Here is a 44359-nt window from a genome sequence, read left to right on the forward strand (position 1 = left end):
GCAGGGCGGCGCGCCCTACGGGTTCGTGGTGGTCGGGCTGAACCGCTACCGGCCGCTGGACGAGGGCTACCGCGGGTTCGTCGACCTGGCCGCCGGGCACGTCGCGGCGGGCATCGCGAGCGCGCGCAGCTACCAGGCCCAGCAGCGGCGGGCGGAGGAGCTGGCCGAGCTGGACCGCGCCAAGACCGCGTTCTTCTCCAACATCAGCCACGAGTTCCGCACCCCGCTCACCCTCATCATGGGACCGGTGGCGGAGCTGCGGGACCGGCTGGCGCGGACCGACCCGCAGGCGAGCGGGGAACTGGAGGTCGTGCACCGCAACGGGCTGCGGCTGGGCAAGCTGGTCAACACCCTGCTGGACTTCTCCCGCATCGAGGCCGGCCGGATGCGGGCCGCCTACGAACCCGTCGACCTGGCCGCCGTCACCGCCGAGCTGGCCAGCGTGTTCCGCTCGGCGATCGACAAGGCGGGCCTGGTCTACGAGGTCGACTGCCCGCCGCTGCCCGAACCGGTGTTCCTCGACCGGGGCATGTGGGAGAAGGTCGTGCTCAACCTGCTCAGCAACGCCCTGAAGTTCACCTTCGAGGGCTCGATCCGGGTCTCCGTGCTGGCCGGCGACGACGAGGCGGTCGTCACCGTCGCCGACACCGGCATCGGGGTGCCGGCCGAGGAGATGCCGCGGCTGTTCGAGCGCTTCCACCGCATCGACAACGCCCGCTCCCGCTCCAACGAGGGCAGCGGCATCGGTCTCGCGCTGGTGCGGGAACTGGTGGGCCTGCACGGCGGCGCCATCACCGCCGACAGCACCGAGGGCGAGGGCACCCGCTTCACCATCAGCCTGCCGTTCGGCTCCGACCACCTGCCCGCCGACGCCGTCGCGCCCGCCGCGGGCCTCACCGCGGTGTCGGTCACGGCCGACCCCTACGTGCAGGAAGCCCTGCGCTGGCTGCCCGCCGACCAGGGCGGCGCGGCGGTCACGGACGTCAAGTCCTCGGACCCGGACACCGCGACCGGTCCCGCGGCGCCCGCCACGGTGCTGGTCGCCGACGACAACGCCGACATGCGCGAGTACCTGGTCCGGCTGCTGACGGGCGCCGGCTACGAGGTCCACGCCGTCACCGACGGCGTGGAAGCCCTGGAAGCGGCCCGCGCCCGAACACCGGACCTGATCGTCAGCGACGTGATGATGCCCCGCCTGGACGGCCTGGAACTGGTCGCCGCCCTGCGCACCGACCCGCGCACCGCGGCGGTCCCGGCGCTGCTGCTGTCCGCCCGCGCCGGGCAGGAGGCGTCCATCGAGGGCCTCCAGGCCGGCGCCGACGACTACCTGGTCAAGCCGTTCGCGGCGGCCGAGTTGTTGGCCAGGGTGCGGGCGAACGTGGAGCTGTCCCGGCTGCGCAACCACCACGCCCGCTGGCGCACCGCGCTGATCGACTCCCTCCAGGAGGCGTTCTTCGTCTGCGACGAGGACGGCGCCGTCGTGGAGATCAACTCCGCGTTCACCGGCATCCTCGGCTACGGCCCCGAGGGCCTGCCCTACCGGCCCGTCCACCCCTGGTGGCCCGACGCCGACCGCGATCCCGAGGGCCACCGGCAGGTCGTTGACGCCTTCTCCGGCCTGCTCAGCCGCGCTCAGGGCGGCTACACCATCCCCGTCACCCACCGCGACGGCCACCTGCTGTGGGTCAACGTCATGTTCAACTCGGCGCAGGACCCCGACACCGGTCGCACCGTGGTCGTGGGCACCTTCCGCGACGTCACCGCGGAGCACTACGCCATCCAGCGCGACACCGCCCTGGCGGCGCTGAGCATGCGCCTGTCCGCGGCGTCCAGCCTGCCGGAGGCCCTGTCCGGAGCCCTGGAAGAGCTCAAGGACCTGTGGCGCGCCCGACGCGTCATGGCCGCCGTCCTCGCCGACCCGGGCGAACCGGCGTTGACCACCACCGACCCCGCCCTGTCCTGGCACGACCTGTCCGAACAGGAGCGCGCGGACCTCACCGCGCTGCGCGAACGCCCCGCGCTGAGCCCGACCGCCCACCGCACCACGGGCACCGGCGTCACCCTGGAACACCCCGACGGTCCCATGGCGCTCTGGCTGGACCTCGACGAGCGCCGCCCCTTCACCGACCAGGACGAGCTCCTGCTGTCCCTGCTGGCCGGGCACCTCGCCCAGGGCCTGACCCGCGCGCACCAGATCGACCAGCAACGTGAAACCGCGCTGGCGCTGCAACGCGCCGTCCTCGGTCCCTCCCGGCTGCCCGACGGCTTCGCCGTCCGCTACGAACCCGCGGCACGGCCCTTGGAGATCGGCGGCGACTGGTACGACACCGTCACCCTGCCCGACGGCCGCATCGGCATCGTCGTCGGCGACTGCGTCGGCCGCGGCCTGAAGGCCGCCGCCGTCATGGGCCAGCTGCGCAGCGCGTGCCGCGCCCTGCTCCTCCAGCAGACGAGTCCGGCCCGCGCCCTCATGGCCCTGGACCACTTCGCCGCGAGCCTTCCCGGCGCGCTGTGCACCACCGTGTTCTGCGGCGTCCTGCACCCGGAAACCGGTCACCTGACCTACTCCAGCGCCGGGCACCCGCCCGCCATCCTGGCGCACCCGGACGGCAGCACCCTCCTGCTCGACCAGGCCGGCTCGATCCCCCTCGCCGTGCGGCCCGGCGCACAGCGCCCCGAGGCGGAGTGCGCCCTGCCTCCCCGCGCCACGCTGCTGATGTACACCGACGGGCTCGTCGAGCGCCGCCGCCGCCCGCTGACCGAGGGCATCGGCCAGGCCGGCGAAGCCGTCCAGGACGGCCGCGACGCCGCCCTCGACGACCTCGCCACCCAGGTGATGGACCGGTTGGCCCCGGCCGGCGGCTACGACGACGACGTCGCCCTGCTGCTCTACCGCCACCCCGCACCGCTGGAGCTGACCTTCCCCGCCGAATCCGCCCAGCTCGCACCGGTCCGCAGGACCCTGCGCGGCTGGTTGGAGCAGTGCGGACTGCCCCCGCAGGCCATGCAGGGCATCCTGGTCGCCGCCGGCGAAGCCTGCGCCAACGCCATCGAGCACGGGTACCGCGGCACCACCCCCGACGTGGTCCGGCTGCGGGCTCGGGCACTGGTCGGCGACCTCTACCTGTCGGTGACGGACACCGGCCGCTGGAAGACGCCCCAGCCCGAGCTCAACGCGCACCGCGGGCGCGGTGTCGCCCTGATGCGCGCCCTGATGCAGCAGGTCACCATCACCCCCGGCCCGGTCGGCACCACCGTCGACATGCACCTGAGGATTCCCCGATGACCACACCGCTCACCCTCACGCCCGGCCGAGGCCCCGACGGCGCCGCGGTCCTCAAGGCCGTGGGCGAGATCGACATGAGCAACACCGACGCCTTCTCCGCCGCGCTCTCCGCCGCCCTCGACGACCTCCCGGGACGGCTCGTGGTCGACCTCACCGAGTGCGACTACCTCGACAGCGCCGGCATCAACGTCCTGTTCGCCCACGCCGACCGCGTCGAACTCCTCGCCACACCCCTCCTGGCGCCGGTCATGACCTTCTCGGGGCTCACCGCCGTGGTCGCGGTCCGCGGTCTGGAGGACGACGCGGTCGGACCCCGGCAGCACCCGTAGCGCCGTGACGCGCGGCCCGGCCGGTGCTCAGCGGTCGTGGCCGGGTGGCGGTTCGTCGTCATCGCGGGGTGCTGACCGCTCCTTCCATGCTCACGCCTGGTGAGCATGGAAGGAGCGGACCGGGCCGGGCGGACGACGGGCTGTTTGCCGGACCCCGGCAAACAGGGGGGGGTTGGACCGGCCGCCTCTTGTGGAAGGCGGACGGTCCGGGTGGGGCCGCTCGGCAATGTGGCGGGAGGCTGGTCGACGGCGGCGAGGTGGTTGGGTGCTACGGCCCCCCGGCGGAGCTCACCCCTCGATGACGACGGGGATGACGACCGGGCGTCGGCGGTTGATGCGGAACGCCCAGTTCTGCACTTCGCGGCCGATCAGCCGTTCCAGCTCCTCGAAGTCGGTGACGCCGCGTTCGTTCGCACCGGCCAGGGCCTTCTCGACGGCGGGGATGGCGGGGGCGAAGGTGGAGGCGTCGTGCTCGAAGCCGTGGGCGATGAAGTCCGGTGGCTCGATCAGGCGCCGGGTGTCGAGGTCGACGAGCGCGACGACGGCGATGACGCCCTCCTCGCCGAGGGTGCGGCGCTGGGCCAGTGACGCCTCGGTGACGCCGCCGACGGTCTGGCCGTCGACGTAGACGTTGTGGATCTCGACCTTGCCGGTCACCCGGACGTGCCCGTCTTGCAGGTCGAGGACGTGGCCGTTGGAGGCGATGGGCACGTTCTCGCGGTGCACGCCGGTCTTGATGGCGAGTTCGGCGTTGGCGCGCAGGTGCCGCGCCTCGCCGTGCACGGGCAGCACGTTGGCGGGCTGGATGATGTTGTAGCAGTAGACGAGTTCGCCGGCGCTGGCGTGGCCCGAGACGTGGACCTTGGCGTTGCCCTTGTGCACGACGTTCGCGCCGCGCTCGGTCAGGCCGTTGATGACCCGGTAGATGGCGTTCTCGTTGCCCGGGATGAGCGAGCTGGCCAGCAGGACGGTGTCGCCCTCCTCGACCTGGATCGAGTGGTCGCCGGAGGCCATCCGCGACAGCGCCGCCATGGGCTCGCCCTGGGACCCGGTGCACACCAGTGTCACCTGACGGGGTGGCACGCGGTCCATGCGCTTGATGTCCACGACGAGGCCGTCGGGCACCTTGAGGTAGCCCAGCTCGATGGCCACGCCCATGTTGCGGACCATGGAGCGGCCGACGAAGGCGACCTTGCGGCCGTGGGTGTGGGCCGCGTCGAGGACCTGCTGGATGCGGTGCACGTGGCTGGCGAAGCTGGACACGATCACGCGGCGCGGCGTGGTGCGGAACACCTCGTCGATGGCCGGGGCGAGGTCGCGCTCGGAGATGGTGAAGCCGGGCACGTCGGCGTTGGTGGAGTCGACCAGGAACAGGTCCACGCCCTCCTCGCCGAGGCGGGCGAAGCCGCGCAGGTCGGTGATGCGGCCGTCGAGGGGGAACTGGTCCATCTTGAAGTCGCCGGTGTGCAGCACGAGACCGGCGGAGGTGCGGATCGCGACGGCCAGGCTGTCCGGGATGGAGTGGTTGACCGCCAGGAACTCCAGGTCGAACGGGCCCCGCGACAGCCGCCGCCCCTCTTCGACCTCCACGGTCACCGGAGTGATGCGGTGCTCGACGAGCTTGGCCGCCAGCAGGGCCAGGGTCAGCCGGGAACCGACGATCGGGATGTCGGGGCGCTCGCGCAGCAGGTAGGGCACACCGCCGATGTGGTCCTCGTGGCCGTGGGTCAGCACGACCGCGACCACATCGGACAGCCGGTCGCGGATGCAGCTCCAGTCCGGCAGGATCACGTCCACACCGGGCTGGTGCTCCTCGGGGAACAGCACCCCGCAGTCGACGACGAGCAGCTTGCCCTCGTGCTCGAACACGGTCATGTTCCGGCCGATCTCACCGAGCCCGCCCAGTGCGATGACCCGCAGGGCGTCGGGGGCGAGGGCCGGTGGAGGGGCGGAGGTTCGAGCCGAAGTCACACCCTCACGTTACGGGAGGGTGTGACGGGGCACAAAGCCGACCCCGGTTCGGGTGATCAGGCGCGGGGCAGGTGGGCGCGCAGGGTGGCGGCGAAGTCCTCGGCGATGCGCAGTTGGGCGCGCAATTCGTCGCAGCGCCGCTCGGCGGTCGTGTGGAAGTGCGCGAGCCGGTCGAGGTGCTCGGCGCGGTCCTCGTCCTCGGTGGCGGACAGCGCGTCGAGGACGGTGAGCAGCTCGCCCATCTCCTCCAGTTGGAAGCCCAGCGGCTTCATGCGCTTGATGACCTGGAGGCGGTCGACGTCGGGGTCGGTGTAGAGGCGGAACCCGCCCTGGCTGCGGGCGCCGGGCACGACCAGGCCGACCTCCTCGTAGTAGCGGATCGTGCGCAGCGACAGGCCGGTCCGCTCGGCCACCTCGCCGATCTGCATCTTCCCGCCCACGGGTTCCCTTCCAGCGCCGAGTACGTGATCAGACCATTGTGGCACCCGGCGAGGGGGCCTCGTCCGCGTCGCGCGCCGGCCTGACCGCCGTTGGCCTGGGCGTCACCAACCCGGAGCCGACGGACATCCACCCGGTCGTCCCGCGTTTTCACGGCGATCCCGGGATGCGCTTTTCACGCTCCATCCTCTCCAGGTGCTCGTGTTGCAGGACTCCCATGCGCAGCGCGTTGCGGTAGCGCCCCGCGGCGAAGAACTCCTCGCGCAGGATTCCCTCGTCCTGGAAACCGACCTTCCGGTACACGTGGATCGCTTTTTCGTTCGCCACGTCCACGATCAGGTAGATCTTGTGCAGGTTCAGGACCGCGAAGGCGTAGTCCAGTGCTTTTCTCGTGGCGGTGGCGGCCAACCCGCGCCCTTGGTGCCGCGGTGCGATGATGATCTGGAACTCGGCGGTGCGGTGCACGTCGACGATGCCCACCAGTTCGACCAGCCCGGCCGGTTCGCCGTCGACGTCCACGATGAAACGGCGTTCGCGTTCGTCGTGGATGTGGCGGTCGTAGATGTCGCGCAGTTCCACCAGCGCCTCGAACGGCTCGTCGAACCAGTACGACATGATCTGATCGTCGTTGAAGAGCTGGTGGACGAAAGGCAGGTCGTCTCGTTCCAGTGCGCGCAGGCGAAAGGAGGGCGCTGACATGGCGTGATTCTAGCTCGTGGCCCCGCAAGCACTGCGCACACAATCGATCCGCGCACCGGCATCCCGCCCGGCGACTACCGCGACAACACCTGACCCGCCCGACCGCCCTGCCTGCTCATGCCGTTCCCCGGGCGCGCGCGACGAGCGCGGACCGTCGAGACCTGCCATCGCGATCATGCCGGTCCCGTCTGCTGTGGCAGACCGACGGGCAGGGGCTCCGGTTCGACGTCGGCGAGGTGCCGTCGGACTGCCACGCGGCCAGTTCGTCGTGGTGGTAGCCGTGCAGCTGGTGGAACGTGGTCATGGCCCAGGCGAAGTTCCACGCGGTGTGGTGGTGGTGCCGGGCGGCGGCGTGGTGGGTGGCCAGCAGGTGCTGGTGTTGGGTGGCCAGCGGGTGCTGGTGTTGGGTGTCCATCCAGGCCAGTGCGGCCGTGTTGTCGAGGACCGGCGCCCCGGACTGGTTCCGGGGCGCCGGCGCGGGGCTCAGGGGATCAGAGGGTCAGGGTCCACGAGTCGATGTAGCCGACGTCGTTGGCGACGACGTCGCGCACCCGCAGCTTCCAGGTGCCGCTGCGGGATTCGCCGGACAGGTTGAGCGTCGTGGTGCCGATGACGTTGTCGGCGCTGTCGGTGCTGCTGGAGTTCTTCAGCCGGTACGCGCTGCCGTCCGGGGCGACCAGGTCGACCACCAGGTCGCCGCGGAAGGTGTGCTTGATGTCGAGCTGGACGGTGCTGGAGGCCGACCCGGCGCCGGAGCAGGACAGGCTGATCGGGCTCTCGACGGTGGTGAGGTCGTTGATCGTGACGTTCGCGGCGTTGGTGTTCGTGCAGTCCGTCGGGTCCGGGCCGGGACCGGGGTCGCCGGTCATGAACCCGGTGTAGAGCAGGCGGTTCGGGGACCCCGAGCCGATGCCGGTCAACTTGTCGGGGGTGGCGTTGGTGACCAGCGCGTCACGGGCCTGCGCCGGGGTGGCGTTGGGGTTCTGCGACAGGTAGACCGCGATCGCCCCGGCCACGTGGGGGGAGGCCATCGAGGTGCCGGTCATGGTCGCGGTGCCGGTGGTGCTGGTGTGCGACGCCGAGACGATGTTCGTGCCGGGGGCCCAGATGTCCAGGCAGGAGCCGTAGTTGCTGGAGCTGGAACGGGCGTCGGAGCTGGTGCTGTTGCCGACCGTGACGCCCGCGGTCACGTACTGCGGGCTGTAGCCGCAGGCGTCGTCGGTGGAGTTGCCCGCGGCCATGACGAACTGCACGCCGCCGGAGATCAGCGCCTTCACCGCGTTGTCCAGCGACGGGTCCGAGCAGCGCTGGCGGCAGCCGATGCTGTAGTTGACCACGGCGGGCTTGACCGCGTTGTTGCGGACCCAGTTGATGCCGGCGATGATGTCGTCGTTGGCGCCCGAGCCCTGGCAGTCCAGCACGCGCACCGCGTGGACCGTCGCCTTCTTGGCCACGCCGTAGCGGGTGCCCGCGGCGGTGCCGGCGACGTGGGTGCCGTGACCCTGGCAGTCACCGGGGTTGGCGTCGCCGTCGACGAAGTCGTAGCCGGTCGAGGTGCGGCCGGTGAAGTCGGTGTGGCCGGCGTTGATGCCGGTGTCGAGCACGTACACGTGCGCGCCCTGGCCCGCGTTGGCGGGGTAGGTGTAGGCGTTGTTCAACGGCAGGTCGCGCTGGTCGATGCGGTCGTCGCCCCAGTTCGGCGGGTTGGTCTGGGTGTCGGCGATCGTCATCTCGTGCGCCTGCTGGACGTAGGCGACCTCGGGGTCGGCGGCCAGCCTGCGCGCCCGTTGCTCGGTCATGGTGACCGAGAACCCGTTGATGAGGTCGAGTCGGTGGCGCAGCTCGCCGCCGTAACGGCGGGCCTTGTCCGACGAGGCCGCCTGGAGGGCGGCCGAGCTGTCCTTGAGCTTGACGATGTAGCGGTCCTTGACCGCGCCCTGCGCGTTCGCGCCGAGGATCGCGCTCTGCGCGGTCGCGGGGACGGACACCGTGACGATGCCGGTGGCGGTGGCCGCGAGCAGCACCGCCGCTCTGATCGCCGCCGTGCGCAGGGGGACGGACTTCGTGTTCCGTTGTCGCATACGAGCTTCTCCATTGTGCGTCACCGGTGGGAACACCAGCCGGGGGAGCGCCCGTCGGGCAGGGTTTGACGGTGACGGCCGCTCGACGCCCACGATCAAGTGCGGCACCGCGGTAAACAATCCGGGTGGTGCAAACTAGGTATACTTAAGATCAACTCATTCGTTCCGGGCCCCTCGGCCCGAGGCCGGTGTCCCCAGGCCCGTCGGTGCATCGCCGCCCGTCACCCGTCACCTGACGGGCGGCGGCGCGTGGCGGCCGTATCATCGCCCCGTGTCGTGCGGGGTGTGGCGGTGAGCGGGTTGGGCGAGCTCGAACGGGCCGTGATGGACGTGCTGTGGGACCGGGGCGAGCCGGTGGCGGTGCGCGAGGTGGTGCGGGCCCTGGCTGGGCGCGACCTGGCCTACACGACCGTGATGACGGTGCTGAACCGGCTGGCCAAGAAGGGGTTCGTGCGTCGGGAACCGGGGGAGGGGCGGGCGTTCGACTACGCCCCGGTGGCCGGCCGGGAGCAGTACGTGGCGCGGTTGATGCTCGACGCGCTGGAGCTGGCCGGTGACCGCGGGACCGCGTTGGCGCACTTCGCGCGGTCGGTGAGCGAACCCGAGGCGGAGGCGTTGAGCCAGGCGCTGGACGAGCGGTGAACGCGTTCTGGCACCTGGCGGGGACGCTGGTGCTGTGCACGGTGGTGGCCGGTCCGCTGGCGCGGGCGCGGTGGGTGTGGAGGTCGCCGCACACGGGTGTCGCGCTGTGGCAGATGGTGGGCCTGACCTGGGCGTTATCGGTGGTGGGGCTGCTGCTGGAGGTCGGCCTGGCGCCCTACGGCGCGCCGATACCGGTGGCGCTGGGCCGGTGGTTCGACGACGCGGTGCGCGGTGATCTGACCCCGTTGGCGGTGCTGGTCGTGCTCGGGCTGCTGTCGGGTGCGGACCTGCTCATCGGGCTGGGGTGGACGTGGTGGTCGGTGCTGCGGGTCCGCCGTCGTCACCGCGACGTGCTGGCGCTGGTCGCGCGGCGGGACGAGGCCGCGCCCGGCGCGCTGGTGGTCGACCACCCGCTCGTCGTCGCCTACTGCGTCCCGGGCGCGCGGTCGGCGGTCGTGCTCAGCTCGGGCGCGCTGGACGCGCTGACCCCCGATCAGCTCGACGCGGTGCTGGAGCACGAGCACACCCACGCCAGGGAACGCCACGACCTGGTGTTGTTGCCCTTCAGCGCGCTGTGCTCGGTGTTGCCCCGGGTCCGGGTGGTGCGCGAGGTGGCCGACGCCGTGGCGCTGCTGGTCGAGATGTGCGCCGACTACCGGGCCGGCCTGCGGTGCGACGCCCGGTCGCTGGCCGCCGCCCTGCGCAGGTTCAGCGCGGCCAGGCCCCCGGAGGGCGCGTTGGGCGCCGCCGACGTGGCGGTGCGGGCGCGGCTGGCCCGCCTGGAGGGCATGTCGCCGCTGCCCGCCGCGGCGCGCTGGTCGGTGCTGTGCACGGGCCTGGTCATGGTGTCGACCCCGCTGAGCTCCCTGGTCTGGTGACCCGCCGAAGTAGCTACTACAGGACGTAGTGCTACGTTTCGTAGTAGTTGCTTCGAGGGGGGTTCGATGATCGATGTCCTGGCGACCGCGCTGACGGTCGTGGCTCTGGTGGCGGCCGTCTGGTCGCTGCTCCTGGCGGTGTTCGACCACCCGATCACGCTGCGCACCAAGCCCACCCTCGGTGACCGGCTCGCCCTCGCCACGCGGTCGGACCCGGGACGCCTGCTGATCGTCGCGCACGCCCTCTCCTCGACCTCGCGCTCCGGTTTCGACCGCGACCGCTTCTTCGTGCCGCTCGCGCCGCCGGTCCTGGACCTGCCGCGGCCGCGCCGCACCGATCGGGGGACCTCATGACCGCGACCTTGAGCGACTGGCTGTTCACCAGCGCGTTCGGCGTCTACATGCTCGCCGCCCTGCTGTGCGCGACCGAGTACGCCTTCACCCGGCACGCCGCCCACCCACCCGCCTTCGCCGTGCGCGTCGGGCGCTCGGGCATCGCGCTGACCGTCCTGGGCGGACTGCTCCACTTCGGCTCGTTGGCGCTGCGGGGCATCGCGACGGGGCGGGTGCCGTGGGGCAACATGTACGAGTACCTGTCCGCGGTCGGCTTCGTGGCCGTGGTGGCGTGGCTGTACGCGGTGGCCAGGCACGACATGCGCCGCATGTCGGTGTTCGTGCTGCTGCCCGTGGCCCTGATGCTGTTCCTGGCCGGCAACCGGCTCTACGCCGAAGCCTCGGCCCTGCCGCCCCCGTTGCAGTCCTACTGGATCGTCGTCCACGTGGCCGCCGCGATCATGGCCAGCGGCGTGTTCCTGCTCTCCGGCGTGGTCAGCGCACTGCACCTGCTCAGCACCCGTCGACCCCGGCCGGGCATCAGGCGGCTGCCCCCGGCCGATCACCTGGACGAGCTCGCCTACCGCAGCGGCACCGTCGGCTTCCTGGCCCTGACCTTCGCCATCGTCACGGGCGCGGTGTGGGCGGAGCAGGCCTGGGGGCGCTTCTGGGGATGGGACCCCAAGGAGACCGTCGCGTTCGCCTCGTGGGTCTGCTACGCCGCCTACCTGCACGCCCGCGCCACGGCGGGGTGGCGCGGGCGCGGCGCGGCCTGGATCAACGTCGTCGGCCTGGTCCTGGTGCTGTTCAACCTGTTCTTCGTCAACCTGGTCGCGGTCGGCCTGCACTCCTACGCCGGGGTCGACTGACCTGTGGGGCGCGAGCGCCGGCAGGGGAGGCGAGGGGTTGTTCGACCCACATCACGACACCACCACAACGGGTAGCGTCGCGCGACCCCCAACCGCACGGTGGGGTGAAGCACGACCGAGGAGTGTCCGATGACCACCACCAGCCGGGTCGCCGCCGGAATCGCCACCGCCGGCCTGATCGTCGCCGGTGCGGTGCTCACCGCCACGCCGGCGACGGCGGCGACCAAGGGGAACATCAGCATCTACAACAACTGCGGCCGCCCCGCCATCACCACCATCCACCGCCTCAACGGTGACATGATCGCCGGCACCGGGGCGGCGCCCGCCGGCAGCCGCTTCTCCTACCCGGTCTACGCGGGCACCTACCAGGTGCGCGTGCCGGCCGGGGCGCGCAACGTGACCGTGCTCAACGTGTCGGGGAAGGTGCACACCGTCTCGGTCAAGGCCTGCTGATCGGCTGGGGTGACCCCGTGCCGGCCGGGTCCGCGGGCGCCGCGTCGGCCGCCGAAGCGCCGGCGCGGTGCTCCGCCAGCCAGGTCCGGGCATGGGCGACAGCCTCCGCCAGCGGGAACAGGTGCGTGACGGCCGCGCCCACCTGGCCCCGTCGGACCGGTCGTTCCTCGACGAAGGCCGCGCCCAGTTCGGCGAAGTCGTCGCTGTCCAGGAGGATGTCGCGGACCGTCGTCCAGGACCGGCCCTCCGCTGTCGTGATCGCGAAGGAGTTGTCGGTCTTCGACAGGAACGGGAGCCTGTACTCGGCCAGGTGGAACGCGGTGCAGGAGTCGAAGCCCGCGCCCAGCAGGAGGACTCGCGCGTCCAGCGCCTCCAGCCGCGCGAGCGGGCTGCGCTCGCCCAGTTGGCAGTCCAGGGCGTGGTCTCCCACGATCTCGGCGGCGCGCGGTCCGACGGCGGCGAACGAGGTCTGCGGGTGGGCGCTTCGCAGCGCTCCCGGCCACGTCCGCGCCACCTCGGGGATCACGCCCATGCCGCTGGACGGGGTCGTGCGCGGGTCGTAGGGCGGCATGGACGCGCGGATGTGGGGCCACCACGGTTCCGGCACGGGCGGGTTCCGCCACTTCGCCGGGTCGGAGTTGTCGCCGCACTGCGTGGGCACCACCAGCGTTCCGCCCTCGCCCAGGACGTCCAGCAACGCCTGCACCACGGCGGTGGCTCCGCCGCAGACCCAGCCGAGCGAGCTGAGCGAGGAGTGCACCAGGGCGGTGTCGCCGCGGCGCAGGCCCGCCTCGTCCAGTTGGGCGGCGATCGACTCCCGCGTGCACAGGGGGCCGGTGGGCGGCTTTCGCATCGCCGGAGGGTATCGCGCCGGGGAGTCCGGTGAGCGGGGTCCGGTGGGCGGGGCCATGCTGCCCCGGGGGCGTGGAGAACGTCCTCGGAATATGGTCAACCGTTGAAGAGGAAAGCCGAAGGATTGCCTGGGGCATTGTGATCTTTCGAAGTCCGGACAGATTTTCGTGGACGGCTGCACCGAATATCCGGACGCTCCGCCACCGTTCGGCTGAATGCTCGCCCACGAACAGCGGAGTGGTACGGCCGTTCGTGTTCTTCCCCTTGTTTGCCCTGGTCACGACCCCCTGATCATCTTAGTATCCCCCTAGCGCCGAGCCGGCCGACCTGCTCGGCGAAACCCGACCCCACTCGACCAAAGCGAACGCGCACTCCGCGAACGATGATCATCGCCATGGGGGCCGCATGACAGGGGCGGAGCTGATCGCCGCCTATCGGACGATGTGTCTGATAAGGATCTTCGAGGAAGAGGTCCTGGGGATGACCGCGGCCGGTCTGGTGCCGGGTTTCGTGCACCCCTGCACCGGGCACGAGGCCGTGGCGGCCGGGGTGCTCGCCGGGCGCCTGCCCGAGGAGTGGGTGGTCAGCTACTACCGCTGTCACGGGCACGCGCTGGCCTGCGGCTCCGACCCGCTCGCCGTCCTGCGCGAGATCCTCACCAGGCGGGGCGGGCTGTGCGGGGGCAAGGGCGGGTCCATGCACCTGGCCGACCGCGCCAACCGGTTCCTCGGCGCCAGTTCGATCGTGGCCGCGCAGCTGCCGATCTCGGCGGGCGTCGCCTTGAACGAGCAGCGCGCCGGCGACGGCCGCGCGGTGGTCGTGTTCTGCGGTGACGGCGCGCTGGGTGCCGGTGTCGCCTACGAGACGCTGACCACCGCGCGGCACCTCGGGCTCCCGCTGCTGGTGGTGTGCGAGGACAACGGGTGGCAGGACCACACGCCCAGCCCCGAGGTCACCTCGCTGTCACCGGCCGAACTGGTCGCCGGTCTGGGTGTCGGGCACCGCGAGGTCGACGGCAACGACGTCACCGAGGTCGCCCGCGCGGCGGGGGAGCTGCTCGCCGACTGCCGCGCCGGCGCGGGTCCCCGCGTCCTCGTGGCGCGTACCTACCTGCGGGACTTCCACGCGCAGTCCGGGCCCGACGTCCCGGTCGAGTACCGGCCGGCGGACGAGGTGGACCGCTGGCGGCGGCGCGATCCGCTGGACGTGGCGGCGAACGCGCTGGTCGCGCTGGGCGTCGACCCGGCTCCGGTGCGCGCCTCGGTGGCCGAGGAGGTCGCCCGGGTGGCCGTGGTCGCCCTGGCCACACCGGAACCGGAGCCCGCTTCCGCGACGACGGCGGTGGCCGTCGCCGGTTGGGCGGGGTCCGCCTGATGGCCCGCCGCCACCCGGCTTCCGCCGCGCTGCGCGCCGCGCTGGAGGAGCAGCCCGACCTCGCCGTGCTGTGCACCCACCACCCGGCCGCCCACCGGGAGCTGTTCGGCGCCGACCGGATGATCCAGCTGCCGATCGCCGAGAACGCCATGCTGGGCATGGCCACCGGCATGGCGCTGACCGGGCGGCGCGTGCTGGTGAACGTCGCGCGGGCCGCGTTCCTGTTCAGCGCGTTCGACCCGCTGGTGAACCAGGCGACCAAGTGGCGCTACCTGACCGACGGCCAGTTCCGGGTGCCGCTGGCGATCCGCGCGCTCACCAGGGGCGGCGAGCACCTCGGCGCGCAGCACGAGCACGTGCCCCACGCGATGCTGGCGCAGGTGCCGGGCCTGGTCGTCGCGGTGCCGGGGTCGCCGAACTCGGCCGCGGGGCTGCTCGCCGCCGCGTTGCGCCACCCCGACCCGGTGGTGGTGCTGGAGTCGCCCGCCCTGTTCGCGCCCGGTTGGGAGTCGCTGCCCGAACCGGAGCCGTCGCCGGCTGCGCTGCCGTTCGGCGTGCCCAACCGGGTCACGGACGGGCGGGACGTGACGTTGATCGGCATCGGCAACACGGTGCGCACGGTGCTGGGCGCGGCGACCGCGCTCGCGGGTCGCGGTCGCGCCGCCCAGGTCGTCGACCTGCGGACCGCCGCGCCGCTGGACGTCGCGCTGCTGGCCGAGCTGGTCTCGGCCACCGGCTGCGCGGTGCTGGTGGACGAGGCGCCGCCCGCGTGCTCCCTCATGCACTCGGTGGCCTACCAGCTCGTCGCGGCCGGCGCGGTTCCGCCCGACCGGGTGCGAGTGGTCAGCGGCGCGGCGTGCCCGGCGCCCGTCAACCCAGGCCTCCAGGCCGTGCTCGCCCCCGACGTGCCCGCGGTGGTGGACGCCGCGCTGGGAGCGCTGGGAGCGCCGACACTCACGAAGGGATCGGTCTGATGGGACTGCTGCGCCCCGAGGCCCTCGACGCCGACGAGCTGACCTACCGCATCTTCGGCCTGGGACGGGACGTCACGCCGTGGCGGGCCGAGGACGTCATCGCGAGCGGTCCGTTCACCCGGGACGCGAAGCGGTCGGAGCTGGCCTGGAAGCTGGCCTCCCGCGGCTACTACGCCGAGCAGGCGGGCCTCGTGGCCGCCGCGACCCTCGCCGTGCAGACCGACGACACCGCGCTGCGGTTCAGCCTCGCGACCGCGGTCTCGGACGAGGCGCGGCACGCCGACGCCTTCTACCACTACGCCAGCGTGGTGGGCGGGGAGCCGGAGGAGTGCCAGGAGATGGTCGAGCCGCTCGACGAGGGCCTGACCGCGCTGCCGTACCTGGGCAAGGCGCTCGTGCACACGATGCTGGAGGGCTTCGCCGCCGACGAGTTCCTGCTGCTGCGCGAGGTGTTCGCCGACGACCCGCTCGGCAGGCTCTACCACCACATCCGGCACGACGAGGTCCGGCACATCGCGATCGGCATGAACTACCTCGCGCGCGAGTCCAGGACCCCCGGGGGGCGGGAGGCGTGGCGCGAGCACGGCGAGGAGTGGATCGAGACCGGCCTCGGGCTGACCGGGCTCGCCGGCGTGGCGAAGTGGCTCGGCGCGCTCACCGGTCGCGAGCCCGCCGCGGTCCACGACTGGTTCCTGCACCGCCACCGGATCCGGTTGCGGGCGGTGGGGGTCGAGACGGCGGGAGGAGGTGACGTGGCATGAAGATCAAGAAGGTGGAGATCAAGACGACCGTGACGGGGGTGTGCAAGTACCTCCAGGGCGGTGACCTGGCGGCCAAGCGCAACACCGCGAAGTAGCAGTTCGGAACCGGGTGGGACCGGTGAGGCCGGTCCCACCCGAGTCGGTCAGCCCAACGCTTCCCAGGAGGAGCCGTGCCCAGGTCGACGTGCCTCGCCGCCATGCCGTGGCAGGCCATCGAGTCACCGTCGTTGCCGTTGGGCCTGCTGCGGGCGTGCTGCGCGGCCGAGGGCCTGCCCGTGCCGCGCGCCTACCACGGCGGCCTGCGGCTGACCGAGTTCCTGATGGCCGCCACCGACGGCGGGCTCGGCGCCGCCGACTACACCGACGTCGCCGAGAACGGGCTGTTCCACGGCCTCGGCGACTGGGTGTTCACCGGTGTGCTGCACGACGACCCGGACTTCGGGGTCACCGCGCTGGACGACTACCTCGCCAAGCACGCGGTCGACGTCGAGCGGGCGCGGCGGATGCGGCCCTACGCGGCGGAGTTCATCGAGCTGGCCGTGGCCGAGATCCTCGACGGAGCGCCCGACACGGTCGGCTTCAGCACCACGTTCATGCAGAACGTGCCGAGCCTCGCGGCGGCCCGGCGGATCAAGCAGCTCGCGCCCGAGGTCGCGATCGTCTTCGGCGGCGGCAACTGCGACGGCGACATGGGCACCGCGCTGCACCGCAACTACCGGTTCGTGGACTACGTGGTGCGCGGCGAGGGCGAGGCCGCGTTCCCCGCGCTGCTGCGCGCGCTGGAGGGCGAGGCGTCGTTCGCCGACGTGCCCGGCCTGTGCTGGTGGGACGGCGACACCCAGCGCGTCAACGACACCCAGCGCCACCCCGTGCCGCCCGGCCGGATCCCGGTGCCGGACTTCGACGACTGGTTCGCCCACCTCGACGCCTCGCCCGTGCGCAGCCACGTCGAACCCAAGCTGGTCGTGGAGACCGCGCGCGGCTGCTGGTGGGGCGAGGCGCACCACTGCACGTTCTGCGGGCTCAACGGGACGCTCATGGAGTTCCGGTCCAAGTCGCCGGACCGGGTGCTCGACGAGCTGGCCCACCTGGTCTCCCGGCACCAGGTGCTCGACGTGATCACCGTGGACAACATCATCGACAACAACTACTTCCGCACCGTGCTGCCCAGGATCGCCGAGCTGGGCTGGGACCTGCGGGTGCACTACGAGCTGAAGTCCAACCTGAAGCCCGCCGAGATCGAGGTCCTGCGCCGCGCGGGCGTCGCGCACGTCCAGCCCGGTATCGAGTCCCTGGTCAGCCCGGTGCTGAAGATGATGGACAAGGGCGTGTCCGGGCTGCGGAACGTCCGCACGCTGCGCGACTGCGAGTCCAACGGGCTGACCGTGTCGTGGAACTGGCTGTACGGGTTCCCGGGCGAGACCGCGGCCGAGTACGCCGACGTGGTGCGCCAGCTGCCCGCGCTGTGCCACCTGCAACCGCCGTCGGCCGCGGGCCGGATCCTGCTGGAGCGGTTCAGCCCTTATTACGACAACCCCGCGCTCGGCTTCCCGGAGCGCAGCAGCGCGGACCTGTACTCGCACGTGTACCGGCTCCCCGAGGCGGAGAAGGCCGACCTGGTGTACCTGTTCGACACCCCGGACCGGGGGCTGTCCGAGGCGGAGGCGGCGGAGCTGGTCGCGCTCGTCCACGCCTGGCACGACCTCTACTCGGACAGCTACCTGCAACGGCTCGACGAGGACGGGGCGATCGTGCTCCAGGACCGCCGGGTCGGGTGGCCGCGCGAGGACGTCGTGATCGAGGACCCGGACCTCGTGGCCGCCTACCGGGAGCTGGAGCAGGGCCGGACGTTCGCGGCGCTGGTGCGGCGGCTCGGCGACGCGGGCAGGCGCCCGGACCCGGACGCCCTGGAGGAGTGGCTGGACGCGTTGCACCGCCGGGGGCTGCTGTTCGCGGAAGCGGGCGGCTACCTCGCGCTGGCGACCACCGCCGTGCCGGTGAAGGTGGGGTGACGGGCATGACGCGCACGACGACGGGCGCCGGCCTGGTGACGAGGGAGCCGCGCGAGCAGGGCACCGGGCGGACGCTGGTCCTGCCGGACTGGACCGCCGCCGCACCGGCCGAGGTCGCCGCGGCGGGCTACGGGCGGGTGCTGGTCGAGGAGCCCGTGCCGGCCGGCGCGGACCTCGACGACGACCTGCGGGTGCTGCGGTTCCTGCGCGAGTGCACCAGCCACGCGCTGCGCCTGGACTGGGTGCTCGGCGGGCGGCCGCTGGTCGGGCGGCGCGACCTCCACCACCTCGTCCCGCCGGCGCGGGGTGTCGGCGACGCGGCCGAGTGCGCGGCGGCGTGGCGCGCGGCCTACCGGTACGGCGCCTACTACTACCGAGTCGGCCCCGGTTTCGTGACGGTGAAGGACGTCCGCCCCGACGGCGAGGCCGCCCACCTGACCATCGACGGCGAGAGCGCGGACCACTTCCGCGCCCTCGCCGAGGCCACGTCACCGTCCGAGCTGGACGAGGCCACCACCGGGGCCCTCGCCGACGCGGTGGAGTTCGGCCTGGCCCTGCGCGGCGAGGAGACCGTGCTGGTGCTGCCGTTCCGGATGCGCCACTGGCCCGTGCCCTACGTCGCGGCGTAGCGGGACGAGCCCCTCACCGGACCGGGTCCGGCGCCGGTTCGGTGCGCCAGCCCGGCAGCCAGAACGGGGTCAGGCTGAGCACGCCCACCACCAGGCCGACCCCGATCGCGCCCGGCGCGCCGAGGGGACCGGCCAGGACCGCGCCGAGGACCGCGCCCACCGGCGCGCCGAACATGGGGCCCAGCAGCACGGTGCTGAACACGCGGCCCTGGAGCACGTCCGGGGTCCGCTCCTGCCGCAGGGTCGCCACGCTCACCCGGAACACCGAGATCGAGAGGCCGAACAGGAACTCGTAGACGGCCAGCATCACCAGGGGCGGGAGCAGCGACGCGGACAGGATGAGGCCGAACGAGGCGACCGCGATCGTGTCGGACAGGGTGGCGGCCCTGGTCAGCCCGAGCCGCCGGACCACGCGGGGCGCGAGCGCGCTGCCGGCGAGCAGGCCGACGTTGCCGACCATGGCCGCGACGCCGAGGCCGAGGGGCGTGAGTCCCAGGTCCTGGTAGGCGTACGGGAAGTACAGGCTGCCGATCAGGCCGCCGCTGACGTTGAACACCGTGGTGCCCACCAGGATCCGCCGCAGCAGGGGGTCCGCGAGCACCGCCTGGACGCCCTGCCACGCGGCGCGGCGCGGCCGGTCCGAGGCCTCGCGGTCCGGCGCGGGGTCGCGCAGGCGCACCAGCAGCAGCGCGGCGAGCAGCTGGCTCACGCCGTCGACCAGCAACGCGAAACCGGCGCCGATCCAGCCGATCACGACGCCGCCCGCGCCGGGGCCCACCATGGTGCCCAGCGAGCGGCCGAACGCCAGGCCGGCGTTGGCGGACAGCAGCTGCTGCCCGCCGACCAGCGCCGGCACCAGGGCCTGCGCGGCGACCTGGACGACGGTCGAGGTCACCCCCACGCCGACGGCCACCGCGAACAACCAGCCGGTCGTGAGCAGGCCGCCGGCCGTCAGCGCCGGCACCGCGAGCACCACCAGACCGCCCGCCACCAGGCCCCACACCGCCGCGCGGGCGCGGTCGGCGCGGTCGACCCACACCCCGACCGGCAGGCTCACCAACGCCTGCGAGGCCAGCGAGGTCGCGTAGAGCAGGGCGACCGTCGACGCCGAGGCGTCCAGCAGGGTCAGCGCGACCAGCGGCAGGGCGAACTCCGTGACACTGGCGCCGAACGACGTGACCCCGTTGGCCACCACCAGGTTCCGGACGGCGCCGAGGCGCCCGCCAAGGCTCAAGCCGGCTTCCCCGGCCGGAAGTCGCGCAGCGCCTTGCCCAGCAGCGCGACCAGGTCCGCGCAGTCGGCCGGGTCGATGACCAGCGTCGGCATGAGCGGCAGCACCCCCACGGAGAAGCTCGTCAGCAGGCCGCCGTCCCGGCACGCGAGCCGCAGCCGGTTGGTGTCGGTCAGCGACCACGGCGTGCCGTCCCGGTACGCCAGCTCGATGCCGATCATCATGCCCTCGCCGCCGACCGCGCGCACCGCCGGGATGTCGGAGAGCCCTTCCCGCAGGGCGTTCCGCAGGAACGCGGCCCGCTCGCGCACGTCCTCGAAGAACCCGGGCGCGGTGATCACGTCCAGCACCGCGGCGCCCGCGGCCATGCCGATCGGGTGGCCGTCGGTGGTGGAGCCGTTGAGGAAGCCCACGCGGTGCTCGGAGCCGGCGAGCGCGTCGTAGATCGGGCGGGACACGGCGAGCGCGGCCAGCGGGAAGTAGCCGGCGCTCAACCCCTTGCCCAGCACCACCATGTCCGGCACGGACCCCAGGCGTTCGCTGACGGTCATGGAACCCGCCCGGCCCGCGCCGGTGGTGATCTCGTCGGCGATCACGTGGACGCCGCGGGCCCGGCACCCCGCGAGCAGCGCGTCGAGGTAGCGGTGCGGCACCGGCTGGACGAACGTGCCGAGCACCGGCTCCACCATGACGGCGGTGACCCGCTCCGCGCCGATCTGGTCGACCAGGTCGAGCACCGGGCGCGCGGGGTCGTCGCCGCCGTCGGTGAAGTCCGGGGTGGGCGCGGTGCGGACGAACGGGTCGAGCGGCGCGGAGAACCGGTGGAACACCTCCTCGCCGGTGAGCGCGGTGGCCAGCGGGCCGGTGCCGTGGTAGCTGCCCTTCACGGTGACGACGTGGGTGCGCTCGGGTTCACCGGTCATCCGCCGGTGGAACCGCGACAGCATGGCGGCGGCCTCGGTCATCTGGCTGCCGGTGTTGCCGAACCTGATGTGGTCCAGCGGGCCGGGCAGCGCGGCGGCGAGCCGTGCCGCGTACTCCACCGCGATCCGCGTCGGGTGCTCGTAGCGCATCACCGTGCCGGAGGGGAGCACGTCGAGCTGCGCGCGCATGGCGGCCTTCACCGGCTCGCAGGAGTAGCCGAGGGTGACGTTCCACATGGAGGAGCGGGCGTCCAGGTACTCGCGGCCCGCCGCGTCGCGCACCCTGCTGCCGGCGCCGCCGACCAGGAACATGTCCGGGTCGGAGGTGCGGAAGAAGTCCTCCATCGGCGCGTTGCCGTGCCAGAGGTGGTAGCTGTCCGAGTCGAACATGGGGCCCCCGGCAGGAGTTCCGACGCGCGCTGATCGACCGGTGCGGCGCACCCGTCCCCTTTTCCCGGTGGATCGGGGGTGGAATCGGTAAAAGGTGGGAAAACGCCGGACCCGCCGATCTGATCGGGTCAGGACGTTAGGTGCGTGGCGCGGGCGGCATCAACCGCCCTCAGGGCGGTCCACTCATTCGGCCCAGCGGCGGTGTGCCGGGACGGTTCGGCATCTCGCACCGCCGTGCCCTCACCCGGTGGACGGTGACGCCGGGAGCGGTTGGGCGAGCGCCGCACGGCGGCACCGGGGCCGGGCGCCGGTGCCGCCGGCGTCGCTCAGGAGGCGGCCTCCAGCGGCAGGTCGTTGCCGCGCCAGGTGGCCGCCAACTCCTGCACCGGCAGGCCGAGCGCCTCGCCGAGGCAGACGATCGTGCCGAAGCCGGGTGACGGCAGCCGGCCGGTCTCGATCTTGCGCAGGGTTTCCGGCGAGATGCCGGCCGCGTGCGCGACTTCCACCAGGTCGCGTCCCGCTCGCGCGCGGCGCAGCAGGGCGCCGAGGCGCCTGCCGGCTTCGACCTGCTCCGGGGTGAGCGGTTGGCGGACCATGACCCCAGGATAGGGTTGGTATTACTATACCGGCAAGTGCTAGGGTCTCGGTATAACTATACCGACATCCCGTGACGCGAGGTATTCGTGATCGAGTTGAAGACGCCTGCGGAGATCGAGCGCATGCACGTGGCCGGGCGTTTCGTCGCCGAGGCGCTCTCCGAGGTCGGCCGCCTCGCCGACGTGGGCGTCAACCTGCTTGACCTGGAGCACCACGTGCGCGGCATGATCGACCGGCGCGGGGCGGAGTCGTGCTACTGGGACTACGCGCCGTCCTTCGGGCGCGGCCCGTTCCGCAACGTCATCTGCCTGTCGGTCAACGACGCCGTCCTGCACGGCCTGCCCCACGACTACGTGCTGCGCGACGGGGACGTGCTCAGCGCGGACCTGGCGGTCGGCATCGACGGCTGGGTGGCCGACTCGGCGCGCACGATCGTCGTCGGCGCCCCGGCCGAGGAGGACCTGCGGATCATCCGCGCCACCGAGGAGGCCTTGGAGGCGGCGATCCGGGTGGCGCGTCCGGGCAACCGCCTGGGCGACATCTCGGCGGCGATCTGGGCGGTGGCCCGCGACCACGGCTACCCGGTCAACACCGAGTTCGGCGGCCACGGCATCGGCCGCACCATGCACGAGGACCTGCACGTCTCCAACAAGGGGCGGGCGGGTCGCGGCCTGGTGCTGCGGCCGGGGCTGACCCTCGCGCTCGAACCCTGGTTCACCCGCACGACCGACCGGATCGTCTACGACGACGACGGCTGGACCATCCGGTCGGCCGACGGCTCGCGCACGGCCCACTCCGAGCACACGATCGCCATCACCGACGACGAACCCCTGGTGCTCACCCGGCGTGACGCGGAGGAGCCCGCGGCGAAGGGCTGATCCCGCGCCGGCCGGCCCACCCCGCCGGGTCCGGGCTGGGCGGCTCCACCGCGTCCCCGCACGGCCGCCGCGCGAGGAAACCCGTTCGCGGCAGGAGTCCTTCGCCCCGGTCGGCACGCCTCCTCGAACGGGTACCCGGAGCACCCCTTGTTATGGTCGGGCCGTGCACCTCAACCGGTCGACCGGGCCGACCGGGCCCGCGCTGCTCGGCCTGACCCGGTTCGTCCCGGTCGGCACACCCGCGCCCGCCGTCGTGGCGCCCTCGTGACCGACTGCCACGACCTGCGCGACCGGCGGGACGCGCTGGCCCTGGTGACCGAGTTCTACCGGCGCGCCTTCGACGACGACCTGCTCGGGCCGGTCTTCCGCGACGCGGCCCACCTGGACCTCGCCGCGCACCTGCCCGTGATGGCCGACTTCTGGGACACGGTGCTGTTCCGCGCCGGCTCCTACCGGGGCAACCTGCTGCGCGTGCACGTGGCCCTGGACGAACGCGCGCCCCTGGCGGCCGCGCACTTCTCGCGGTGGCTGGCGCTGTGGGACGCCACCGTCGACGACCTGTTCGCGGGGGAGAAGGCGGACCTGGCCAAGTCCCAGGCCGAGCGGATCGGCCGGTCGGTGACGCGCCGCCTGCGGGGCGAGGACGCCAGCGAGCTCGTCGCCATCCGCCGGCGGGACGAGGTCGAGGGGGAGTGTCGAGGGGGAGTGAGGTAGCCGATCTCCCGGCCGTCGCCCCCGGTGTCCCCGGCGGGCACGTCGGTGTACTCCCCGATGGCCGGTACAGCTCGGTCATGAACGCCTGGCAGAAGCGCATGACGGCCGGTCGCGGCGACAGTGGAGCGCGAACCGCGCGCCGGCCAGGGGCGTCACCCGGGCGGGTGTTCGAACGGTCTCACCCGGCGCCAGTCGATCACCGCCGAGGAGCGCCGTGGACCTGCCGCCCGTCGGGCCGCGCGGTTCCCGTAGCCGGGTTGGTCCGGCCGGCTGGTGGAGGCGCTGCTGGGCGCCGGTGTGCCGGACGTCCTGCTGGTCCTGGTCGTCGAACGTCATCACCGGGGGTGACCGACCGTCACTCCTTCGGGTGTTCTCCTATAGGTGCTGGTCAGAGCCGTTATAGGCTTGGTTCGGCCTGTTCCGGGCACGGGGCACGGGGAGGAACCACATGAAGCGCTTGCTGAGGCCGTTGATGCGCCGCCTGGGGGCGGAGCGAGGGGTGCGCCGCCTGGCGTGGGCGCCGATGGGCTACACCTACTACTGACGGATGTCGTTCGGCCCGATCCGCCGCCTGAGCTGGCGGGGGGTGCGAAAGCTGCACCGGCGGTGCGTGCGGAAGCCGGTCTTCCGCACGCTCGCCGGCAGCGTGGTGGTCTGCGACCCCGAGTTGGCCAGGCGGGTCCTGGTCGACGCCGACGGGCACCTGGACCACGTGCCCGCCTTCTGGCGTCCGGGCGGCGCCCCGCTGCCACCGCCCGCGTGCGCCGCGCTCAACCGGTGGGTGCACGCCCGCCTGGCCGCCGAGGACCCCGACGCCGCGGCGGAGGTCGCCGTCGAAGCGGTGGCGGCGTCACGGGGCGACCTGCACCGCGCCTGCCTGCACGCGGTGACCGCGGCGAACCGCCGGCCCCTGGGGCTCGACCGGGACGACGACCTGGGCAGGACGGTCACCCGGTTCCTGGACGACGTGTTCCACGGCATGATGACCGGCTCCCACCGCCACCCCGACAAGGCCACCTTCCTGGAACTCGCCGGGCGCGCCGGCGAGGCCTTGGCGCGCGGCGCGGCCCCCGGCTTCCCGGACGTGGCCCCCGAGGTCCGGGGCGAGGTGTACCTGCGCGCGGTGACCGCGTTCGTCGGCGCGTCCGCGGCGGCGCTCACCTGGTCGATCTGCGTGCGGCAGTCGACCGACCTCGTCGACGCCCGGCGGCCGGCGGACCCCGTCGACGGCGCCCCGCCCGAGCACGTGGCGCTGGAAACGCTCCGGCTGTGGCCGCCCGCCTGGCAGCACCGCAGGTCCGTGCTGCGGGACCACCGCGTCGGGCCGCTCAAGGCGTTGCGGGGCGATGAGGTCGTCGTCCCCGTGCACGCGATGCAGCGGCACCCCCGCTACTGGCCGGACGCGCACGTGTTCGACCCGGGGCGGTGGTCGCGGTCGCCGGGCAGGCCCGACGCGTTCATGCCGTTCGCGGTCGGGCCGGGCGCGTGCGTCGGTGCGGGCTTCGAGGTCCGTTGGCTGGGCGCGGTCGCGAAGCACCTGGCCGCCCGCCCGCCGCTCGCCCTGGCGCGGCGGAGCGCCGAGCCCTGCGTCACCGCGATCTTCTCCGCGCCCGAGCACGTGATCGGCGAGGGTGACTGAAACCCGTCGGATCAAGATTCATCGGACGTGTTAGTTGATGCAGCGTAATCGTTTGACTGCGCTGGGTGTCCGAAGTGGTGGTGTGACGAAAGTAATTTGGATCTGATCCAGACAAGACCTTTAAGGTCGGGGTGTGACAACCGACTTCGAGGCGCAGTTGCGGTCGGTCTCGTTGCGCGTGACCCGCCCCCGGTTGGCGGTGCTCGCGGCGCTGCGCGACCACCCGCACGTCGACACCGAAACGGTGATCTCGTTGGTGCGGACCGACCACCCGAAGGTCTCCCACCAGGCGGTTTACGACGTCCTGCGGGTGCTGACCGACACCGGTCTGGTGCGGCGCATCCAGCCCGCCGGGGCGACCGCCCGCTACGAGTCCCGGGTGGGGGACAACCACCACCACGTCGTCTGCCGCTCCTGCGGCGCCATCGAGGACGTCGACTGCGCCGTCGGTCACAGCCCTTGCCTCACCGCCTCGGACGACCGCGGTTACGCGGTCGACGAGGCGGAGGTCGTCTTGTGGGGCACCTGCCCCGACTGCTCGACCGAGCACACCGCCAACGATTCATCCCCCGGAAGGAAGTAGATGAGCGACCCCAGGCCAACGCCCACCTCCAGCGCTCAGGGCGTGGACCAGAAGGCCGCGGCCGGCTGCCCAGTCGCGCACGACTCCGTGACCGCGCACGGCAGCGAGAGCGAGAACCCGGCGATCGACTCGCCGACCCCGAAGACGGGCGGCCGCCCGCGCACGAACCGCGACTGGTGGCCCAACCAGCTCGACCTGACGGTGCTGCACGCCCACTCGTCGAAGAGCAACCCGCTGGGGGTGGACTTCAGCTACGCCGAGGAGTTCGCCAAGCTCGACGTCGAGGCCCTCAAGCGCGACATCACCGAGGTGCTGACCACCTCGCAGGACTGGTGGCCCGCCGACTTCGGCCACTACGGCGGCCTCATGATCCGCATGAGCTGGCACGCCGCGGGCACCTACCGCACGCACGACGGTCGCGGCGGCGCCGGTGACGGCGGTCAGCGCTTCGCGCCGCTCAACAGCTGGCCCGACAACGCCAACCTCGACAAGGCGCGTCGACTCCTGTGGCCGGTCAAGCAGAAGTACGGCCGGCAGATCTCCTGGGCCGACCTGCTCGTGCTCGCGGGCAACGTCGCCCTGGAGTCCATGGGCTTCAAGACGTTCGGCTTCGGCTTCGGCCGCGAGGACGTCTGGGAGCCCGAGGAGATCTTCTGGGGCCCGGAGGACGCCTGGCTGGGCGACGAGCGCTACGTCAGCGAGAGCGAGATGGCGCCGGAGGTCGGCGCGACCGAGATGGGCCTCATCTACGTCAACCCCGAGGGCCCGCGCGGCAACGCGGACCCGCTGGCGGCGGCCCACTTCATCCGGGAGACCTTCGGCCGGATGGCGATGAACGACGAGGAGACCGTCGCCCTCATCGCCGGCGGCCACACCTTCGGCAAGACCCACGGCGCGAGCGCCGCCGACGGCCACGTCGGCCCGGAGCCGGAGGCCGCCCCGCTGGAGGCGCAGGGCCTCGGCTGGCTGAGCACCCACGGCAGCGGCAAGGGCGCGGACACGATCACCAGCGGTCTCGAGGTGACGTGGACCGACGTGCCGACGCAGTGGAGCAACCGGTTCTTCGAGATCCTCTTCGGCTACGAGTGGGAGCTCACCACGAGCCCCGGCGGCGCCAAGCAGTGGGTCGCCAAGGACGCCGAGGAGATCATCCCGGACGCCCACGACCCGGCGAAGAAGCACAAGCCGACGATGCTCACGACCGACCTGTCGCTGCGCGTCGACCCGGCGTACGAGAAGATCTCCCGCCGCTTCCTGGAGAACCCGGACCAGTTCGCGCTGGCGTTCGCCAAGGCCTGGTACAAGCTGCTGCACCGCGACATGGGCCCGGTCAGCCGCTTCCTGGGGCCGTGGGTGCCCGAGGTCCAGCTGTGGCAGGACCCGGTGCCGGCCGTCGACCACGAGCTCGTGGGCGACACCGACATCGCCGCCCTCAAGGCGAAGGTCCTCGACTCCGGCCTCACCACCGCCCAGCTGATCACCACCGCCTGGGCCTCGGCCGCGACCTTCCGGTCCACCGACAAGCGGGGCGGCGCCAACGGCGCCCGGATCCGCCTGGAGCCGCAGCGCGGCTGGGAGGTCAACCAGCCGGAGCAGCTCGCGAAGGTCCTGGAGGTCCTCGAAGGCGTCCAGCGCGAGTTCAACGAGGCGGGCGGCGCGAAGATCTCGCTCGCCGACCTGATCGTGCTGGCCGGCTCGGCCGCCGTCGAGAAGGCGGCGCGCGACGCCGGCTTCGAGGTCACCGTGCCGTTCCACCCGGGCCGCACCGACGCCACGCAGGAGCAGACCGACGTCGAGTCGTTCACCTTCCTGGAGCCGCGCGCCGACGGTTTCCGCAACTACGTGCGCGCCGGTGAGAAGCTCCAGCCGGAGGTGCTGCTCGTCGACCGCGCCTACATGCTCAACCTGACGGCGCCGGAGATGACCGTCCTCGTCGGTGGTCTGCGCGCGCTGGGCGCCAACCACGGCGACACCCGGCACGGTGTCCTCACCAGCCGTCCTGGTGCGCTCACCAACGACTTCTTCGCCAACCTGCTGTCGCCGGGGACCCGGTGGACGGCGTCGGAGTCCGAGGAGGGCGTGTACGAGATCCGCGACCTGGCCACCGACGAGGTGAAGTGGACCGCCACGGCGGTGGACCTCATCTTCGGGTCCAACTCGCAGTTGCGGGCCCTGGCGGAGGTCTACGCCAGCCAGGACGCCGGTGAGAAGTTCGTGGCGGACTTCGTCTCGGCCTGGACCAAGGTCATGGAGCTCGACCGGTTCGACCTGGTCTGATCCTGTTCGGCTCGACGGGCCCGACCGGGGTGACCGGTCGGGCCCGTCTTGTGCGGAGGGTCGTGCCGCCGGCGGTTGACGCCGACGCGGGGGCGACCCCTCGGCGTGGTCGCCATGACTGCGAAAGCCGGTGGGGCGGACTCGCGCAGCGCCCCCGGGGTCGCCGCGGCTCAGCGGGCCGGCGGCGTGGACAGCGTCAGCACCTCGACCGCGGCCGGGGCGCAGCAGCCACCGCCTTGGCCCTCGGCGGGCGCGTCGAACACCCCCGAACCGCCGCACACCCCGGTCTCCGGCAGCACCAGCTCCACCTTCGCCGCGCTCTCGTGGTCCCCGGCGATCTCGGCCACGACGCTGCGCACCTGCTCGTACCCGGTCAACGCCAGGAACGTGGGCGCGCGGCCGTAGCTCTTCATCCCGACCAGGTAGACCCCGGGCTCGGGGTGGCGCAGTTCGTTCGCGCCGTGCGGGTGGACGCTGCCGCAGGAGTGCGCGTTCGGGTCGATCAGCGGCGCCAGCCGGACCGGGGCCTGGAGCACCGGGTCCAGCTCCAGGCGGACCTCCGACAGCCACGAGTGGTCGGGGCGGAACCCGGTCAGCGCCACGACCTCGTCCACCGGGGCCAGGCGGTGGCCGTCCTGCGACACCAGCACCACCTGCTCGCCGTCGCGTTCCACGGCCGCGGTGCGGAAACCGGTGACCACCTCGACGTGCCCGGCCCGTGCCGCCGCCTCGGCCTTGAGCCCGAGCGCCCCGCGTGCCGGGAGCTCGTCGGCCTCCCCGCCGCCGAACGCGTTGCCCACCTGCCCGCGGCGCAGCAGCCAGGTGACGTGCGTGCCGGGATGCCGCTCGGCCAGCTCCGCCAACGCCACCAGCGCGGTCAACGCCGAGTGCCCGCTGCCCGCCACCGCGACCCGCCTGCCCGCGTACCGCTCGGCCTCCGCGGCCAGGTCGGGCACCAGGTAGGCGATCCGGTCGGCCGCCGCGCGCTCGCCGACGGCGGGCAGCCCGTCACCGCCCAGGGGGTTGGGCGCGGTCCACGTGCCGGAGGCGTCGACCACCGCGCGGGCGGTGATGCGCTCCTCGCCGTCGGCGGTCACGACGTGCACGGTCAGCGGCTCGCGGTCCCGACCGGCGTCCACCACCCGGTCCCGACCCCGCCGGGCCACACCCACCACCCGCGCGCCGAACCGCACGTGCCCGCCCAACGCCCCGGCCAGCGGCACCAGGTACTCCGACGCCCACTCCGCCCCGGTGGGGTAGTGCCCCGCCTCGGGCGCGGCCCACCCCCGAGGCTCCAGCAGCCGCCGCGCGGCCGGGTCGACCAGCTCCGACCACGGCGAGAACAGCCGCACGTGGCGCCACTGCGCCACGGCCGCACCGGCTTGCGCCCCGGCCTCCAGCACCACCGGTCGGAGACCGCGCTCCACCAGGTGCGCCGCCGCTGCCAACCCGGCCGGGCCGGCACCCACCACAACCACCGGGAGCTCGCTCACGAGCCGCCCCTTTCATCGGTAAACGTCGATTGAATGAGCGGAAATCTATCGAACGAAGCCGATGGATGCAACCATCGGCTTTCATCGATAGACTGAGTTCATGACGACGACCCCGCCGCAGGTCGGCCTCGCGACGGAGGACGCCACCACCTACGCCGAGTGGTTCGCCTGCCTCGCCGACCCGACCAGGGTCCGCCTGCTGCACGCCGTGGCCACGCACCCCGGCGAGATCACCGTGGGCGCCTTGACCGAAGCCCTCGGCACCAGCCAGTCCACCTGCTCCCACCACCTGCGCAAGCTCGCCGACGTCGGCTTCGTCCGGCTGCGCAAGCAGGGCACCACCACCCTGGTCTCGGTCAACCCGGCCTGCTGCACCGGCCTGCCCCACGCCGCCGACGCCGTCATGGGCACCGTCGTCACCCGCCCGTGCTGCCCCACCGACCTGCCCGACGACGTCACCGTCCGCGCCATGACCGACGACGACTGGGCCGACGTGCGGCGGATCCACGGCGAGGGCATCGCCACCGGCAACGCCACCTTCGAGACCGAGACCCCCGGCCGCCGCACCCTGGAGGCCAAGTGGCTGCCGGAGCACCGCTGGGTCGCCGAGGTCGACGGCCGGGTCGCCGGCTGGGCCGCCGCGACGCCGGTCTCGACGCGCGAGTGCTACGCGGGCGTCGCCGAGACCTCGGTCTACGTCGGGGAGGGCTTCCGCGGTCGGGGCGTGGGCAAGTCGTTGCTGCACAAGCAGGTCACCGCCGCCGACGCGGCCGGGCTCTGGACGCTCCAGACGGGGATCTTCCCGGAGAACCGGGCCAGCATCGCCCTGCACCACTCCGCCGGCTTCCGCACCGTCGGCGTCCGCGAGCGCATCGCCCAACACCACGGGACCTGGCGCGACACCGTCATGCTCGAACGCCGTGCGCGGACATGACCCGACCGCGCGTGACGAGTCCACGGGCAGGATCGCCCGACGAACCCGGGTAGTTCCATCGCACATCTTCACTTTCCACCCCGTGCGGAATTGAGGGGGCATCCGGAGGTCCGCACTTCCCAGCCGCCACCGCGTGGTGCAACGTTCTCCCCCTGCGCCACGATCGTCAGGTGTGCGCCGAGACGGGCAGGGGGTCGGGGTGACGGGCGGATCGGGTCCGCGGGAGGCGTGGCGGGTCCGCATCCGGCGCGGTGCGGACGGCCGCATGCTGGGCGCGGGTGTGCTGGTGAGCCCGGTGAACGTGCTCACCTGCGCGCACGTCGTGGCGGACGAGGACGACCTGGTCGTCGACCTGGTGGAGGTCCCGGGCACGCCGAGTTCCCGCGCGCGCCTCGTCGACGGGGCGTGCGTGCCCGAGTCGGAGGGGCCGCGCGGTGACGTCGCGCTGCTCCGGCTGGCGACGCCGCAGCGCGAGGACCACGTGGCCACGTTGCGGCGCATGGCGTTCACGCGCGACCGGCCGGTGCACGCCCAGGGCTTCCCCCGCGGCCTGGACAACGGCGTGTGGACCAGGTTGACGCTGTTCGGGCACTCCGGGGCCGAGTGGTTGCAGATGAACCTCCGCTCCGAGACCGAGCAGCAGGTGCGGGTGGGGTACAGCGGGGCGGGGGTGACCGACGACGCGACCGGTCACGTGCTGGGGCTCGTGGTCGCCAAGTACCGCGACAGCGCGGCGGGCCTGTCCTGGATGATCCCGGTGGAGGCGGTGGCCGCGCACCTGCCGATGGTGGCTGGGTGGGTCGTCGGCGACACCGGGATCGACCCGCTGTTCACCCGGGTGGCCGCGACGCCGGCGGGCAACGCCGACTGGGTGCTGGACTGGTTGGGCCACCGTGCGCGCGGCGCGGCGGTGCTGGTGGTGTCGGGGCCGGAGCTGGTGGCGGTGCGGCAGGCGGTCGCGGCGTCCGGGGTGCGGTCCGACCGCGGTGACCCCGGCGGCGTGGACCTGGCGCTCGACGTGAGCGGCCGCACGGTGGACGAGGTGTCGCGGCGCATCGTGGACCGCGCGGGCCTGCTGACGTCGGCGGTGGAGAGCGCGAGCGACCGGCTGCGGGCCGACGCGCCGCCGGTGACGATCGTGCTGGACGGCGTCGACGAGGCCGAGGAGCCCGTGGCGCTGGTGGACGAGGTGATCAGGCCGGTGCTGGCCGGCGGCGGTCGGATCGTGCTCGGGTTCCGGGGCGAGGGCTCGGCCGGGTTCTCGGCGGCCGGTGCGCTGGTCGCCGGGTCCGTCGCGAAGCGGCTGGAGGAGCTGGGGCGGCGCATCGACGTGCTGCCCGACGACACGGACCTGCCGCTGCGGCTGATCGTGCTGCGCCAGGCGGCCAAGCGGTCGCCGGTGCTGGCCGCGCGGCGGTTGGACGAGTTCGAGAGCGCGGTGGAGCGGGCCGAGCGGCGGGCGCGCAGGGACCGGTCGGTGGACGACGACCGCGGGCTGCTGGAGGCCACGCGGGCGGGCGCCAACCGGGCGGGGTTGGGTGAGGACGTGGAGCTGGCCGCGCTGTACCGGCGGGCCGACGAGGCGTTGCGGGCTGATCCGGTGGACCGGGAGGCGGCCCACGCGGCGGTGTGCGCCTTCCAGGACGCGGTCCGCTGGGCCCGCGAGGCAGGGGAGGACCGATGACCGCTTGTGCCAGGTCCGGGTGCGCCGGCTCGATCGACGAGACCGGCTTCTGCGACACCTGCGACCTCCCGGCGCTCGTGCCGCCGCCGTCCGCCGCGCGGTCGGCTTCGGGGCGGCCCACGTCGGCGCGCTCCGGGTCCGGGCCGGCGCCCGGCGGGGTCGCCGCGCGGCGGCCGGGGGTGGGCGAGGACCCGTTCCCGTTGCCCGACTTCGAGTTCCCGGACCCGGAGAGCCTCGTGCTCACCGACCTCCGCGTGCCGGACCGCGTGCGGCGGTGCGCCAACGAGGGGTGCGCCGACCGCACGAGGTTGCCCGCGAAGGACTCCGGCCACTGCCTGTCCTGCGGCACGCCGTTCTCGTTCCGGCCGAGCCTGGCGCCCGGTGACGTGGTCGAGCAGCGCTACGAGGTGTGCGGTCCCATCGCGCACGGCGGCCTGGGCTGGGTCTACCTGGCCCGCGACGGCAGGCTCAACGACCGCTACTGCGTCCTCAAAGGACTCATCGACGCGTCCGACGAGGCGCTGACCGCGTTCGAGGTGTGGGCGCTCACCCAGATGGACCACCCGAACATCGTCGGGATCTACAACTTCGTCCGGCACCCGGACGAGCGCACCGGCAAGGCGCGCGAGTACATCGTGATGGAGTACGTGCCCGGCCTGCCGCTCAGCGTGGTGGCCACCGCGGCCCAGCAGGGCGGCAGCCGGCTCGACGAACCGCTGCTGACCGAGCACGTGGTCACCTGCGGGCTCCAGGTCCTCGCCGCGCTGGGCCACCTGCACGAGCGGGACATGCTGTACTGCGACCTCAAGCCGGACAACGTGATGATCCGGCCGGCCGACCGCAGCGACCCGGACACCCGGATCAAGCTGATCGACCTCGGCGGCGCGCGGCGCGCGGGCGACACCAGCAGGCCGATCGTCATCACCCGGCGCTACCAGGTGTCCGCGGAGGAGATCTCGGCGCGCGGCATGACCGTCGCCTCGGAGATCCACACCGTGGGCGAGACCCTGAACCAGCTCTACCGGGCGACGTCCGACCACACCGGTCAGGAGGTGCCCGCCGAGCGGCACGTGCGCGAGCAGCAGCGGATCGCGGTGGGCGTCGAGTCGTTCAAGCTGGTCTGCGCGCGGGCCAGGCACCCGGAGCCCGAGCGCCGGTTCGCCGACGCCGCGGAGATGGCGCGGCAGCTGCGCGGGGTGCGGCGGGAGATCGCGTCCCTGCGCGACGGCAGGCCGCGACCCGAGCCGTCGGCGGTGTTCGCGGACAACGCCGTGCTGCTGGACGCCGGGCTGGGCGCGGTGCCGCCGCTGACCCGGTGGACCCGCAGGCCGGCCGGCGCCCTGCTGGGTGAGCTGCCGCTCGACATCGGGACGCCGGCCACCCTCGCGGTGGCCACCGGCCTGCCGACGCCCGTGGTGTTCCCCGACGACCCGGCCGCCGACGTGCTCGCCGCCGCGGCCACCGAGAACGCGCCCCGGCTGCTCGCCCAGCTCGACGCGCTCGACCTGGACACCCCGGAGGTGGCGTTCGCCGTCGTCCGCGCCGGTCTGTCGGCGGGCGACCTCGCCGCCGCGGCGGAGGGCTTGGACGAGGCCCGGGAGCAGGTGGGCGAGGCGGACTGGCGGCTGTGGTGGCACGAGGGCCTGCTGGAGCTGGCCGAGGCGGACACCGGGGCCGCGCGCTCGCGCTTCGAGGAGGTGCGCCGCGCGCTGCCCGGTGAGGTCGCGCCGGAGCTGGCGGTGGCCTGCTGCGCCGAGCTGCTGGGTGACCACGCCGCGGCGGAGCCGTACTACCTGGCGGTGTGGCGGCGGGACCACTCGGTGGTCAGCGCCGTGTTCGGGCTGGCGCGGGTGCACCTGGCGCGGGGCGACCGGGCGGGCGCGGTCGAGCTGCTGGACGAGACGCCCGACGTCTCGCGGCACCACGACGCGGCCCGGATCGCCGCGGTGCGGGTGCTCAGCGGGACGCTGCCGAACGGCGCCCGCCCCACCGGGCCGGACCTGGACGCCGCCGCCACCCGGCTGGCCTCGCTCTACCTCGACGGCGGCGAACCGACCGGCGACTCGCGCACGCGCCTGGAGACCGTCGTGCACGAGGCCCGGTTCGCCCTGCTGCCGAACGCCGAGGCGGCGCGCCCGGCGGGGAACGGCCTGCGGGAGCTGCTGGAGGCCCGCTACCGCGCGCTCGCGCGGCAGACCTCGGACCGGGGCCACCGCTCCGACCTCGTCGACCTGGCGAACGAGCACCGCCCGTTCACCTTCCGCTGACCGCACGGGGGAGACCGTGGAGCACCGAACAGAGTTCGACCTGGAAGTCAGCCAGAACCAGTACCTGTCCCCGGCGGACCGGGAGGTGCACGCCGCGCTGGTGGTGACCGCGCGCGGCGAGGCGTCCCCCGGCGCGGAGCCCGAGGTGGCGCAGGTGATCCTGATCGACTGCTCGGGCTCGATGTCGTACCCGATCACCAAGATCGGCGCGGCGCGGCAGGCCACCAAGGCCGCCGTCGACGCGCTGCGCGACGGCGCGCTGTTCGCCGTGGTCGAGGGGACCGAGCGGGCCAGGCAGGTGTTCCCGGGCCGGGGCCTGGCCGTCGCCGGCCCGGAGACCCGGCGGGCCGCCAAGGACGCGGTGAACCGCCTGTCCGCCGCGGGCGGCACGGCCATCGGGTCCTGGCTGACCCTGGCCGGGCGGCTGCTGAACGACCACCCGACCGCGGTGCGGCACGTCATCCTGCTCACCGACGGGCGCAACGGCGAGTCCGCCGCCCAACTGGACCGGGTGCTGGCGGAGTTCGGCCCGGTCTTCACCTGCGACGCCCGGGGCATCGGCGCCGACTGGCTGCCCACCGAGCTGCTGCGCGTCGCCGAGGCGCTGCACGGCACGGCCGACGCCGTCCGCGCGCCCGCCGACCTGGCCGCCGACTTCCTGGCCATGACCCGCGCCGCCATGGGCAAGCTCGTGCCGGAGGTGCGGGTCCTGGTCCGGACGACGGCGGCGAGCCGCCTGGACTTCCTGCGCCAGACCCACCCCTCCGAGGCGGACCTGCGCGGCGAGGTCGTCGACGAGCGGACCACCGCGTTCACGACCGGCTCCTGGGGCGCGGAGAGCCGCGAGTACCACCTGAGGCTCGCCGTCGACCCCACCGGCCTGCCGACGAACAGCGACGTCCGCGTCGCCCGCGTGGACCTGGAGGTGCGCGCGCCGGGCGCCACCGGGTTCGCCAAGGCGGGCGGCGCGCGGTCGGTGGTCGCGCACCGCACCGACGACCTGGAGCTGTCCAGCCGGATCGACGCGCGGATCGCCCACTACACGGGGCAGACCGAGCTGCGCCAGGCGGTGCTGGAGGGCGGCGCGGCGCACGACCGCGACGACCGGGGCGCCACCGAGGCGGCCTGGGGCCGGGCGGTCGCGCTGGCGACCGGGCTGGGCAACCGGAAGGTGCTGGACCGGTTGCTGCGCCTGGTCGACGTGGTCGGCGCGCCGGAGGACGGCGTGGTGAGGCTCAAGGACCACCTCGCCGCCGAGGACCTGCTGTCCGTGGCGGTGGGCTCGACGCTGTCCGGCACCCGCTCGGAGTCGGTCGTGGAGCCGGGCGCGCGACCTGTCGCCCCGACCGGGCCCGACGTGGTCTGCCCGGAGTGCTCGCTGCGGTGGCCCGCGGGCTCCGCGTTCTGCGGCGACTGCGGCAGCCCGATCGCGGTGTGACGGCGGGGTCGGCGCGCTCGGGCGCGCCGGCCCGGCTCGCCCTGTGGCGCCGATTCCGCCGAACATCGTGGAAGAACGGCTGAGGGGCGTGGAATCTCACCTCGTGGTGTTCACACCACCCTGACGATATCGTCGGCGAAAACCTGCGGTCACCACCAAGACCGCTACCGTCACCGTGAAGGGTGCCGAGCTACGGCATCCGTGGATCGGAACGCACAACGGGCAGCGGGTTCGGTTCCGCGTTCACCACGTGCACCTCTCACTCTTGTGAGGGTATTCCTGCGTTACCCCTGTGTGGCGACGTCATTTCGCGCTGTCATGTTCCTGTCAGGTCGCACGGCAATCACGGCGCTCACGGGAAGGCGGGAAGATGGGCAGATCCAGTTTCGCGGCCACGGCGTCGGCCATCGCGCTGGCGGCTTCGGGGTTGCTCGGCGCGGGCACGGCCCAGGCGGAAGCCGGGTACGACAACATCGCGATGCACAAGCAGGAGAAGACCCAGTGGTGCTGGGTCGCCTCGGGACTGACGATCGCCAAGTACCACGGCCTCGGCAGCACGCAGGCGGACTTCTGCACCCGGGCCCAGCCCTACTACGGCTGCAACAACCAGCCCGCCACCCTCGACGACATGGCCAAGGGCTGGGGCAGCCTCGGCCTGGCCCACACCGGCACCGGCCTGAGCAGCGCGGCCTCGTTCAACCAGGTCCACACCGACGTCAAGGCCGCACGCCCCGTCGGCGCGCGCATCGGGTGGACCTCGGGCGGGGGCCACATGAACGTCGTCTACGGCTTCGACACCGCGAACAACACCATCGCGGTGGCCGACCCGTGGCCGGACACCGCCACCTACACGTGGTGGAACTACAACGACTACGTCAGCAACAGCTCGTTCAAGTGGACCCACTCCCGGATCGGCATCTCCCGTTGAGGTAGGCGACATGCGCGAAACACGAACGCCCGGCGCGCGGACGGCCTCACGCCTCTCCCGCCTGGCCACCGTCCTGGCACTGACCGCATCCGCCCTGCTGCCCGGCGCCGGCGCCGGCCACGCCGTCCCGGCGCAGGACCCGCTCCCGGACATCCCCGACTACCAGGCCGCCCTCGACGCGGTGAAGTCGGCCGCCACGCTCAACGCCGTCTGCCGCTTCCTCGGCGCCCCGCTGCCCCAGGGCGGGTCGGAGACGCCGCAGACGATCCCCGACAAGGCCGAGCCGTGCGAGGGCATGCCGACCTTCACGATCAAGGACCCCCTGGCGTTCAACGAGATCACGCCGGGCTTCGTCGCGGGCACGGCCCAGCCGGTCGCCGTCGAGGCGATCAGGCTGACCTACCTGGTCTCCTCGCTGAGCACCACCGTCAACGACCGCCAGGCCACCGTCGTCCTCGCACCCACCCAGGGCGGTGGCTGGCACCTGGCGGCGGTGCGCGAGGGTGACGGCGACGTCGTGCACGCCGCCAAGGCCGGCGTGGGGACCCTGGTGTTCACCGAGCCCCAGGTCCGCGGCTGGTACGAGCTGAGGCTCATCACGGTCAAGCCGCTCAACGACCAGGCGCGCGAAGCCCTGGGCGGCCGGTCGTCGGTGTCGCTGAGCGAGTACCAGAAGCTGGTCAAGGCCCGCTACGCCGACAAGCTGCCCGGGTCGGACTACGACGCGCGGGGCATGTCCAGCGGGTACGGCACCGCGGGGAGGGCCGAGGACACGACCTCCTCGACACCCCTGCTGGTCGGCGGTTCGGGCACGGCCCTCGTCCTCGCGGGCGGCGCCTTCCTCCTCTTCCGCCGCCGGCGCGCCGGCGCCTGCCGAACCGGGTCCTAGGAGCTGTTTGGGGTTCGGATCTACGGGCCCTGTGGTGTGCTGGTGGGGCTGGTAGAACACGGGGGTGGCGCGTTTCGACCTGACCGATGCCGAGTGGTCGTTGATCGAGCCGCATGTGCCGGTGGCGGCCACGGGGCCGTTGCCGCGGCGGGTGCGGGAGCAGTTCAACGGGATCCTGTGGCGGTTTCGCACCGGGTCGGGTTGGCGTGACGTCCCGGAACGGTACGGGCCCTGGTCGACCGTCTACTCCCGGTTCAACGCCTGGGCCAAGGCCGGCGCGTTCCAGAGGTTGATGGAGGCGCTGATCGCCGAGGCCGCCTCCCGCGGACAGGTCGACCTGGAACTGGTCAGCGTGGACTCCACCATCGTGCGGGCGCACCACGAATCCGCCGGACTGGCGATCGCCGGGGAGACCCTCGACGCGCTGGAACAGGCGCTGATCGAGGAAAAAGGGGCTCCGTTGCCCACACAGCAGAGCGTGCTGCGGGTGATGCCCCGCCGTCCGCGCCTGACGCGTCCGGCGCGGGCACGTCTGCCGGTCGGGACCGTGCCGCCCTCCGGCGCCGTCGCAGGGCGCGGGCTGCGGCGGCCGGGCTCGGCCGGTCCCGGGGCGGGCTGAGCAGCAAGATCCACGCCGCGGTCGACGCCGCCGGACTGCCGCTGGCGTTCGTGCCCACCCCCGGCCAGGCCGCGGACAGCCCGCAATTCCAGGTCGTGCTGGACCGGGTGCGGGTTCCCGGCCCGACCGGCCGACCCCGCACCCGTCCGGACGCGGTGGCAGCGGACAAGGCCTGCTCCTCCCAGGCCAACCGGGCCTACCTGCGCCGCCGCCGGATCACCGCCGTGATCCCGGAGAAGACCGACCAACAGGCCAACCGCAGGAACAAAGGCTCCGCCGGAGGCCGCCCGCCGTCCTTCGACCCCACGCGCTACCGGCAGCGCAACACCGTCGAACGCTGCCGACGTTGCCCGGTGGTGTCGCCGAGGTCGGCGTGGAAGGTCCCGTGCTCCTCGGCAGCCAGCCGTGAACCCCGTGCGGGTAGAGCGTGCTCTGCCAGGCGGATGTTTTCGCGCGTCTGTCCGGGCGATGCGAGTGTCGAGGAGAGAGACGGCGATCGGTCATGCGGTAGACCGGGTCGGTCAAGTGACCTGACAGGCTGCTCCGGAGAGGCTGGGATGGCGGGTCCGGATCGGGCCGTGCACCGCACGATCGTGGTGGTGGACGTCGAGGGTTTCGGTGATCCGCGCCGGACGCTGCCCCACCAGATGGCGGTTCGGGCCGTGCTGTACCGGGTGGTCGTTGAAGCGTTGGGCGCGGCCGGGGTGCGGTGGGAGGACTGCCACCGTGAGGACCGCGGGGACGGGATGTTCGTGCTGGTCCCGCCCGAGTACGCCAAGGCGCCGTTGGCGGAGGTGCTGCCGGGGGCGTTGGCGCGGGCGTTGCGGGAGCACAACGACACCGGCCCGGCGGCGCAGCGGCTTCGGGTGCGGATGGCGGTGCACGCCGGTGAGGTCGTCTTCGACCGGCACGGCGTGACCTCGACCGCGGTGACCACGGCCTTCCGGCTGCTGGACGCGCCGCCGGTGAAGAAGGCGCTCGCGGACTCGCCGGGCCTGGTCGTGTTGGTGGTGTCGCGCTGGGTGTTCGACGAGGTGGTCCGCCACTCCGCGGTGCTGGACCCGGCCACGTTCCGGCCGGTGCCGGTGGCGGTGAAGGAGGTCCGCGACACCGCCTGGATCGCCTTGCCCGACCGCCCCTACCCCGCCGAGCCCGCCGTGCTCGACCGGCCCTCTGCCCCGGCTGCACCCGGCGGCGGTGCAGCGGTGCCCCGGCAGCTGCCCGGGGCACCGGCGCTGTTCGTCGGCCGCGAGGAGTACCTGGTCGACCTGGATCGCGTCCTGACGCCTGCCGACGGCGACTCCGCGGGGGCGGCGGTGGTGATCTCGGCGTTGAGCGGGGCGGGCGGCATCGGCAAGACCTGCCTGGCCCTGCACTGAGCACACCTCCACGCCGACCGCTTCCCCGACGGGCAACTGTTCGTCGACCTGCACGGCTTCAGCCCCACCGGCGACCCGATCGACCCGGCCGCCGCGGTGCGCGGGTTCCTCGACGCGCTCGGCGTCGACCCCGGCCGCATCCCGACCGACCTCGACGCGCAGGCGGCGCTGTACCGCAGCCTGATCGCCGAACGGCGGATGCTCATCGTGCTGGACAACGCAGCTACCAGCGACCAGGTCATCCCGCTTCTGCCCGGCACCCCCACCTGCACCGTGCTGGTCACCAGCCGCCGCAAGCTCGCCTCGCTGATCGACCGGCACGGCGCCCGCCACCTGCAGCTGGATGTCCTGGACCGCGATGAGGCCCGCGCCCTGCTGACCGCCCGCCTGCCCGTCGACCGCACCGCCGCCGAACCCAAGGCCGTCGACGAGCTGGTGGACCTGTGTGGGTCCTACCCGCTGGCCCTGGCGATCACCGCCCGCACCGCCGCCACCCGCCCCGCCATCCCGCTGACCGAAATCGCCGCCGAACTGCGCGCACTCGGGCTGGACGCGCTCGACCACGGCGATCCCGCCGCCGGCCTACCCACCGTGCTGTCCTGGTCCCTCCGCCGACTCCCCGAACAGCAACGCACCCTGTTCGCCCTGCTCGGGATCGCGCCCGGCCCCGATACCACCCCGCCCGCCACCGCTGCCCTCACCGGCCTGCCCGACCTGCGGGAGACTGCCCTGACGCGGGTGGTGGACTTCCACCTGCACACCGCCCGCGCCGCCGACCGCCTCCTGGACCCCCACCGCCCGCTCGCACTACTTGACCCGCTCGCGCCCAGCATCAGCCCGCACCCACTGCCCGACGCCGCGGCCGCGCTCGCCTGGATGGAGGCCGAGCACGCCACCCTGCTTGCCACCCAGCGCACCGCCGCCACCCTCGGCCGCCACCCGGTCGTATGGCACCTCGCCTGGAACCTGACCACCTTCCAGCATCGACGGGGGCACCTGCACGGCGCGCTCGCCGCGTGGCAAGCGGCCCTGGAGGCTGCCGCCCACCTGCCCGACCCCGCCACCCGCAGCCGCGCCCACCGGCGCCTTGGCGACGCCTGCGCCCGGCTGGGCCTGCACGAGCAGGCCATCGGACATCTGGAGCGGGCCCTCAATTTGGCCGCGCGCCACCACGACCCCGCCGAGCAGGCACACACCCACCAGGCACTCGCGATTGCCTGGGGACACCGAGGGGACTTCCGGCAGGCGCTGGAGCACGCCCGACACGCCCTCGACCTCCACCACGCTCTCGACGATCCGGTATTGGAAGCCATCGCGCTCAACCAAGTGGGCTGGTACGCCGCGCGCCTGGGCGAGTACGACACCGCTCGGGACCACTGCCACGCCGCCCTCGCTTTGCATCGACACCACCACCATCCTGACGGCGAGGCAGACGCCTTGGACAGCCTCGGCTTCATCGCTCACAGCACCGGCGACTACCACAAGGCCCTCGATTACTACCAGCAGGCCCTCACCTTGCTCCGCACCCTCGGCGACACCTACGACGTCGTGAACACCCTTGATCACCTCGGCCACCCCCACGCCGCGCTCGGGCACCGCGACCAGGCCCGCGCGGTGTGGTGGGAGGCGCTGGAGCTGTACCGGGAACAAGGCCGCACCGCCGCCGCCGAGCGCGTCCAGCGGCAACTCGACGACCTCGACAACAGCACCGATCACGATCCGAACGCAGCCGCTGCCCGCCCACAAGCGGGAAACGATCATCGGTAGCGCGTCCCACCACTGAACCCGCTGATCAGCGAACCTCTTCGACGGCCCTTTGTCCGTTCCGCTCGAACCTTGCGGGTGGGCCGTCGGCTGGCCTGCGAGACGAAAACCATGTCCGGACGGTGCACTCTCGTGTTGTTCGGGGCAACCTTGCGGATTTGGTGGTCGTCAGTGTTCGGGAGCCGCCTGCGGTGTGCCCGGTGCTGCCAGGCAGGATGGATCGCCCTGGCCGGCGCGTCCGTGCGCGGACCCGCGTCGGGCACCTTGCGGCGGATCCCGACGGGAGAGGGGCGCTGCGTGATCCACCCAGTGTCACCCGGCCGTCGTCGGGGCCGGTTCAGCGCTGGGGACCGGCAGGCTTCGTCGATCGGGTGGTCGGTGTCCGGGGCTACCCCTCGTTGACTGTGATCACAAGAGGGTGGGGTCTTCGGGGCGCGGCCAGTCTCGGCTTTAGGTCGCGACAGTGGCTTACACCCTTCCTGATAGGCCGTTCGGCCTAGAAGTTCTGCTCTTTCGTGTAAATCTTTCGGGTGTAGTTGAGTTCACCCGAACGCGACATCATGTTGCGCTGCGCAGCGGTACATCCTTCGTTCAGGTGATGCGCATCACTCCCCGGTGGACTTCGGTCCGCCACCCCACCCGCGGCACGGACACGGACATCTCCGTCCGGCCCTCGCATCCCGAGGGTCGATCGAGGGTCCGATCCCGATCCGCCGCGGCCACACCCCGGCGCCGGACCGCGATCCGGTGCCGGGCCACCGAAGGAATCGGAGCGCGTCATGAGGACAATCCGTCCGGCTTTGGCGATCTGCGGGGCCACCACGGCCCTGCTGGCCCTGGCCGTCGCATCGCCCGCGTCGGCGGCCACGGCCAGCACCTGCACCATCGCCCCGGTCACCGACCCGACCGACATCACCACCGTCACCGACACCACCATCGACGGCACCCCCGGCCCCGACCTGATCGTGTGCGCCTTCGGCGTGCACGAGGGCACCACCGTCAACGGCCACGACGGCGACGACGTCTTCACCATCACCGTCGACCCCGCCTCGGCGACAAGCCCCAACCTCGGCACCCTCGACGGCGGACCCGGCAACGACGCCATCACCTCCACCGACCCCCGGACCTCAGTCGGCGCCCGTGGCAACGAGGGCACCATGCTCGGTGGCGAGGGCGACGACGTCCTCACCGCCGAAGCCCCCTTCGGATACGGCAACGCCGGCACGATGGACGGCGGTGCCGGCAACAACGCCCTCTCCGCCACCGGCCTCAACGCTGGCAACGCGGGCCCCATGCTCGGTGGCGAGGGCGACGACACCCTCCTCGCAGTCGCCACGAGTCCGACGTCAATCGCCGGCAACGGCAGCACGATCGACGCCGGCGCGGGCAACGACCTCGTGACCGCCGAGGGCGGTCTTATCGGCAACAGCCAGACCGTCGAACTCGACGACGGCAACGACACCTTCCTTGCCAGCGGCCTCAACCCCGTCCAAGGCCTGGGCAACGGCCAGTTCGCCGTGGTCCGCGGTGGTGACGGCGACGACACCATCACCGCCGAGGGCGTCAACCGGGGCAACGCGGGACAACTGCTCGGACAGAACGACGAGGACAACATCATCGCCCTCGGCGTCACCGCCAACAGCTTCACCGGCCTCATCGACGGCGGCCCGGACGACGACACCTGCGTGTTGGGGGGCCTCAACAGCGGCACGGTGCAGAACTGCTGAACCCACCCCACACCGCCGGTCCCGCGGGCACCGACCGTGCCCGCGGGACCGGCGGCCCACAGGACAAACCCCGGGCCCGCCGGGATACGAGCGACAGGGGCACGGGGTGCCGGCCTGGTTTTCGATGAGGTCGGGTCAGCCGCCGGGGAAGTAGGGGTGGTCGCGGTAGGAGTGCCGGGGACCGGTCTGGTTGGTCCAGGGCAGGGGTTCGGTGGCGGTGTCGAGCCAGGTGGTCGGTGCGGGTTCGGGCCGCAGCCCGCTCGGCGGCGGCGTGGTCGCCGCAGGCGTAGTAGATGTCAGCGTCCAACGCCTGCTGCTTGGCCGGCCCGAAGCCCAGGATGCCGCCGACCGCGTCGAGGTCCCCCTGACCGGTTCCGACGAGGTCTCGGGCCCGCCTGGCCTCGGCCTGCGCCTCGCGGGCCGGCCCGACGGCGCCGGCGCGGGCGGCGAACCGCGCCCGATAGATCAGCAGCCGCACCACGCCGGTCCCCCGCGAGCGGCCCACCAGCGCCGGCGCCTGCTCCACCAGGTCCAACGGCGCCGCGTCGACCGGTGAGCGGCGCTCCAGCGACTCGGTGATCAGCGCCCGCGTGCCCAGCGCCCACGCCTGCAACTCCGGGTGCCCGATCGCCACCGCGAGCGTCTCGGCGGTCCGCGCGAGCACCATGCCCTGATCCGACCGGCCCACCACGTGGCACCCGTGCGACAGCACCACGGCGGTCATGCCGCCCAGCAGATACAGGTCCCGGGTCTGGCGGGGATGGGTGCCCTGGTCGACCACACCGCCCAGCTCCCGCCACAGGGCGGCCAGCGGCCCGAACCACACCGTGGCCGGCCGGTGCACGAAGTGATCCTCCCGCGGTTGTTCGGAGTCGGGTTGCTGGATGATCACTCATCTCAGTAGCCCGGAGGACAGCCCACGATGCCCCAGCGGTACCCACCCGGGTTCCGGCGCAAGGTGCTCGACCTGGTCGCGTCCGGTCGTCGCGTCGCCCAGGTGGCTGCGGATCTCGACATCGGTGACCAGGCGATCTGCGCCTGGCGTCGCCAGGAGCTCGTCGACAGCGGCCGGATTTCCGGGACGACCAGCGCGGACAACGCCGAGCTGGTGGCCGCGCGTCGGCGGATCGCCGAACTCGAGGCCGAGGTCGCCGTCCACCGCCGCGCCGCCGAACTGCTCAAGGAGGGCAGCACCCCAACAGGCGATACGAGGCGGTCACGGTGATCGCCTCCGAGGGCCGGTCAATCCAGCTCGCCTGCCGCGTGCTCGGGGGTGTCGGAGTCCGGCTTCTACGACTGGCGAGGCCGCGCTCCCTCGCAGTGGGCGATCCGTCAGGCCTGGCTCGTCGACATGATCCGCGAGATTCATGTCGAGTCGTTCCAGGTCTGTGGCGCCCCGCGGGTGCACGCCGAACCCACCCTCG

General features: G+C 72.8%; 39 protein-coding genes and 2 pseudogenes (1 of these 41 running past the window's edge). 29 read left to right on the forward strand and 12 right to left on the reverse strand.

All coding sequences use genetic code 11. The features are described from left to right. Together ABD223_RS37950 and ABD223_RS37955 are read left to right on the forward strand one after the other, a co-directional pair. Positions 1-3286: the 3' portion of a SpoIIE family protein phosphatase gene (locus ABD223_RS37950; protein WP_344042121.1), read on the forward strand. Its footprint begins 875 nt before the window's first position; 3286 of the gene's 4161 nt are visible here — the last part of the coding sequence; its start codon lies off the left edge, out of view; it ends in the stop codon at positions 3284-3286. Continuing rightward, entirely contained in the window at positions 3283-3615 is a 333-nt protein-coding gene (locus ABD223_RS37955; protein ID WP_344042124.1) for an STAS domain-containing protein, read from the forward strand. Before ABD223_RS37950 ends, ABD223_RS37955 begins: the two co-directional genes overlap by 4 nt. A gap of 288 nt (positions 3616-3903) precedes the next feature. Here ABD223_RS37955 and ABD223_RS37960 read toward each other — a convergent pair whose 3' ends face one another. The 5 genes from ABD223_RS37960 to ABD223_RS37980 all read right to left on the reverse strand — a co-directional run bounded on the left by ABD223_RS37960 (position 3904) and on the right by ABD223_RS37980 (position 8804). Beyond that, positions 3904-5586 carry a ribonuclease J gene (locus ABD223_RS37960; protein ID WP_344042126.1) on the reverse strand — a complete coding sequence of 561 codons (1683 nt, stop codon included), beginning with the start codon at positions 5584-5586 and terminating at the stop codon, positions 3904-3906. A 56-nt stretch (positions 5587-5642) separates the two neighbouring features. Continuing rightward, complete coding sequence (locus tag ABD223_RS37965; RefSeq protein ID WP_344042196.1) at positions 5643-6014, reverse strand: MerR family transcriptional regulator; 372 nt, start codon at positions 6012-6014, stop codon at positions 5643-5645. A gap of 160 nt (positions 6015-6174) precedes the next feature. Continuing rightward, positions 6175-6723 carry a spermidine N1-acetyltransferase gene (gene speG, locus ABD223_RS37970; protein WP_344042128.1) on the reverse strand — a complete coding sequence of 183 codons (549 nt, stop codon included), beginning with the start codon at positions 6721-6723 and terminating at the stop codon, positions 6175-6177. Positions 6724-6838: 115 nt separating this feature from the next. After that, positions 6839-7138, reverse strand: coding sequence for a hypothetical protein (locus tag ABD223_RS37975; RefSeq protein WP_344042130.1), 300 nt, complete (start codon positions 7136-7138; stop codon positions 6839-6841). 76 nt (positions 7139-7214) lie between these two features. Continuing rightward, positions 7215-8804, reverse strand: coding sequence for a S8 family serine peptidase (locus ABD223_RS37980; RefSeq protein WP_344042132.1), 1590 nt, complete (start codon positions 8802-8804; stop codon positions 7215-7217). Positions 8805-9089: 285 nt separating this feature from the next. On the opposite strand from ABD223_RS37980, the gene ABD223_RS37985 reads away from it, so the two are divergent. From ABD223_RS37985 to ABD223_RS38005, 5 genes are all read left to right on the forward strand, one after another. Next, positions 9090-9446, forward strand: coding sequence for a BlaI/MecI/CopY family transcriptional regulator (locus tag ABD223_RS37985; protein ID WP_344042198.1), 357 nt, complete (start codon positions 9090-9092; stop codon positions 9444-9446). Beyond that, a complete protein-coding gene (locus ABD223_RS37990; protein WP_344042134.1) occupies positions 9443-10324 on the forward strand; it encodes a M56 family metallopeptidase in 882 nt (293 codons plus the stop codon). The genes ABD223_RS37985 and ABD223_RS37990 overlap by 4 nt, the downstream gene beginning before the upstream one ends. Positions 10325-10390: 66 nt before the next feature. Next, positions 10391-10678, forward strand: a complete 288-nt coding sequence (locus ABD223_RS37995; protein ID WP_344042136.1) for a hypothetical protein — start codon at positions 10391-10393, stop codon at positions 10676-10678. Next, a complete protein-coding gene (gene ccsB, locus ABD223_RS38000) occupies positions 10675-11526 on the forward strand; it encodes a c-type cytochrome biogenesis protein CcsB (RefSeq protein WP_344042138.1) in 852 nt (283 codons plus the stop codon). The genes ABD223_RS37995 and ccsB overlap by 4 nt, the downstream gene beginning before the upstream one ends. A gap of 129 nt (positions 11527-11655) precedes the next feature. Beyond that, positions 11656-11979: a hypothetical protein gene (locus ABD223_RS38005; protein WP_344042140.1), complete on the forward strand. Its 324-nt coding sequence runs from the start codon at positions 11656-11658 to the stop codon at positions 11977-11979. Here ABD223_RS38005 and ABD223_RS38010 read toward each other — a convergent pair. Beyond that, positions 11966-12832: an AAC(3) family N-acetyltransferase gene (locus ABD223_RS38010; protein WP_344042142.1), complete on the reverse strand. Its 867-nt coding sequence runs from the start codon at positions 12830-12832 to the stop codon at positions 11966-11968. The two genes, ABD223_RS38005 and ABD223_RS38010, sit on opposite strands and share 14 nt — an antisense overlap. A gap of 440 nt (positions 12833-13272) precedes the next feature. Between ABD223_RS38010 and ABD223_RS38015 the strand changes: the two genes are divergently transcribed. The 5 genes from ABD223_RS38015 to ABD223_RS38035 all read left to right on the forward strand — a co-directional run bounded on the left by ABD223_RS38015 (position 13273) and on the right by ABD223_RS38035 (position 18581). After that, positions 13273-14205, forward strand: coding sequence for a thiamine pyrophosphate-dependent dehydrogenase E1 component subunit alpha (locus ABD223_RS38015; protein ID WP_344042200.1), 933 nt, complete (start codon positions 13273-13275; stop codon positions 14203-14205). Next, a complete protein-coding gene (locus ABD223_RS38020; protein ID WP_344042144.1) occupies positions 14205-15179 on the forward strand; it encodes a transketolase C-terminal domain-containing protein in 975 nt (324 codons plus the stop codon). Before ABD223_RS38015 ends, ABD223_RS38020 begins: the two co-directional genes overlap by 1 nt. After that, positions 15179-15940, forward strand: coding sequence for a ferritin-like domain-containing protein (locus tag ABD223_RS38025; RefSeq protein ID WP_344042146.1), 762 nt, complete (start codon positions 15179-15181; stop codon positions 15938-15940). The genes ABD223_RS38020 and ABD223_RS38025 overlap by 1 nt, the downstream gene beginning before the upstream one ends. A gap of 170 nt (positions 15941-16110) precedes the next feature. Next, positions 16111-17952, forward strand: coding sequence for a RiPP maturation radical SAM C-methyltransferase (locus ABD223_RS38030; protein ID WP_344042148.1), 1842 nt, complete (start codon positions 16111-16113; stop codon positions 17950-17952). A 5-nt stretch (positions 17953-17957) separates the two neighbouring features. Continuing rightward, entirely contained in the window at positions 17958-18581 is a 624-nt protein-coding gene (locus tag ABD223_RS38035) for a DUF5825 family protein (protein ID WP_344042150.1), read from the forward strand. Between the two features lie 13 nt (positions 18582-18594). Here ABD223_RS38035 and ABD223_RS38040 read toward each other — a convergent pair whose 3' ends face one another. The 3 genes from ABD223_RS38040 to ABD223_RS38050 all read right to left on the reverse strand — a co-directional run bounded on the left by ABD223_RS38040 (position 18595) and on the right by ABD223_RS38050 (position 21721). Beyond that, positions 18595-19815, reverse strand: a complete 1221-nt coding sequence (locus ABD223_RS38040) for an MFS transporter (RefSeq protein WP_344042152.1) — start codon at positions 19813-19815, stop codon at positions 18595-18597. Continuing rightward, entirely contained in the window at positions 19812-21125 is a 1314-nt protein-coding gene (locus ABD223_RS38045) for an aminotransferase family protein (RefSeq protein WP_344042154.1), read from the reverse strand. Before ABD223_RS38045 ends, ABD223_RS38040 begins: the two co-directional genes overlap by 4 nt. Before the next feature lie 326 nt (positions 21126-21451). Continuing rightward, positions 21452-21721 carry a helix-turn-helix domain-containing protein gene (locus tag ABD223_RS38050; protein WP_344042156.1) on the reverse strand — a complete coding sequence of 90 codons (270 nt, stop codon included), beginning with the start codon at positions 21719-21721 and terminating at the stop codon, positions 21452-21454. An 87-nt stretch (positions 21722-21808) separates the two neighbouring features. On the opposite strand from ABD223_RS38050, the gene map reads away from it, so the two are divergent. Together map and ABD223_RS38060 are read left to right on the forward strand one after the other, a co-directional pair. Continuing rightward, positions 21809-22600 (forward strand): type I methionyl aminopeptidase, encoded by a 792-nt coding sequence (gene map / locus ABD223_RS38055; protein WP_344042158.1) that lies wholly within the window; start codon positions 21809-21811, stop codon positions 22598-22600. Positions 22601-22864: 264 nt separating this feature from the next. Further along, positions 22865-23314 carry a group III truncated hemoglobin gene (locus ABD223_RS38060; protein WP_344042160.1) on the forward strand — a complete coding sequence of 150 codons (450 nt, stop codon included), beginning with the start codon at positions 22865-22867 and terminating at the stop codon, positions 23312-23314. Here ABD223_RS38060 and ABD223_RS43765 read toward each other — a convergent pair. Then, positions 23308-23417: pseudogene (locus ABD223_RS43765) on the reverse strand (Glu/Leu/Phe/Val dehydrogenase dimerization domain-containing protein); the annotation flags it as partial. The gene ABD223_RS38060 and the pseudogene ABD223_RS43765 sit on opposite strands and share 7 nt — an antisense overlap. 483 nt (positions 23418-23900) lie before the next feature. On the opposite strand from ABD223_RS43765, the gene ABD223_RS38065 reads away from it, so the two are divergent. The 3 genes from ABD223_RS38065 to katG all read left to right on the forward strand — a co-directional run bounded on the left by ABD223_RS38065 (position 23901) and on the right by katG (position 27813). Beyond that, positions 23901-24953, forward strand: a complete 1053-nt coding sequence (locus ABD223_RS38065) for a cytochrome P450 (protein WP_344042162.1) — start codon at positions 23901-23903, stop codon at positions 24951-24953. 133 nt (positions 24954-25086) lie between these two features. Then, entirely contained in the window at positions 25087-25536 is a 450-nt protein-coding gene (locus tag ABD223_RS38070) for a Fur family transcriptional regulator (protein WP_344042164.1), read from the forward strand. Continuing rightward, positions 25537-27813 (forward strand): catalase/peroxidase HPI, encoded by a 2277-nt coding sequence (gene katG, locus ABD223_RS38075; protein WP_344042166.1) that lies wholly within the window; start codon positions 25537-25539, stop codon positions 27811-27813. Positions 27814-27983: 170 nt separating this feature from the next. Here katG and ABD223_RS38080 read toward each other — a convergent pair whose 3' ends face one another. Beyond that, positions 27984-29306, reverse strand: a complete 1323-nt coding sequence (locus tag ABD223_RS38080) for an FAD-dependent oxidoreductase (RefSeq protein WP_344042168.1) — start codon at positions 29304-29306, stop codon at positions 27984-27986. Between the two features lie 100 nt (positions 29307-29406). Here ABD223_RS38080 and ABD223_RS38085 point away from each other — a divergent pair, with 100 nt between their 5' ends. The 11 genes and pseudogenes from ABD223_RS38085 to ABD223_RS38135 all read left to right on the forward strand — a co-directional run bounded on the left by ABD223_RS38085 (position 29407) and on the right by ABD223_RS38135 (position 42935). Then, positions 29407-30240 (forward strand): helix-turn-helix domain-containing GNAT family N-acetyltransferase, encoded by an 834-nt coding sequence (locus tag ABD223_RS38085; protein WP_344042170.1) that lies wholly within the window; start codon positions 29407-29409, stop codon positions 30238-30240. Positions 30241-30439: 199 nt separating this feature from the next. Next, entirely contained in the window at positions 30440-31924 is a 1485-nt protein-coding gene (locus ABD223_RS38090) for a S1 family peptidase (protein WP_344042172.1), read from the forward strand. Then, positions 31921-34191, forward strand: coding sequence for a serine/threonine-protein kinase (locus ABD223_RS38095; protein ID WP_344042174.1), 2271 nt, complete (start codon positions 31921-31923; stop codon positions 34189-34191). Before ABD223_RS38090 ends, ABD223_RS38095 begins: the two co-directional genes overlap by 4 nt. A 16-nt stretch (positions 34192-34207) precedes the next feature. Next, on the forward strand, positions 34208-35629 hold the full coding sequence (locus tag ABD223_RS38100; protein ID WP_344042176.1) for a VWA domain-containing protein: 1422 nt from the start codon (positions 34208-34210) through the stop codon (positions 35627-35629). A gap of 370 nt (positions 35630-35999) precedes the next feature. Further along, entirely contained in the window at positions 36000-36557 is a 558-nt protein-coding gene (locus ABD223_RS38105; protein ID WP_344042178.1) for a papain-like cysteine protease family protein, read from the forward strand. Between the two features lie 10 nt (positions 36558-36567). Then, a complete protein-coding gene (locus ABD223_RS38110) occupies positions 36568-37446 on the forward strand; it encodes a hypothetical protein (RefSeq protein ID WP_344042180.1) in 879 nt (292 codons plus the stop codon). Between the two features lie 64 nt (positions 37447-37510). Next, entirely contained in the window at positions 37511-38065 is a 555-nt protein-coding gene (locus ABD223_RS38115; RefSeq protein ID WP_344042182.1) for an IS5 family transposase, read from the forward strand. Between the two features lie 35 nt (positions 38066-38100). Further along, positions 38101-38340 (forward strand): annotated as a pseudogene (locus ABD223_RS43770) (transposase); the annotation flags it as partial. A gap of 282 nt (positions 38341-38622) precedes the next feature. Further along, positions 38623-39444, forward strand: a complete 822-nt coding sequence (locus ABD223_RS38125; RefSeq protein WP_344042184.1) for a nucleotidyl cyclase domain-containing protein — start codon at positions 38623-38625, stop codon at positions 39442-39444. Positions 39445-39540: 96 nt separating this feature from the next. Further along, complete coding sequence (locus ABD223_RS38130; protein WP_344042186.1) at positions 39541-41211, forward strand: tetratricopeptide repeat protein; 1671 nt, start codon at positions 39541-39543, stop codon at positions 41209-41211. A gap of 776 nt (positions 41212-41987) precedes the next feature. Further along, positions 41988-42935, forward strand: coding sequence for a calcium-binding protein (locus ABD223_RS38135; RefSeq protein WP_344042188.1), 948 nt, complete (start codon positions 41988-41990; stop codon positions 42933-42935). Here the strand turns inward: ABD223_RS38135 and ABD223_RS38140 are convergent. Continuing rightward, positions 42907-43779: a hypothetical protein gene (locus tag ABD223_RS38140; protein ID WP_344042190.1), complete on the reverse strand. Its 873-nt coding sequence runs from the start codon at positions 43777-43779 to the stop codon at positions 42907-42909. The genes ABD223_RS38135 and ABD223_RS38140 overlap by 29 nt on opposite strands. A 78-nt stretch (positions 43780-43857) precedes the next feature. Here ABD223_RS38140 and ABD223_RS38145 point away from each other — a divergent pair, with 78 nt between their 5' ends. Continuing rightward, on the forward strand, positions 43858-44160 hold the full coding sequence (locus ABD223_RS38145; protein ID WP_344042192.1) for a transposase: 303 nt from the start codon (positions 43858-43860) through the stop codon (positions 44158-44160). Positions 44161-44359: the final 199 nt, after the last annotated feature.

The sequence above is a fragment of the Saccharothrix xinjiangensis genome (assembly GCF_039527585.1).
Lineage (GTDB): Bacteria > Actinomycetota > Actinomycetes > Mycobacteriales > Pseudonocardiaceae > Actinosynnema > Actinosynnema xinjiangensis.

Coding starts and splice junctions, on each gene's coding strand:
- ABD223_RS37955 (WP_344042124.1), top strand. CDS start 3,283: ATGACCACACCGCTCACCCTCACGCCCGGCCGAGGCCCCGACGGCGCC.
- ABD223_RS37965 (WP_344042196.1), bottom strand. CDS start 6,014: ATGCAGATCGGCGAGGTGGCCGAGCGGACCGGCCTGTCGCTGCGCACG.
- speG (WP_344042128.1), bottom strand. CDS start 6,723: ATGTCAGCGCCCTCCTTTCGCCTGCGCGCACTGGAACGAGACGACCTG.
- ABD223_RS37975 (WP_344042130.1), bottom strand. CDS start 7,138: ATGGACACCCAACACCAGCACCCGCTGGCCACCCAACACCAGCACCTG.
- ABD223_RS37980 (WP_344042132.1), bottom strand. CDS start 8,804: ATGCGACAACGGAACACGAAGTCCGTCCCCCTGCGCACGGCGGCGATC.
- ABD223_RS37995 (WP_344042136.1), top strand. CDS start 10,391: ATGATCGATGTCCTGGCGACCGCGCTGACGGTCGTGGCTCTGGTGGCG.
- ccsB (WP_344042138.1), top strand. CDS start 10,675: ATGACCGCGACCTTGAGCGACTGGCTGTTCACCAGCGCGTTCGGCGTC.
- ABD223_RS38005 (WP_344042140.1), top strand. CDS start 11,656: ATGACCACCACCAGCCGGGTCGCCGCCGGAATCGCCACCGCCGGCCTG.
- ABD223_RS38010 (WP_344042142.1), bottom strand. CDS start 12,832: ATGCGAAAGCCGCCCACCGGCCCCCTGTGCACGCGGGAGTCGATCGCC.
- ABD223_RS38015 (WP_344042200.1), top strand. CDS start 13,273: ATGTGTCTGATAAGGATCTTCGAGGAAGAGGTCCTGGGGATGACCGCG.
- ABD223_RS38020 (WP_344042144.1), top strand. CDS start 14,205: ATGGCCCGCCGCCACCCGGCTTCCGCCGCGCTGCGCGCCGCGCTGGAG.
- ABD223_RS38025 (WP_344042146.1), top strand. CDS start 15,179: ATGGGACTGCTGCGCCCCGAGGCCCTCGACGCCGACGAGCTGACCTAC.
- ABD223_RS38035 (WP_344042150.1), top strand. CDS start 17,958: ATGACGCGCACGACGACGGGCGCCGGCCTGGTGACGAGGGAGCCGCGC.
- ABD223_RS38045 (WP_344042154.1), bottom strand. CDS start 21,125: ATGTTCGACTCGGACAGCTACCACCTCTGGCACGGCAACGCGCCGATG.
- ABD223_RS38050 (WP_344042156.1), bottom strand. CDS start 21,721: ATGGTCCGCCAACCGCTCACCCCGGAGCAGGTCGAAGCCGGCAGGCGC.
- katG (WP_344042166.1), top strand. CDS start 25,537: ATGAGCGACCCCAGGCCAACGCCCACCTCCAGCGCTCAGGGCGTGGAC.
- ABD223_RS38085 (WP_344042170.1), top strand. CDS start 29,407: ATGACGACGACCCCGCCGCAGGTCGGCCTCGCGACGGAGGACGCCACC.
- ABD223_RS38095 (WP_344042174.1), top strand. CDS start 31,921: ATGACCGCTTGTGCCAGGTCCGGGTGCGCCGGCTCGATCGACGAGACC.
- ABD223_RS38105 (WP_344042178.1), top strand. CDS start 36,000: ATGGGCAGATCCAGTTTCGCGGCCACGGCGTCGGCCATCGCGCTGGCG.
- ABD223_RS38110 (WP_344042180.1), top strand. CDS start 36,568: ATGCGCGAAACACGAACGCCCGGCGCGCGGACGGCCTCACGCCTCTCC.
- ABD223_RS38125 (WP_344042184.1), top strand. CDS start 38,623: ATGGCGGGTCCGGATCGGGCCGTGCACCGCACGATCGTGGTGGTGGAC.
- ABD223_RS38135 (WP_344042188.1), top strand. CDS start 41,988: ATGAGGACAATCCGTCCGGCTTTGGCGATCTGCGGGGCCACCACGGCC.
- ABD223_RS38145 (WP_344042192.1), top strand. CDS start 43,858: ATGCCCCAGCGGTACCCACCCGGGTTCCGGCGCAAGGTGCTCGACCTG.